The 57,671-nt window shown below is 65.3% G+C and carries 49 protein-coding genes, 1 tRNA gene and 1 pseudogene (1 of these 51 running past the window's edge); 17 read left to right on the top strand and 34 right to left on the bottom strand.

Annotated elements, in window-relative coordinates; all coding sequences use genetic code 11:
* The 12 genes and pseudogenes from EV663_RS16065 to leuC all read right to left on the bottom strand — a co-directional run.
* Positions 1-290 (bottom strand): acetyl-coenzyme A synthetase N-terminal domain-containing protein (locus EV663_RS16065; RefSeq protein WP_425057140.1); only part of this gene is annotated, 290 nt, incomplete at its 3' end.
* A 171-nt stretch (positions 291-461) separates the two neighbouring features.
* Positions 462-1,532 (bottom strand): glycosyltransferase family 2 protein, encoded by a 1,071-nt coding sequence (locus EV663_RS12190; RefSeq protein WP_165910191.1) that lies wholly within the window; start codon positions 1,530-1,532, stop codon positions 462-464.
* Positions 1,529-3,763 carry a glycosyltransferase family 2 protein gene (locus tag EV663_RS12195; RefSeq protein ID WP_243697955.1) on the bottom strand — a complete coding sequence of 745 codons (2,235 nt, stop codon included), beginning with the start codon at positions 3,761-3,763 and terminating at the stop codon, positions 1,529-1,531. Before EV663_RS12195 ends, EV663_RS12190 begins: the two co-directional genes overlap by 4 nt.
* A gap of 3 nt (positions 3,764-3,766) precedes the next feature.
* A complete protein-coding gene (locus EV663_RS12200) occupies positions 3,767-5,974 on the bottom strand; it encodes a glycosyltransferase family 32 protein (protein ID WP_132952248.1) in 2,208 nt (735 codons plus the stop codon).
* 89 nt (positions 5,975-6,063) lie between these two features.
* Positions 6,064-6,462 (bottom strand): annotated as a pseudogene (locus tag EV663_RS12205) (esterase-like activity of phytase family protein); the annotation flags it as partial.
* 200 nt (positions 6,463-6,662) lie between these two features.
* Positions 6,663-6,739: transfer RNA gene (locus EV663_RS12210), tRNA-Pro, on the bottom strand.
* 45 nt (positions 6,740-6,784) lie between these two features.
* On the bottom strand, positions 6,785-7,711 hold the full coding sequence (locus EV663_RS12215) for a DMT family transporter (RefSeq protein WP_165910192.1): 927 nt from the start codon (positions 7,709-7,711) through the stop codon (positions 6,785-6,787).
* A gap of 82 nt (positions 7,712-7,793) precedes the next feature.
* Positions 7,794-8,897, bottom strand: a complete 1,104-nt coding sequence (gene leuB, locus EV663_RS12220; RefSeq protein WP_132952252.1) for a 3-isopropylmalate dehydrogenase — start codon at positions 8,895-8,897, stop codon at positions 7,794-7,796.
* A gap of 59 nt (positions 8,898-8,956) precedes the next feature.
* Positions 8,957-10,060 (bottom strand): endonuclease/exonuclease/phosphatase family protein, encoded by a 1,104-nt coding sequence (locus tag EV663_RS12225; protein WP_341799039.1) that lies wholly within the window; start codon positions 10,058-10,060, stop codon positions 8,957-8,959.
* On the bottom strand, positions 10,045-10,887 hold the full coding sequence (locus EV663_RS12230; protein WP_132952254.1) for a hypothetical protein: 843 nt from the start codon (positions 10,885-10,887) through the stop codon (positions 10,045-10,047). Before EV663_RS12230 ends, EV663_RS12225 begins: the two co-directional genes overlap by 16 nt.
* A gap of 279 nt (positions 10,888-11,166) precedes the next feature.
* Positions 11,167-11,772, bottom strand: a complete 606-nt coding sequence (gene leuD / locus EV663_RS12235; protein ID WP_132952256.1) for a 3-isopropylmalate dehydratase small subunit — start codon at positions 11,770-11,772, stop codon at positions 11,167-11,169.
* A gap of 12 nt (positions 11,773-11,784) precedes the next feature.
* Positions 11,785-13,203 carry a 3-isopropylmalate dehydratase large subunit gene (leuC, locus tag EV663_RS12240; RefSeq protein WP_132952258.1) on the bottom strand — a complete coding sequence of 473 codons (1,419 nt, stop codon included), beginning with the start codon at positions 13,201-13,203 and terminating at the stop codon, positions 11,785-11,787.
* Positions 13,204-13,485: 282 nt separating this feature from the next.
* Here leuC and rsfS point away from each other — a divergent pair, with 282 nt between their 5' ends.
* The 6 genes from rsfS (at position 13,486) to EV663_RS12275 (ending at position 19,112) form a co-directional block, all read left to right on the top strand.
* Positions 13,486-13,956: a ribosome silencing factor gene (gene rsfS / locus EV663_RS12250; protein WP_132952260.1), complete on the top strand. Its 471-nt coding sequence runs from the start codon at positions 13,486-13,488 to the stop codon at positions 13,954-13,956.
* Positions 13,956-14,426, top strand: a complete 471-nt coding sequence (gene rlmH / locus EV663_RS12255; RefSeq protein WP_132952367.1) for a 23S rRNA (pseudouridine(1915)-N(3))-methyltransferase RlmH — start codon at positions 13,956-13,958, stop codon at positions 14,424-14,426. The genes rsfS and rlmH overlap by 1 nt, the downstream gene beginning before the upstream one ends.
* A gap of 136 nt (positions 14,427-14,562) precedes the next feature.
* On the top strand, positions 14,563-16,083 hold the full coding sequence (gpmI, locus tag EV663_RS12260) for a 2,3-bisphosphoglycerate-independent phosphoglycerate mutase (RefSeq protein ID WP_132952262.1): 1,521 nt from the start codon (positions 14,563-14,565) through the stop codon (positions 16,081-16,083).
* Positions 16,080-17,237, top strand: coding sequence for a murein hydrolase activator EnvC family protein (locus EV663_RS12265; protein ID WP_132952264.1), 1,158 nt, complete (start codon positions 16,080-16,082; stop codon positions 17,235-17,237). Before gpmI ends, EV663_RS12265 begins: the two co-directional genes overlap by 4 nt.
* A gap of 7 nt (positions 17,238-17,244) precedes the next feature.
* Positions 17,245-18,588 carry a S41 family peptidase gene (locus tag EV663_RS12270; RefSeq protein WP_132952266.1) on the top strand — a complete coding sequence of 448 codons (1,344 nt, stop codon included), beginning with the start codon at positions 17,245-17,247 and terminating at the stop codon, positions 18,586-18,588.
* A 38-nt stretch (positions 18,589-18,626) separates the two neighbouring features.
* A complete protein-coding gene (locus tag EV663_RS12275; protein WP_132952268.1) occupies positions 18,627-19,112 on the top strand; it encodes an RNA pyrophosphohydrolase in 486 nt (161 codons plus the stop codon).
* A gap of 112 nt (positions 19,113-19,224) precedes the next feature.
* On the opposite strand, the gene EV663_RS12280 is transcribed toward EV663_RS12275, so the two are convergent.
* Together EV663_RS12280 and EV663_RS12285 are read right to left on the bottom strand one after the other, a co-directional pair.
* Entirely contained in the window at positions 19,225-20,247 is a 1,023-nt protein-coding gene (locus EV663_RS12280; protein ID WP_132952269.1) for an aspartate-semialdehyde dehydrogenase, read from the bottom strand.
* 74 nt (positions 20,248-20,321) lie between these two features.
* Positions 20,322-21,452, bottom strand: a complete 1,131-nt coding sequence (locus EV663_RS12285; RefSeq protein WP_132952271.1) for a capsular polysaccharide export protein, LipB/KpsS family — start codon at positions 21,450-21,452, stop codon at positions 20,322-20,324.
* Between the two features lie 248 nt (positions 21,453-21,700).
* Here EV663_RS12285 and EV663_RS12290 point away from each other — a divergent pair, with 248 nt between their 5' ends.
* The gene (locus tag EV663_RS12290) at positions 21,701-22,777 is read left to right on the top strand and encodes an AbrB family transcriptional regulator (protein WP_132952273.1); all 1,077 of its coding nucleotides are present in this window, start codon (positions 21,701-21,703) and stop codon (positions 22,775-22,777) included.
* Here the strand turns inward: EV663_RS12290 and EV663_RS12295 are convergent.
* Positions 22,774-26,418 carry a hydantoinase B/oxoprolinase family protein gene (locus tag EV663_RS12295; protein WP_132952275.1) on the bottom strand — a complete coding sequence of 1,215 codons (3,645 nt, stop codon included), beginning with the start codon at positions 26,416-26,418 and terminating at the stop codon, positions 22,774-22,776. The genes EV663_RS12290 and EV663_RS12295 overlap by 4 nt on opposite strands.
* A gap of 147 nt (positions 26,419-26,565) precedes the next feature.
* Here EV663_RS12295 and EV663_RS12300 point away from each other — a divergent pair, with 147 nt between their 5' ends.
* Genes EV663_RS12300 through EV663_RS12315 form a run of 4 tightly spaced genes read left to right on the top strand, consistent with a single transcriptional unit; the run spans position 26,566 to position 30,366 of the window.
* Entirely contained in the window at positions 26,566-27,549 is a 984-nt protein-coding gene (locus tag EV663_RS12300; RefSeq protein ID WP_243697957.1) for a TRAP transporter substrate-binding protein, read from the top strand.
* 44 nt (positions 27,550-27,593) lie between these two features.
* Positions 27,594-28,145, top strand: coding sequence for a TRAP transporter small permease (locus EV663_RS12305; protein ID WP_132952277.1), 552 nt, complete (start codon positions 27,594-27,596; stop codon positions 28,143-28,145).
* Positions 28,145-29,449, top strand: a complete 1,305-nt coding sequence (locus EV663_RS12310; RefSeq protein WP_132952279.1) for a TRAP transporter large permease — start codon at positions 28,145-28,147, stop codon at positions 29,447-29,449. The genes EV663_RS12305 and EV663_RS12310 overlap by 1 nt, the downstream gene beginning before the upstream one ends.
* On the top strand, positions 29,446-30,366 hold the full coding sequence (locus EV663_RS12315; protein ID WP_132952281.1) for a hypothetical protein: 921 nt from the start codon (positions 29,446-29,448) through the stop codon (positions 30,364-30,366). The genes EV663_RS12310 and EV663_RS12315 overlap by 4 nt, the downstream gene beginning before the upstream one ends.
* Positions 30,367-30,370: 4 nt before the next feature.
* Here the strand turns inward: EV663_RS12315 and chrA are convergent, their stop codons facing one another.
* The 15 genes from chrA to bchF form a co-directional block, all read right to left on the bottom strand.
* On the bottom strand, positions 30,371-31,579 hold the full coding sequence (chrA, locus tag EV663_RS12320; RefSeq protein WP_132952283.1) for a chromate efflux transporter: 1,209 nt from the start codon (positions 31,577-31,579) through the stop codon (positions 30,371-30,373).
* Between the two features lie 95 nt (positions 31,580-31,674).
* A complete protein-coding gene (locus EV663_RS12325; RefSeq protein WP_132952285.1) occupies positions 31,675-32,112 on the bottom strand; it encodes a c-type cytochrome in 438 nt (145 codons plus the stop codon).
* A gap of 102 nt (positions 32,113-32,214) precedes the next feature.
* A complete protein-coding gene (gene puhE, locus EV663_RS12330) occupies positions 32,215-33,042 on the bottom strand; it encodes a putative photosynthetic complex assembly protein PuhE (RefSeq protein WP_243697958.1) in 828 nt (275 codons plus the stop codon).
* Positions 33,039-34,154 carry a magnesium-protoporphyrin IX monomethyl ester (oxidative) cyclase gene (acsF, locus tag EV663_RS12335; RefSeq protein WP_132952289.1) on the bottom strand — a complete coding sequence of 372 codons (1,116 nt, stop codon included), beginning with the start codon at positions 34,152-34,154 and terminating at the stop codon, positions 33,039-33,041. Before acsF ends, puhE begins: the two co-directional genes overlap by 4 nt.
* Positions 34,151-34,447, bottom strand: a complete 297-nt coding sequence (locus EV663_RS12340) for a hypothetical protein (RefSeq protein WP_132952291.1) — start codon at positions 34,445-34,447, stop codon at positions 34,151-34,153. Before EV663_RS12340 ends, acsF begins: the two co-directional genes overlap by 4 nt.
* Before the next feature lie 33 nt (positions 34,448-34,480).
* Entirely contained in the window at positions 34,481-34,960 is a 480-nt protein-coding gene (gene puhC / locus EV663_RS12345; RefSeq protein WP_132952293.1) for a photosynthetic complex assembly protein PuhC, read from the bottom strand.
* Between the two features lie 3 nt (positions 34,961-34,963).
* Entirely contained in the window at positions 34,964-35,596 is a 633-nt protein-coding gene (gene puhB / locus EV663_RS12350) for a photosynthetic complex putative assembly protein PuhB (protein WP_132952295.1), read from the bottom strand.
* A gap of 13 nt (positions 35,597-35,609) precedes the next feature.
* The gene (gene puhA / locus EV663_RS12355; protein WP_132952297.1) at positions 35,610-36,392 is read right to left on the bottom strand and encodes a photosynthetic reaction center subunit H; all 783 of its coding nucleotides are present in this window, start codon (positions 36,390-36,392) and stop codon (positions 35,610-35,612) included.
* A 17-nt stretch (positions 36,393-36,409) separates the two neighbouring features.
* On the bottom strand, positions 36,410-37,849 hold the full coding sequence (locus EV663_RS12360; RefSeq protein WP_132952299.1) for a PucC family protein: 1,440 nt from the start codon (positions 37,847-37,849) through the stop codon (positions 36,410-36,412).
* Positions 37,846-38,532 (bottom strand): magnesium protoporphyrin IX methyltransferase, encoded by a 687-nt coding sequence (gene bchM / locus EV663_RS12365; RefSeq protein ID WP_132952302.1) that lies wholly within the window; start codon positions 38,530-38,532, stop codon positions 37,846-37,848. Before bchM ends, EV663_RS12360 begins: the two co-directional genes overlap by 4 nt.
* Positions 38,532-39,428, bottom strand: coding sequence for a ferredoxin:protochlorophyllide reductase (ATP-dependent) iron-sulfur ATP-binding protein (gene bchL, locus EV663_RS12370; protein ID WP_132952304.1), 897 nt, complete (start codon positions 39,426-39,428; stop codon positions 38,532-38,534). The genes bchM and bchL overlap by 1 nt, the downstream gene beginning before the upstream one ends.
* A gap of 19 nt (positions 39,429-39,447) precedes the next feature.
* Positions 39,448-43,020 carry a magnesium chelatase subunit H gene (locus tag EV663_RS12375; RefSeq protein ID WP_132952306.1) on the bottom strand — a complete coding sequence of 1,191 codons (3,573 nt, stop codon included), beginning with the start codon at positions 43,018-43,020 and terminating at the stop codon, positions 39,448-39,450.
* On the bottom strand, positions 43,010-44,560 hold the full coding sequence (gene bchB, locus EV663_RS12380) for a ferredoxin:protochlorophyllide reductase (ATP-dependent) subunit B (protein ID WP_132952308.1): 1,551 nt from the start codon (positions 44,558-44,560) through the stop codon (positions 43,010-43,012). Before bchB ends, EV663_RS12375 begins: the two co-directional genes overlap by 11 nt.
* A complete protein-coding gene (locus EV663_RS12385) occupies positions 44,557-45,846 on the bottom strand; it encodes a ferredoxin:protochlorophyllide reductase (ATP-dependent) subunit N (protein ID WP_132952310.1) in 1,290 nt (429 codons plus the stop codon). Before EV663_RS12385 ends, bchB begins: the two co-directional genes overlap by 4 nt.
* A complete protein-coding gene (gene bchF, locus EV663_RS12390; protein ID WP_132952312.1) occupies positions 45,843-46,337 on the bottom strand; it encodes a 2-vinyl bacteriochlorophyllide hydratase in 495 nt (164 codons plus the stop codon). The genes EV663_RS12385 and bchF overlap by 4 nt, the downstream gene beginning before the upstream one ends.
* 305 nt (positions 46,338-46,642) lie before the next feature.
* On the opposite strand from bchF, the gene EV663_RS12395 reads away from it, so the two are divergent.
* Genes EV663_RS12395 through idi form a run of 6 tightly spaced genes read left to right on the top strand, consistent with a single transcriptional unit; the run spans position 46,643 to position 52,869 of the window.
* Positions 46,643-47,443: a cobalamin B12-binding domain-containing protein gene (locus EV663_RS12395; RefSeq protein ID WP_165910193.1), complete on the top strand. Its 801-nt coding sequence runs from the start codon at positions 46,643-46,645 to the stop codon at positions 47,441-47,443.
* A gap of 38 nt (positions 47,444-47,481) precedes the next feature.
* Positions 47,482-48,906 carry a transcriptional regulator PpsR gene (gene ppsR / locus EV663_RS12400; protein ID WP_132952315.1) on the top strand — a complete coding sequence of 475 codons (1,425 nt, stop codon included), beginning with the start codon at positions 47,482-47,484 and terminating at the stop codon, positions 48,904-48,906.
* 54 nt (positions 48,907-48,960) lie between these two features.
* The gene (gene chlG, locus EV663_RS12405; protein WP_132952317.1) at positions 48,961-49,869 is read left to right on the top strand and encodes a chlorophyll synthase ChlG; all 909 of its coding nucleotides are present in this window, start codon (positions 48,961-48,963) and stop codon (positions 49,867-49,869) included.
* On the top strand, positions 49,866-51,155 hold the full coding sequence (locus EV663_RS12410; RefSeq protein ID WP_132952319.1) for a BCD family MFS transporter: 1,290 nt from the start codon (positions 49,866-49,868) through the stop codon (positions 51,153-51,155). Before chlG ends, EV663_RS12410 begins: the two co-directional genes overlap by 4 nt.
* A gap of 5 nt (positions 51,156-51,160) precedes the next feature.
* Positions 51,161-52,342 (top strand): geranylgeranyl diphosphate reductase, encoded by a 1,182-nt coding sequence (locus EV663_RS12415; RefSeq protein ID WP_132952321.1) that lies wholly within the window; start codon positions 51,161-51,163, stop codon positions 52,340-52,342.
* Positions 52,339-52,869: an isopentenyl-diphosphate Delta-isomerase gene (gene idi / locus EV663_RS12420; RefSeq protein ID WP_132952323.1), complete on the top strand. Its 531-nt coding sequence runs from the start codon at positions 52,339-52,341 to the stop codon at positions 52,867-52,869. Before EV663_RS12415 ends, idi begins: the two co-directional genes overlap by 4 nt.
* Positions 52,870-52,948: 79 nt before the next feature.
* Here idi and dxs read toward each other — a convergent pair whose 3' ends face one another.
* The 4 genes from dxs to pufL form a co-directional block, all read right to left on the bottom strand.
* Entirely contained in the window at positions 52,949-54,865 is a 1,917-nt protein-coding gene (gene dxs / locus EV663_RS12425) for a 1-deoxy-D-xylulose-5-phosphate synthase (RefSeq protein WP_132952325.1), read from the bottom strand.
* Between the two features lie 181 nt (positions 54,866-55,046).
* Positions 55,047-56,141: a photosynthetic reaction center cytochrome PufC gene (pufC, locus tag EV663_RS12430; RefSeq protein WP_132952327.1), complete on the bottom strand. Its 1,095-nt coding sequence runs from the start codon at positions 56,139-56,141 to the stop codon at positions 55,047-55,049.
* 5 nt (positions 56,142-56,146) lie between these two features.
* A complete protein-coding gene (gene pufM / locus EV663_RS12435; protein WP_132952329.1) occupies positions 56,147-57,115 on the bottom strand; it encodes a photosynthetic reaction center subunit M in 969 nt (322 codons plus the stop codon).
* Positions 57,116-57,117: 2 nt separating this feature from the next.
* Positions 57,118-57,671: the 3' portion of a photosynthetic reaction center subunit L gene (gene pufL, locus EV663_RS12440; protein WP_132952331.1), read on the bottom strand. 307 nt of this gene lie beyond the right edge of the window; the window shows 554 of its 861 coding nt (coding positions 308-861); its start codon lies beyond the right edge, outside the window; it ends in the stop codon at positions 57,118-57,120.

Consider the following 57,671-nt stretch of genomic DNA (forward strand, 5'->3'; position numbering starts at 1 on the left):
GGCCTGATCCAGTCAAGTCGCTTGCCATGCTCGCCCCAAAACCCCTCGGGGTCCGTGATCGAGGCGCGGTACATCTCGTCATACTTGGCCGCGTCAACATGGGCAGAACGCGAAAAATCAGCGCGCGGAGCGTAGGTCTGGTCGAGTTCGAGAGTGGCGGCTTTGTCAGTCATGCTCGGCCCCTTTTTCCGAATGGATGGAATGGTCATGGCCAGCGCAGGGAACGTCCGGCCTCTCGACCTCGCTTTTCCGCAAATCTTCGTGAGAAGCAAAGCGGCAAGGCTGCACATGGAAAAGATTTGTAAATTCGCCTTCTGCGCAGCGGAGAAGTTTGTAAATTCATTTACATCCCCGCAAGTACCCCGCACGCCAAGACAAGGCGGCACGGCCCCGGGAGGGGGTGGGGCGAGGTGACAAGCCCCCCCCGCCGCGACCGGCAGGCCGCCCGCGTGACGAACGGATCAGCCCAGGTCCGGGCCGCCTCGGGGCAGCGTCCGGAACAGCCCGATCAGCCGGTGCTGAACCGATCGCGGCAAGGGCCGGCTTTCACCCGCGACCAGAAGACGCGTGTAAAGTCTGTGACCCTCGGGCGTGGCGAGCTGGCGGTCGATTTCTGCCCGGTGCCAGGCGATGGCGGCCCTGTGCAGGTCGCGCAGGCCGGGGATCGCGCGCAACTGCGCCAGCCGATCCGCCGTCGCGGACGCCATCGCCGCGATGCTGTTATCCTGAACGCTGTTGAAATTGCGTTCCACCCAATAGGTCAGGTCCAGCGCCTTGTCGGCCCTGTTGGGCAGGCCGCGCGCGCGCTTGACCAGGAAGCTTTCGGCGGATTTCACCGAATAATGGTTGATCTCGGCAAGCGCGCGCCCCCCGGACAGCCCGTAAAGCGAAAGGCGCGCGTCGTTTCCCGCAAAGGCATCTGGCAGCGGCTGCCCTGCCCCATCGACCCAGCGCGGCAGTCCGGCCTTTTCGGCCGCCTTCTGCCGGGGGCGATGCACGCCAAGCCCGTTGAACGGACCGGCCGCGCGGAACAGCGTCTTGAACAGGCTGGCCGCGACCGGATAGGCACAGCCGGGCGGGATCGCGGAGGTGAACTGTTCGGTGACGGGGCGATCCTGAAAGGTGAAGACGCCGTTATCGCCGAACAGCCGCCAGGGCAGGGCAATGGCATCGGCATCCTGCGGCAACGCCGCGATCAGGTCGGTCAGGGTATGGCCGGGGGTATGGATGTTGACGAACTCGTCCAGATCGCACCCCATGATCCAGTCCGCCGCCTTTCGCAAGGGATGCTTCCATGCCGCGCGCAGGGCCTGCCACTGGATACTGACGCCCGGCGGCGCGGAATGGGCGATATGGGTCAGGATGCCCGCCCCGGCCAGAACGTCCAGCATCGCGTCGGTCCCGTCCTGGCAATCGTTGGAAAAGGCCAGGATGTCGGTCGCCCCCGCGCCCAGGTGATGGGCGAGCCATTCCAGCAGGAACGGACCCTCGTTGCGCGCCGTCGTGACCAGCAGGATGCGCGGGGGACTCAATGCGCGGTCTCCCCGGCCTCGACTGTGAAAAAGAAATCCTCGTCCGGGCCACGTGCCACGACCGCATCTGGCACGCATTCGGGACCGCGCAGGAACACGTTGGCGCCGAAATGGCGGTGCAGGCGCGACAGGCGTTGCATCCGTTCGCCGGTGATCTCGGCATAGAAATTTTCGAAGTTCCCGCTGGCACGTAATTCGGCGATCTTGGCGCGGTGGGCGGTGACGGCGGCGTTATGCGCCCCGGCGATGCGCGGCACAGCCATCAGCCGGTCGAATTCCGCCTGCGCGGCCGGGATCATGCGGCGGATCGAGTTGTCCTCTTCCTCGTTGTTGTTCATGCGGAACCAGTAGGCCAGGCCCTGGTCGCGATCGACATGGTTCACCCGGCCGCGGTCGCGCTTGACCAGGAAACTCTCGGCGGAACGGACCGCGTAATGGTTCAGTTGCACAAGGTCATAGCCATAGGTCTGCGCGGTCGAGCGCCAGGCGTTTCGATACATCTCTCGCGGCATCGGCTGGCCCGATCCGTTGACCCATCGGACCTGTTCCCAAAGCTGCGGGTTCAGCCCCTTGGGGCGGTGCACGCCCAGTTTCTTGAACAGGCCGATATTGCGGAACAGCGTCTTGAAACCCCAGGCCTGGTGCGGCTTGTTCGCGAATTCGCGGGCGCAGCGGGTGAACTGGTCGATGACGAAGCGATCCTGATAGGCGTGCACGTCCGAATTGCCGTAAAGCCGCCAGGTCAGCGAGATCATGTTGACATCGCCCACAGCGGCGAACAGCGCGTCCAGCGTGCCGTCGCCGCATTTGACGTCGATATATTCGTCAACGTCCATGCAGATCGCCCAGTCGGCGCCGGTGATCAGCGGCTCTGACTCGGCGGCCTGCAAGGCAGCATGCTGGGGCTTCAGCCCGGTGCCGCGGAACGGGTTGTCGCGGTGCTGAACGATGCCCTCATCCTGCAAGATGTCCAGCAACTCGTCCGTACCGTCGGTGCAGTCGTTGGTGTAGATCAGGAAATCGTCCACCCCGATGGCGCGGTGATAGGCGATCCATTCAAGGATGAAGGGGCCCTCGTTCTTCATCGTGGTCACGATGGCGCGGCGGCCATTATGGGAGTGATCCGGCTTGACCGCGGGCATCGGAACGGGCTTGTGGCCCAGCAACCCGGTGGCCAGCGCGATCAGGTCGTCGCGTTCGATCAGGCTGGTCTTGGGCACGATGGTGGCGATCGAGTCGGTCGGATGCCGGATCGCCATGAAACGGTGGAACATGCGGTATTCAGGCAGCGGCCTGGCCCGTCCGATCCGGCTTTGTCGCCAATAGGTTTCACGAGGGACCATGGCCGGCGCCACGCACCAGCGCCGTTTCAGGCGGCGATTGTCGAACTGTACGCAGGTATGATCGCCGAACGTCGCCGCAGCCCCCTTGCGCACCCGCCAAGGATAACAGTTGCGGCCCAGCAATTGCACATAGCCGGTTTCGGACGACGCGGTCAGGTCAAAGACGTTCGGACCCGCATGCGGGCTCAGGAGGTCGCTGACATCAAGCGCGCAGACCGCGCGGGCCTGCCCCAGGAACCGCGTGCGCGCCCATTCGTACAGGACGAACTCGGCCAGCGGGGACCGCCACGGATCGGGCGGGGGAATATCCATCCTGTCCTTGCCCGGCGCATCGGGGGCGCAGTAGGGATGCGCCTCGGGCGGCAGCACCGGGTTGCCGAGCGGATAGTCGATCTCAACCAGCAACAGGACAAAATCGGGATGGTTTCCGGCCAACCATGCCTCGATCCCGGCTGCAAAGGCGGAATCTGTGCCGGGTTGCGCCCGCGACAGGATCAACGCGCCGGTCAAACCGTGATGGGCGATGTGATAGTCCAGCCAGTCGGCAACCGTGCGCACGCTTTCGCCGTTGCGCAGCGCCAGCGCCACGTTGTGCCCGGCAAGCAGGCCGGGCTCGGCCGGGTGCGGGGCGATCTGGCATTCACGGCCGTCCAGCCGCAAGGTCAGCCCTTCCCCGCCAGCCGGAAGATCGATCCGCAGGACCGGCGAATTGGCGATGGTGACGATATCAGCGGCCATATCCTGCGCTCCCGAGGCGATCGCCTCGGGCGGGGTGGTGCGGTTGAAAAACAGCGTGGCCACCTGCCCCCCATCAAGGGGATGCGCGACCGCGTCGAACAGAACGGCCTTGCCCGAGGCGACGGGGGTTATGCATCGGACCGCGAACACGGATCAGCCCATCGCCTTGAGCCGTTTGCGGATCGCGCGGTTCTCGCCGCGGGCAAGAACGTGATCGGCCAGTTGGCGGGCCAGTTGCGTATGCCCGCGCGCCACCGCCCGGTCGAATAGCTCTCGCTGGTAGCGGGGGAAATCCTTGCGCGCACGCAGCAGGCGGTAGAACTGCCCCGTATCCAGAGTACCGCCCAGCGCCTGCAACACGATGGGCGACAGGATCCCCATCTGGTGCAGGGACGATCCCAGCCGGTGACCCAGAAGCGGCGTGCGCAGACGCTGGACGTTGTCATGGGAAAAGCGCGCGACATGCGCGGCATCCAGCGGCTCGTAAGGGTCATACAGGATCGACACCCGCCGCGCCACGCCCGAGACCTGGGCCGCATCGCCGTAGGGGCCGGTGAAATCGCGCTCCCACGCCACCTTGTAGCGCGTTTCCCAGGGGACCACGGTCTTGTCCAGCGTCGATTGCGGGCTGATCGCCACCACGTCAGATCCCGGCGCGGCAGGGCAAAAGGCGCAGGCCGCATAGCCCCCCATCGAGGCGCCGTAGAACACCACGCGCCCGAACTGGCCGAAAAAGCCGCTGTCGCGCAACGCGTCGAACTGTGCCCAGACCCAGGGATCGCGATACCACGTCCAGCCATTGGCCATCACGCCCAGCATTGACCAGCCCTGTTTCTCGATGAAGGAAAAGCCCCAAGGGCGGCGATCTTCGCGATTGTTCATGGCGATGTCGAGATTGTCGAAACTGACGACCAGGACATCCCTGGACCGCGGCATGTAAAGGAACGAATGCCCGTCATCGCCGGGGCGAAAGAACCCCTCTGGCCCCGCCAGGTCGCGGGCGATATCGACCCAGGCCGCCGCGGCATCCTCGGCTTTCGGGGGCAAGGGGGTCAACTCGATCCGGGTGGTCGTGACACCATCCGTGCGTTGTTCGGAAATCACCCGGTTGGTGCCATAATCGCGCAAAAGCGGGAACGCGCCAGACCCCTTGCGCACATCCATGTAAAGCCGGCTGCCCGAATGCAGGCAATGTTCAAGAAACGGCTTTAGGTGGCGAACGTTGTGACTTGCGCCGAACCCGTCGAGATTGGCCAGGATATCGACAGGGTGCAGATCCTTTTCCCGGCGGACGATATGAATGCTCTGGGGATCGACCTCGTTCTCGACCAGGAAATCAACATAGGGATCGATCCATTCGGCTCGGTCCTCGAACCGACCCTTGCCGTTGATACTGACCAGATAGATGTCGCAATCGTATTTGTGGTGCGCAGCCAGCACAAAGGCCCGCGCGCCGCCCGACAGGTCCGCAATAGACGTGACCTCGTCCAAGCCGATCTCGTCGATCAGGCCTCCGTCGAACGTGGTCTTGCCCCGGCTCTTGATCGGGGATTCGGCGGGGTTGATCCCCTGCTTATCAACCAGCCGGGCAAGGAAAGACCCCTTGGGCGGCAACCCGTCATGACGCTTGCCCAGTTGCCTCTTGTTCGAGGCCCAAAGATGCAGCGCGGTGGTGCGCGGGGTGATCCGGGCCTCGGCGCGGGCGGCGTCTTTCAGAAACAGCGTGCGTTCGCGGAAATCGACCGGGTAAAAGGCGTCTATCGGCTGGACCTTGTCGGCCAGCCCCAGCGCATGCACGAAATGGGTCACCATCAGCGGCCCCCATACGCCCCATGGCTGCTGGCTGACATGAACGGGTCGCCCCGCGTCGTGCGCGTCACTGTAATCGGCGCGCAACCGCTCTGGCAGAAACGGCGCAATGGAAAACCGATCCTCGGTAAAATCCAGCATCTGCCTCAGCATATCGCTATCGGCAGGCAGACCGAGAACCGCGTTGTTGACCCGATACTCGCCGGGCAACTCGTATCCCATGACATAATCGCTGTCATAGTCCAGCGGCCGCCAGCAGTAGACGTCGGTATCGACCCAGATCATGCCGGGACACTTGCGGATCATGTGCAGGCGGAACAGGTCGGCGAACAGCGCATAGCTGTCCTTTTTCTCGTACTTGATGAAATTGTCGGTATCGATGATCTCGCGCCCGTCGCGGCAAATCACGCCCTCGGGGACGTTTGGCAGGGGTTCATAGCTGAAAAGGGTGATCCGCTGCCCCCGGTCGACAAAGGACTTCAGGCAAAGCTGTTCCATCCAGCTCAGCGCCCCGCCGATCCACAGGCTTCCCACTTCGCGTATGCGTGCCATTTGCCCCTGCCCTTTCGGGCCAGTCTAAGCCTTTGGCGGTATCTTGGGTAGAGGGCGAAAAGAGGCCGGCACCCGCTGCGCCTGGGCACAGGCGCGGCCTTTTCATAGCGAACCGCGCCCAGTTCGCCGGTGTCGATATTGTAGGACGCCAGTTTGACGTGGTTCTTCGGGTCGTCCTTCCACGCGCGCTGAACGGCCATCCACAGGGTTTCGCCGATGCGTGTCACGCCCTCGAAGCCAAAACGGGTCTCGACCGCCAAGAGTCCCGCCGGCAGGGCGATTTCCTTCTTGATCTCGCCCTTGCCATTCACGTGACAAACCGCGTGCGGCACCAGCTTGACGGTATTACCCTCAGAGGCCAGCCAGAAACCGCCCTTGCCGTCCAGCGCGATGCCCTCGATGTCCAGCTTTTGCGCCGGCTGACCGCCACGGGTAATGCGGATCGCGTAGACGATCCGGGCCAGTGTCTGCGTGGTGTCGATCTTGAAGAACGTCGCCAGGAACCCTTAGCACCCGTCGTTCACGGCCCGCAAGAAACTGATCAATCTCCTTAGCCGCCGATCCCAAGCGCCCCCAAAAGGACCACCCAAGCGCACCAGTTTCGATCAAGGAAATCTCATATCTGGGAACGGTCCCAGAAATGCAGGGAATCAGAACCAAGCAAGATGGCCGAAAGCCCTTATTTTATTGGTCGGAGTGAGAGGATTCGAACCTCCGGCCCCTGCCTCCCGAAGACAGTGCTCTACCAGGCTGAGCTACACTCCGACCGTGGCAGGCGGATTAGCCTGCGCCGCGGGGTTTTGCAAGGGGTCATTCGGGGCCGTTTGACGGGGCGGGGTCCGGGCGGGCGCGGCCATGCAGCGCGGGCCGGGCGGAGGAGGGGGGTAACTGACCCTCACGCCACAGAATTCCGAGCCCGCTAAGCGCGATCACCGCCGATCCGGCCAGCGTCGCGCCATCAACCCGCTCGCCGAAGACCAGGTAACCCAGCCCGATCGCCCAGAGCATCTGGCTGTATTGCATCGGCGCGACCACCACCGCCTCGCCCGCGCGGTAGGCAAGGATGATCAGTCCCATTGCCGTCACCGAGCCCAGCGCCACAAGGGCCATTCCGCCGAGATGCAGGATCGGCATCGGCTCATAGACCAGCGGCAACACCGCCCCCATAACCACCACGTTCGCCAGCATCGGGTAAAGCAGGAAAACCGCGCTGCGTTCGGCATTGCCGATCTTGCGCATGATCAATGCCACCAGCGCGCCGGCAAAGGCAGAGAACAGCGCCGCGAGATGCCCCGGCGCCAGATGCGCCTCGCCCCAGGGGCGCAGCACGATCAGCACGCCCAGCAGCCCCAAAACCACGGCCGCCCAGCGTCGCGGCCCCACCCTTTCGCCCAACATGGGCACGGATAGCGCCGTGATGATCAGCGGTGTTGCAAAGATCAGCGCGTAAGCCTGCGCAAAGGGTATCGTCGCAAAGGCGTAAAACGCGCTGAGCATCACCACCATCAGCGCCAGCGTGCGCAACGCGTTCCACCATGGATGCACCGGGCGCAGCCCGCCGCTACCCTGCCCAATCAGCACCAGCGCAACCAGGGGAAACCCGAAAAGCGCGCTGAAAAAGACGATCTGAACCGGCGCGTAATACCCTCCCAGCGCCTTGACCACCGCATCATGCAGCGAGAACGCGCCAAAGCCCGCCAGCGCGAAAAACGCGCCCCGCAGATTGTTCGAGATCATGCAGCCGCCCCATCCGAAGACCGGCGCCAGAGTGTCGAGGCGCGAGCGCACTGGCAAGTGCGCCCGGCACCATGGCGCTGGCTCAGAGGCTGGCCTCCAATGCGGCCAGAATGGCATCGCCCATACCGGCCGTGGTGACCGGAGTTCCACCCTCGGCCTGCATCAGATCGGCGGTGCGCACGCCATCGGCCAGCACCTTTTCCACCGCCTTTTCCAGCCGCGTCGCCTCGTCCCCCTGGTCGAAGGAATAGCGCAGCGCCATGGCAAAGCTCAGGATACAGGCGATCGGGTTGGCCTTGCCCTGCCCGGCGATGTCGGGGGCCGAGCCGTGCACCGGTTCATACAGCGCCTTGGGCCGGCCATTGGCCATCGGTGCGCCCAGGCTGGCCGAGGGCAGCATCCCCAGCGATCCGGTCAGCATCGCCGCCACGTCCGACAGCAGGTCGCCGAACAGGTTGTCGGTAACGATCACGTCGAACTGCTTGGGCCAGCGGCACAGTTGCATGCCGCCCGCATCGGCATACATGTGCGACAGTTCCACATCCGGGTAATCCGCATCGTGGACGCGCTGCACCACCTCGCGCCACAGGATACCCGATTCCATGACGTTGGCCTTCTCCATCGAGCAAACCTTGTTGCCCCGCTTGCGCGCCAGTTCAAAGGCCGACCGCGCCACCCGGTCGATTTCCGATTCGGTATAGCGCTGGGTGTTGATCCCCACCCGCTCGCCGTTCTCTTCGATGATGCCGCGCGGTTCACCGAAATAGATGCCGCTGGTCAGTTCGCGCACGATCATGATGTCCAGCCCCGCCACCACGTCGCGTTTGAGCGAGCTGAAATCGGCCAGCGCGTCGAAACACTGGGCCGGGCGCAGGTTGGCGAACAGGTCCATCTCCTTGCGCAGGCGCAACAGGCCGCGCTCGGGCTTCACGCTGAAATCGAGGTTGTCGTATTTCGGTCCACCGACCGCGCCCAGAAGGACCGCGTCCACCTCTTGCGCCTTGGCCATCGTGGCATCCGCCAGCGGCACGCCATGCACGTCATAGGCCGCACCGCCCACCAGGTCCTCGGAGACGTCGAATTTCAGCCCGCGCTTGTCGCCGAACCAGTCGATGATGCGGGAAACCTCGGCCATCACCTCGGGGCCGATGCCGTCGCCGGGCAGGATCAGAAGTGTATCGGTCATGGGCGCAATCCTTGTCATCTGAGGGTCGGGATCGGGCCTATCTCCTGCCTTGTCCGCGGTCAAGGCAAGGCGATATCGACCCAGACCAGCCGGTGGCGCGAGGCCGCCGCCACGGTTTCGGACAGCGGGCCATCGGTGGGCCACAACACACCCGCGCCGGTCACGGCAAGATCGGAAGAGGGCAGCACATAATCGACCCGCAGGTTTCCGGGGCCATCATCCGCCCAGTCGGCGGTATCGAGCGCCGGATCGCCCTGATGCGCGGCATTTACCCCCCCTTGCGCGGCCGCCGCGGCCACCCCCCCCGGGCTGGCGGGGCACGGATCGATCAGGCGCGGATCGTTCAGCAGCGCGCGCATTGCCGCCCCCCGCCCATCGCCGTCCCATGGGTCGAGATTGGCATCGCCCAGGATCACGAAACGGCCCGCCGGCGGCGCGGGCCCTGGCAAGCCTCCGTCGAGGTAGATCTGCCAAAGCCGCAACTCGTCCCGGTTTCTCAGCCCGTTGCGATCCTCTGGCCCGTCGAAAACCGGGGGCGTGGCATGAAATGCAAGGAGATGCAGCACGCTATCGCCAACGAGAATCGGCACGTCCCAATGCCCGCTGCTCGACAGCCGCTGTACCGCCTGCGCCTGTGACGAGGGATAGGGGCGGCCCTGCACCCGAGGCAGCGACGCGCCCGGCAGATCGGCCCAAAGCAGGCCCGAGAAATCCCGCACGGCACCGATATCGACGGGATGGCGCGACAAGATCGCCATGGCGCCCTGCCCGGTAAAGGTGCCAAAGCCCTGCGCATCGCCCGCCCCCCCGATCCGCCCGTCGCCATCGAGATCCACTCCGCTGCGTAGCCCGCGATTGCCCTGCGGGGCAAAGAGATGGGGATAGACCTGACCCGCCTCGCCCAGCGCCGCGGCAAGCGCCGCCAGTGCCCGCCCCTCGGCATCCCAATCGACACCCTGCACCAAGACGATATCGGGGGCGGCCCACGCGATCACCTGCACCACAGCCGCCACCTGCGCGTCGCGCCCATGCGCGATATCCCGCAGCAACAGGCCCGGACCGGACCGCGCCAACCCGGCATTGTAGGTCGCAACACGCAGCGTCTGGGCCTGGGCGGCGCCCGCGGCCAGCATCAGCGCGGCAAGGATCAGGCCGGTACGCAATCGGGCCGATCGGGGGCCATTGGCCCGCCACGACGCCGCTGTTCGACGATCATCGCCGCGACGCGCCCGATCGCGATCCCGCGCATGAAAAGACCAGCAGGAAAAAGCGCCCATGCGGAAACCGTCCAGATAAGGGTATGCGGGCTGCCCAACGTGAAGGGCGAGAACAACATGCTCGAAGCCTGGATCACCACCGGAACGACGAAAGGCAGCACGACGCCGAGCGCAATATTGAACCGCGCATCCCGGTTCAGCCTCTCGACCACGTCACCGCCCGCGGTCGGGTCAAAGGTGGGCAGGTTCACCCAGACATTGAACGCGCCGTTTCGCGAAGGCCAGGTCTTGATGCGGGTTACCAGGACGAACACACCCAGTGACACCACGGAGACCAGGTAGGCCACGCCGGCTGAAACGCGCACAAGCTGAACCTGCGCGGGATCTGTGCCCTCGGGCAATAGTCCGATGAACAGATGCACGGGGCTATAGGGAAAATCCGTGACCTGCGCGATCACCGACCCGATTGCCGAGGCAAACATCGTCAGCGTCGTCGGCTCGACCTGCCCCTTGCAGATCAGCGTCAGCATCATCACCGTGAAGAACATCGCGGCAAAGCGGATGCGATTGAAAGGCGGGGCGTCCCGAAACTCTACCAACCCCGGAGAGATCGCAGAATACTCGAAAAAAACGAGCCCGGCCGCAAAAATGCACAACAGGGCGACGATCTGGGTGATATCGCCGATCACCCCCGGCAATAACAGCGAGGGCAAAGAGATCATGAGAACCACGAAAAATGCGCGCAACGCGGCGCCAAACACCCGCGAGATCACTGCCCTAGCCCCTTGACTGCCCGTGCGCGATGCGTTGCCGCGCAACTTGTTCCGGCGACCCGTAAATTGTGACGGTCTGCCATGGATTTGCCCCTTTTTTGCCAAATTTCCAGCAATCCAGCAACCTGACGCTAACTATAACGACTTATTTTTGGCGATTTGGTGGGGCAACTGTCACCGCTTTGCATCAATTCCGCAGCAAAAAAAGGGCCGCCCCAAAGGACGGCCCAACATCTTGTTCCGGCGCCCACAGGCGCCACAATACCGCCCCCAAAGCGGTCAAACCCAGGGGCGCGCCTGTGCCATGCTTGATTCGAACCCGTCGATGGCGGCGGCCTTTTCCAACGTCAGCCCGATATCGTCCAACCCCTCCAGCAAGCAGTGTTTGCGGAACGGATCGACGTCAAAGGCGATCACCTCGCCCTCGGATGTCGTGATCGTCTGGTTTTCCAGGTCCACCGTCATCCGCGCGTTCGCGCCTTTCTCGGCATCCTTCATCAGGATATCCACCTGCTCTTGCGGCAACACCACCGGCAGGATGCCGTTCTTGAAACAGTTGTTGAAGAAGATATCGGCGAAACTGGGCGCCACGACACAGCGGATGCCGAAATCCTTGATCGCCCAAGGCGCATGTTCGCGCGACGACCCGCAGCCGAAATTGTCGCCCGCGATCAGGATTTCCGCGTTGCGATACTGCGGCCTGTTCAGCACGAAGTCGGGCTTCTCGTTGCCATCCGCGTCATAGCGCATCTCGTCGAACAGGTTCACGCCCAGCCCCGTGCGCTTGATCGTTTTCAGGAACTGCTTGGGGATGATCATGTCTGTATCGACATTGACCAGCGGCAAGGGCGCCGCGATGCCGGTGAGTTTTTCGAACTTTTCCATCGGTCCCGCTCCTTACACCGTTTCCGCCATCAATTCGCGCACATCCGTCAGGTGCCCCGTGACCCCCGCCGCCGCGGCCATGGCCGGGCTCATCAGGTGGGTGCGCCCGCCACGACCCATGCGGCCCTCGAAGTTGCGGTTGGACGTGGCCGCACAGCGTTCGCCCGGCGCCAGTTGGTCGGGGTTCATGCCCAGGCACATCGAACAGCCCGCAAGGCGCCATTCGAACCCGGCCTCCTTGAAAATGACGTCCAGCCCCTCTTCCTCGGCCTGCGCGCGCACCAGGCCCGATCCAGGCACCACCATGCCGCGCACGCCGGGGGCCAGCTTGCGGTCCTTCAGGATCGCGGCGGCGGCGCGCAGATCCTCGATCCGGCCGTTGGTGCAAGACCCGATGAAGACCGCGTCGATCTTGATATCGGTGAGCGGCGTTCCCGGCTCCAACCCCATGTAGTCCAGCGACCGGCGCGCGGCCTCGGCCTTGCCCCCCCGGAACTCCTCGGGCGCGGGGACGGTGCCGGTGATCGCGCGCACATCCTCGGGCGAGGTCCCCCAGGTCACAACCGGCGCGATATCCTCGGCGCGGATCGTCACGACCTTGTCCCAATGGGCGTCGTCGTCGGAATAGAGCGTCTTCCACCAGGCCAGCGCCGCTTCCCACTGGGCGCCTTTGGGCGCGTGAGGACGGCCCTTGATATAGTCGAACGTGGTCTCATCGGGTGCGATCAGACCCGCACGCGCGCCGCCCTCGATCGCCATGTTGCACACGGTCATCCGCCCCTCCATTGACAGCGACCGGATCGCCTCGCCGCAATACTCGATCACGTAGCCGGTGCCGCCCGCGGTGCCGGTATGGCCGATGATCGACAGGGTGATGTCCTTGGCCGTGACGCCGGGCGGCAATTGCCCGGTGATCTCGACCTTCATGTTCTTCGACTTCTTCTGGATCAGGGTCTGGGTGGCCAGCACATGTTCCACCTCGGACGTGCCGATGCCGTGGGCCAGCGCGCCAAAGGCGCCGTGGGTCGCGGTGTGGCTGTCGCCGCAGACGATCGTCATGCCTGGCAGGGTCCAGCCCTGTTCGGGCCCGATGATGTGGACGATCCCCTGCCTGATATCGTCAACCGGGTAATAATTGATCCCGAACTCGCGCGCGTTGCGGTCCAGAGCCTCGACCTGGATGCGGCTTTCCTCGGTCATGTTCGCGGTGTCCTCGCGCCCCGCGGTGGTGGGCACGTTGTGGTCAGGCACCGCGATGGTCTTGTCGGGGGCATGCACCTGGCGTCCCGCCATCCGCAACCCTTCAAAGGCCTGCGGGCTGGTCACCTCGTGGACGAGGTGGCGGTCGATATAGATCAGGCAGGTGCCATCCTCGTCCTGCTCGACCAGATGGGCATCCCAGATCTTGTCATAAAGCGTCTTGCCGGTCATGGACCTCTCCGCGGCTTGTCATTCGATGGGGGATAAAGACGTGGGCCAACCCGCCTCATGGGCGGGCAGGCACCGCTAGCGACGCACCGAAAAACCGCCAGGGCAGGCGCGCGCGGTCGTCCATGTCGAAAATCCGTTTCATGCCTGCTGAAATACGCCCTTGCCTGCCGCCGATCAAGTGCGCTGCGCTGACCGGCCTGCAAGCCGCCGATCCGCTGCCCGCACCGGGCCGCCGTGCCCCTTCGGCGCACATTGAGATTTCGCATCCCCGATGCTACATTGATGCCACGCCCGGCGCCGGGGCCTGGACGGCGCGCAACGCAGGAGGACAATGTCCTGTCTCACCACGCACAGACCGCGCATCGCGCGGTCGCACCGAACCCAGCCATGACCGGGCTGTTTCCCGATATGACCAGCGAGGATCTTCTCGCCCACATCCTTGCCTCGCTCGAGGACGACAAGGCCGAGGAGATAACCACCATCGACCTGCGCGGCAAATCCAGCATGGCCGACTACATGGTCGTCTGCTCGGGGCGCTCGACCCGGCAGGTCTCGGCGATCTCGGACAAGCTCCGCGACCGCCTGAAACAGGATTTCGGCCGCACCGTCCGGCTCGAAGGCAAGGAGCAGGGCGACTGGGTTCTGATCGACGCGGGCGACATCATCGTCCACGTCTTCCGTCCCGAGGTGCGCGAGTTTTACCAGATCGAAAAGATGTGGATGACCCCGGACAACGTCACCGCCCGGACCTGATGCGCCTCCATGTCTGCGCCGTGGGCCGGCTGCGTGCCGGGCCCGAGGCAAGCCTGATCGCCGATTACACCCGCCGCTTCGACCGAACCGGGCGTCCCCTCGGCCTCGGCCCACTCCGCCTGACCGAAGTCGAGGACCGCAAGGGCGGCGGCAAACCCGCCGAGGCCGCGCTGCTGACCCGTGCGCTCCCCGAGGGTGCAGCGCTCTGCGCGCTGGACGAACGCGGCAAGACCCTCTCCTCGCCCGAATTCGCGGCCCTGCTGGCGCGCTGGCGCGATGACGGGCGGGGCGACGCCGCCTTCGTGATCGGGGGCGCCGACGGGCTGGACCCGGCGCTGCGTGACCAGGCCGATATCACCGTCTCGCTCGGCGCCATGGTCTGGCCGCACATGCTGGCCCGCGTGATGCTGACCGAACAGCTTTACCGCGCAGCCGCGATCCTGGCCGGCACCCCCTATCACCGAGCCTGACCTTCTTCTTGGCGCAAATACCCCTGCCGGAGGCATGCGCCCGGCACGGGCGCATCCCCTCGCCAGACCCGATCCCGTGGTTGTTCTTGTCCGCCCGCCCGCCTAGAACGGACGCAACCACGAAAAGGGCCCAAAGATGAGCACACCCAAACCCGTCATCCTGTGCATCCTCGATGGCTGGGGCATCGGCCCCACGCCCGAGGGCAACGCGCCGCTGCTGGCCGACACCCCGAATTTCGACCGGCTGATGGCGACCTGCCCGCACGCGCAGTTGACGACCCATGGCCCCGATGCGGGGCTGCCCTCGGGCCAGATGGGCAATTCCGAGGTCGGCCATACCAATATCGGCGCTGGCCGGGTGGTGGCGATGGATCTGGGCCAGATTGATCTCGCGATCGAGGATGGCAGCTTCCTCGCCAATCCTGCGCTGAACGATTTCGTCGCGCGGGTTCGGGGCGCCGGCGGCACCGCACATCTGATGGGGCTGGTCTCCGATGGCGGGGTACACGGGCATATCCGCCATATCCTGGCCGCCGCCTGCTACATCGCCGCTGCCGGGGTGCCGGTGGCGATCCACGCGATCACCGACGGGCGCGACGTGGCGCCGAAATCCGCCGACCGCTTCATCGCCGAGCTTCAGGCGGGCCTGCCCGAGGGCGCCCATATCGCCAGCGTGATCGGCCGCTACTATGCGATGGACCGCGACAACCGGTGGGCACGGGTGCAACTGGCCTATCACGCCATGGCCAGTGGTCTGGGCGAAGATGTCGCCACCCCCCTTGAGGCCGTCACCGCCGCCTATGCGCGCGGCGAGACCGACGAATTCATCGAACCCTCCGTCATTGACGACGCGCCGGGCATCAAGGACGGCGATGGCTTGTTCTGCCTGAATTTCCGCGCCGACCGGGCGCGCGAGATCCTGCGCGCCTTCGCCCAGCCCGATTTCGACGATTTCGAGACCGGCAAGCGCCCGCGCCTGTCAGCGATCCTGGGCATGGTCGAATATTCCGATGCCCACAACGCCTGGATGACGACCGTGTTTCCCAAGCGCGAGATCGTCAACACCCTCGGCGAATGGGTTGCCAAACAGGGGCTGCGCCAGTTCCGCCTGGCCGAGACCGAGAAATACCCCCATGTCACCTTTTTCCTGAACGGTGGCAAGGAAGACCCCGAGCCGGGCGAAGACCGGTTCATGCCGCCCTCGCCCAAGGTCGCCACCTATGACCTGCAACCCGAGATGAGCGCGGGCGCGGTGACCGACAAGCTGGTCGAGGTGATCGGCGCGGGCTATGACCTGATCGTGGTCAATTTCGCCAATCCCGACATGGTCGGCCATACCGGCGATCTGGGCGCCGCGATCAAGGCCTGCGAAGCGGTGGATTCTGGTCTTGGCCGGGCATTGGAGGCGCTGGAAAAGGCGGGCGGCGCGATGATCGTCACCGCCGATCACGGCAATTGCGAAACGATGATCGACCCCGAAACCGGCGGGCCGCACACCGCGCACACGCTGAACCCGGTGCCCGTGATCCTGGTCGGCGGGCCTGCGGGGGCGCGGCTGCGCGACGGGCGTCTGTCGGACCTTGCGCCCACCTTGTTGCACTTGATGAACCTGCCCCGACCGCCCGAGATGACGGGCCAGAGCCTGATCGCGGAATGAGGCGGGCGCGGGTCGCAATCCTCGCCTTGGCGCTGGCCGTCCCCCTTTCGGGCGCGCAGGCCGAGCCCGACCCCGCCGACACCGCCCGCGCCGCGGCACAGGCGCTGCGAGAGGCCGGCCGCGCGCTGGAAGAGGCCGAGGAAGCAAGCGACCGCGTCGCTGCGCTGACCGAAACGATCCGCGCCTACGAGGACGGGCTCGCCGCGCTGCGCGAGGGGTTGCGCCGTGCCTCGATCCGGGAACGCGCCATCACGCTCTCGCTTGAGGCCCGGCGCGCAGAGCTTTCGCGCCTTCTGGGCGCGCTGACCGGAATGGAACAGGCCCCCGGTGCTCTCGTTTTGCTGCATCCCGCAGGTCCGCTCGGCACCGCGCGCGCGGGCATGATGCTGGGCGACGTCACCCCCTCCCTCCAGGCCGAGGCCGAGAGGCTGCGCGCCCAGCTTCAGGAGGTGGCGCTGATGCGCAGCCTGCAGCAAAGCGCCGCGGACACGCTGGCCGAAGGGCTGGACAGTGCCCAGCGCGCGCGCACCGCCCTCAGCCAGGCCATGGCTGAACGACGCGTCCTGCCCCGCCGCTTTGCCGAGGACCCCGACCGCCTGCGGGCGCTTCTCAACGGTAGCGACACGCTGGACGGGTTCGCCGCCGGGCTGATCGTGCAGGGCCCCGCCACGGCACCGGGCGGCAGCGCCCCCCCCGATTTCGCCGCGCGGCGGGGCCGGCTGCCCCTGCCGGTGCAAGGCACTGTCCTGCGCGCCTTCCAGGAGGCCGACGCGGCAGGGGTCGAACGCCCCGGACTGGTGCTTGCCACCCGGCCGCTCGCCCTTGTGACAACGCCCGCGCCCGCCACGATCCGCTATCGCGGCCCACTTCTGGACTACGGAAATGTGATGATCCTGGAACCCGCAGAGGGCTATCTTCTGGTGCTCGCAGGGCTTGCGCAGGTTTATGGTGACCCGGGCGAGGTCCTGCCCGCGGGCCACCCGGTCGGTCTGATGGGCGGGGCCGACCCAGGCAGGCAGGCGGTTCTGGACACCGCGCCAGAAGGTGGTGGCGAACGGCGATCGGAAACGCTTTATATGGAACTCAGAAAGGGCGGCCGCCCCGTGGACCCCACCGGGTGGTTCGCCGAGCTGCCGGTCACGACAGGGAATTGAGGACGAGATGAAACGATACGCGATCGCCGCGCTGGGCGGCACCATCGCCGGGGCGCTGATGGCCACGCAGGTCGCCGGCCCGCTCATGGCGCAAGAGACCGCGGCCAGGACGTCGGTCTATGAACAGCTCGATCTCTTTGGCGACATCTTCGAACGCATTCGCGCCCAGTATGTCGAGGAGGTCGACGAAGGCGACCTGATCGAAGCCGCGATCAATGGCATGCTGACCTCGCTCGACCCCCATTCCAGCTATCTGCCGCCCAAGGATTTCGACGATATGCAGGTGCAGACCCGCGGCGAGTTCGGGGGCTTGGGCATCGAGGTCACGCAGGAAGAGGGCTTCGTCAAGGTGGTCTCGCCGATCGACGACACGCCGGCCGACGAGGCCGGGATCGAGGCGGGCGATTTCATCACCCATGTCGACGGCGAAAGCGTGCTTGGCCTGACGCTGGACGAGGCGGTCGACATGATGCGCGGCCCCGTCGGCAGCGAGATCGTCATTACCGTCGTGCGCGAAGGCCTGGACGAGCCCTTTGACGTCACCATCATCCGCGACACGATCAAGCTGACCGCGGTGCGTTCGCGTATCGAGGGCAACACCGTGGTTCTGCGAATCACCACCTTCAACGACCAGACCTATGACAACCTCGAAGAAGAGTGGAATAGCGCGGTCGAGGAACTGGGCGGGGCCGAGAACGTGGGCGGCGTCGTTCTGGACCTGCGCAACAACCCCGGCGGCCTGCTGACCCAGGCGATCAAGGTCTCGGATGCTTTCCTGGAGGCGGGTGAAATCGTCTCGACCCGCGGCCGCGATCCACAGGACAGCGACCGCTACAACGCCAGCGCGGGCGACATCACCGACGGCAAGCCGGTCGTTGTGGTCATCAATGGCGGCTCTGCCTCGGCGTCGGAAATCGTGGCCGGCGCGCTCAAGGATCACCGCCGCGCGGTGGTCATCGGCACCAAGAGTTTTGGCAAGGGGTCGGTCCAGTCGGTGATCCCGCTGCGCGGCGATGGCGCGATGCGCCTGACCACGGCACGCTATTACACACCCTCGGGTCGCTCGATCCAGGCCTTGGGCGTGGCCCCAGACATCGTGGTGGCCCAGCCGCCGCGCCGCCCCGAGGCCGGGGAAGAGGACGAGAACGGCGCTGCCTCGCGGTTCAGCCGGTCCGAGGCCGACCTGCGCGGCGCGCTTGGCAATGACAGCATGACCGAGGACGAGCGCCGCCAGCTGGAAGAGGAACTCGAACGCGCCGAGGCCGCCGCCAAGCTGCGTGAAGAGGATTACCAGCTGGCCTATGCCATCGACATCCTCAAGGGCCTGTCGGCCCTCGGCCCCAATCAGTGACAGGGACGGGGCCGGCCCGCCGCCGGCCCCGCAACGCCATGACCCCCGAAGAGATCGAAAAGCTGCCCTATCGCCCCTGCGTGGGCGTGATGCTGATGAACGAGGCCGGCCGCGTGTTTGTCGGCCGCCGCAAGGATACCGCCCAGCCCGCCTGGCAGATGCCCCAGGGCGGCATCGACCCGGGCGAGTCGCCCGAGGCCGCCGCCCTGCGCGAGCTGTGGGAAGAGACCGGCGTCACCGCCGAACTGGTCGAGGTGATCGGCCAGACACGCGACTGGGTGCATTACGACCTGCCGCCCGAGCTTATGGGCAAGGTATGGAAGGGCAAGTATCGCGGCCAGAAACAACTGTGGTTCCTGATGCGCTATCTGGGGCGCGACGACCAGGTCGACATTGGCACCGAACATCCCGAGTTTTCAGAATGGACCTGGCTTGACCCTGGCCACCTGGTCGACAGCATCGTGCCTTTCAAGCGCGACGTCTACGCACAGGTCCTGGACCATTTCAGCCCCCATCTGGACTGACCGGGGCTCTGCGGTCGACCGGCACACCGGGACCGCACGCGACGACAGCGGCGCGGTCGCCGGATCGGCGCCGCGCCTTTTCGGCGACCGGGCATGCGACGCCCGGCGCTCGTCACCCCTTCTTCAGCACCCGCTGGCCCAGAACCTCGGCGATCTGCACCGCGTTCAGCGCCGCGCCCTTGCGCAGGTTGTCGGAAACGACCCAGATGTTCAGCCCATTCTCGATGGTGGAATCCTGCCGGATGCGGCTGATGAAGGTGGCGAAATCGCCCACGCATTCGACGGGCGTGACGTAACCGCCATTCTCGCGCTTGTCGACGACCATGACGCCGGGCGCCTCGCGCAGGATGTCGCGCGCCTCGTCCTCGTCCAGGAACTCCTCGAACTCGATATTGATCGCCTCGGAATGGCCGACGAAGACCGGCACCCGCACGCAGGTCGCGGTGACCTTGATCTTGGGGTCCACGATCTTCTTGGTCTCGGCGACCATCTTCCACTCTTCCTTGGTCGATCCGTCGTCGAGGAAGACGTCGATATGCGGGATCACGTTGAAGGCGATCTGTTTCGGATAGACGCTGGGTTCCACCTCCTGGCCGGGGACATACATCCCCTTGGTCTGGTTCCACAGCTCGTCCATCGCATCCTTGCCCGAGCCGGACACCGACTGGTAGGTGCTGACGACAACCCGCTTGATCCGCGCGCGGTCGTGCAGGGGCTTCAGCGCCACCACCATCTGCGCGGTGGAACAGTTCGGGTTGGCGATGATGTTCTTTTTCGAATAGCCCGTGATCGCGTCGGCATTCACCTCGGGCACGATCAGCGGCACGTCCGGGTCGTAGCGGTAGAGCGAGCTGTTGTCGATCACCACGCAGCCGGCCTTGGCCGCCTTGGGCGCGTATTGCTTGGTCGCGTCCGATCCGATGGCGAACAACGCGATGTCCCAGCCGGTGAAATCAAAGGTGTCCAGGTCCAGCGTCTTGAGGGTCTTGTCGCCAAAGCTGCACTCGCTCCCCAGCGAGCGGCGCGAGGCAAGCGCCGCGATCTCGTCAACCGGGAACTGGCGCTCGGCCAGGATGTTCAGCATTTCGCGGCCCACATTGCCAGTGGCGCCGACGACGGCGACCTTGTAGCCCATCGGGTGGCTCCTTGTACGTCGGATGACTGTCAGCGCGCAGCCATACAGGAAAGATTCGCGCGGCGAAAGGGGCGTCAGGCGTGCGCTGCGGCCAGCTTGGCGGCAACCTGCGCTGGGTCGATGGTCACGCGACCATCGGGGGTCTCGCCGATCCGCGGGTAATAGACCCGGTCGAGATAGTTCATGAAGGCCGCGCGCAGGCCGGGATCAAAGGATAGCGACGCTGGATCGGCCAGCGCCCGCCCCAGCGCCGTTTCCGTGGTCGCCGGCGTCACCAGCCCCGGCAACCCAAAGAAAGCCTGACCAAGGACAATGACGGGCTTGTCGTGAAAGAACGCCTGCAACCCCATCGACGAGTTGATGGTGATCACGCCCGCCGAGGCGGCAAGCTGCGCGAAACTGTCGGTGGCATTGTCCACCACGATCCGCCCGCCGCTGGCCTCGACGGCACGCGCCAGAGGATCGGCCAGCGAGGTGCGCGCCGAGGGATGTTCCTTGACCCGGATATGCCAGCCTTCGGGCAGGGCGCCCGCATGCCGCGCCAGCGCCGCCAGCATCCCCTCGACACTGCCAACCCAGCCGGAAAACAGCGTGATCTGGCTGTCATTGGGCACCTGCAACGGGCAGAACAGGAAATCGCCCGCATCCGCCAGCGCCTCGCCCCCCGCCTGCCCCACATCCGCCCGGCGCGAGACGCGCGCGCTCAGCTTCTCGCCCAGCACGCGCCAGTCCTCGCCCCGGCGGCCCCCATCCGCGGCGGCCCAGGCGCGGTAAAAGCCGGGATCGCGTGGAAGACCATTGCGCGCGTTGATCCCCGCCGGATCCAGCGTGACCCGGCCCGGAAACGGTGCCAGTTCCACGTAAAGCCGCCTCGCGCCAGCATCGCGCGCACCCTCCATGAACGCGCGACGCGATCCGGTCATGCCGTTCCAGCACATCGCGATCCGATCGGGATGCCGGGTGAAATATCGCCGCGACCAGTTATATTGCCCCGCGATCAGGGCGCGTTTCAACGCACGGCCAAGCTGTCCCCTTGGCTGGCGCTTGGCCACGGCCAGCGCGGCCTCCGTCCGTTCGGCGGTTTCGGCAAAACCGCGCGGCGACACCCCGATGACGCTCAAGCGTACCCCGCCGCCCGCCGCCCGCGCCACCGCGCGCAACACCGCGTCCTTGCGGCGGGTCCATCCGGCAAGCCAGGCAATCATGTCCTCAGCCCCCAAGGCACAGAAAACCCCACTCCCATAACGCACCCTGCCCCGCTCGGAAAGCAAAGACCCGACCACATGCCACCATCCCCTCCCCTTCTTCTTGGTCCAAGAACCCCGGGGGGTCCGGGGGGCGGCGCCCCCCGGCCTCTGCGCCATGTCGCCGACGCCGCCCGTTCGGCCCTTGCAACCGGCTGCGCGCGGATCGACACTGGGCATCTATCCTCGCACCGAAAATCGCGCGTCCCATGCCCATGCACCCCGCCCTTGGCCGCCCGGCCCATGCCGTCCTGATCTACGGCGGCGCACTGATCAGCGGCCTGGCGGCCAGCCGGATCGGGTTCCCCTTGCCATGGATGCTGGGGGCGATGCTGTTTGCCGCGGGCGTCCGGTTGGCCGACCGACCCGTGGCGATCCCGGTGCAGACCAGACAGGCCGGGCAGGTTCTGGTGGCGTGCTCGGTCGGGCTGTCCTTTACCCCCGAGGCGGTGGCGACCATGGGGGCGCTGTTATGGGCGATGCTGGCCGCGGCCATTCTGACCGTCGCCATCGGATTCGTGGTCGCCGCGGCCCTGATGCGGCTGGCGCGGGTGGACGTGATCACCGCCGTTCTGTCCTCGGTTCCCATGGGTCCGGTCGAAAGCGCGGTGCTGGCACAGGCGCATGGGGTGGCGCCGGGGCCCGTGGTCTTTGCACAGACGCTGCGGATCACCGCGCTCGTGATCGTGATCCCGCCCAGCATCGTGGCACTGGACGGCACGGTCCGCGATCCCGTCGCCATGCTGGCCCGAACGGACTGGAGCCTGGCCGGCGCCGCGTTTCTGGTGCTGGCGGGCATGGGCGGGGCACTGGTTGCGCACCGGTTACGGCTGGCCAACCCGTTCTTTGTCGGCGCCCTGGCGGGTGCCGCGCTCGCCGCCGCGTTCAGCTTGCCGATCACCGCCTTTCCCTACCCTGTCCTGGTGGTTGCGCAGATGTTCCTGGGCGTCTGGTTGGGCGCGGTCTTCGACCGCGACCTGTTGCGTCGCGCGCGCGGTTTCATCCCTGCCGCGCTGGTGTCGTCGCTGTTGCTGACGATTCTTTGCGCGGGGATGGGCCTGGGGCTGGCCTGGCTGACCGGCCAGCCCGGCACGGTGATGATCCTCGCCACCGCACCGGGCAGCGTGACCGAGATGGCGCTGACCGCCAAGATCCTGCAAGAGGGCCTGGCGTTGGTCACCGCCTTTCACCTGGTGAGGATCTTCGTCATCATCCCCAATGCCGGGCGGATTATCGGCCTGACCGCGCGGCTGGCCGGTTGGATCTCGGACCGGCGGCGCGGTTAGCCCGCCCCATACCCCCCTGCCGTAGGCGTGACCACCACCACCGCGTCGCCCTTGGCCATCTGCGTCTGGTCGCAGGCGGCAAGTTCCTCGACCCGGCCATCGGCGCGATGCACCTCGGTCCGGCCAACGCGGCCCGCGCCCCCGCCCTGCAGGCCCTGCGGCGGGCGGGACCGGTGCGAGGACAGGATCGCCAGGTCCATCGCCTCAAGGAACCGGATGCGCCGCGTGGTGCCGTCGCCTGCGGACCACTGCCCCTGCCCGCCCGAGCCCGCGTCGATCCCGAAGGACTCCAGCACCACCGGATAGCGCAGTTCCAGGATTTCCGGGTCGGTCAGGCGCGAGTTGGTCATGTGCACATGCACCCCGTCGGTGCCGTCAAAGCCGCGCCCGTCATTCATCCGCCCCGCCGGGCTGCCGGAACACAGGGTTTCGTAATACTGGTGCCGCGCATTGCCGAAGGTCAGGTTGTTCATCGTGCCCTGGCTGTTGGCGATGGCGCCGAGCGCCCCGAACAGCGCGTTGGTCACGTGCTGGCTGGTTTCCACGTTCCCGGCGACCACGGCGGCGGGGTATTCGGGGGCCAGCATGCAGCCTTTGGGGATCACGATCCTGACCGGCCGCAGGCACCCGGCATTCATAGGGATCGGCGATTCCACCATCACGCGGAAGACGTAAAGGACCGCCGCCCGCGTCACCGGTTCGGGCGCGTTGAAATTGTTGGCCTGCGAGGGCGAGGTGCCGGTGAAATCGACCGTCACGCCCTGCCGGTCCGCATCGACCGTGACCTTCACCCGGATCACCTGGCCCGTATCGGTGGGGTATTCGTATGCGCCATCCGACAGCCGCCCGATCACGCGGGCGACCTCGGCCGCGGCATTGTCCTGCACATGGCCCATATAGGCCTGCACGACCTCGATGCCGAAGCCCTCGATCATCCGACGCAACTCTGCCACGCCACGCGCGTTCGCCGCCACCTGCGCCTTCAGGTCCGCGATGTTCTGGTCGGGGTTGCGGCAGGGCCAGGGGTGGTCGGTCAGCAGATCGCGCAGCGGCCCCTCGCGGAAGCGGCCATCCTCGACCAGCAGGAAATTGTCGATCAGCACGCCCTCTTCGTCCACTTTCGTGGCCAGCGGCGTCATCGACCCGGGCGCCACGCCCCCCACATCCGCGTGGTGCCCGCGCGAGGCGACCCAGAACAGGATATCCTTGCCCCCCTCGTCGAAGACCGGCGTGACCACGGTGATGTCGGGCAGGTGCGTGCCGCCGTTATAGGGCGCGTTCAGGGCATAGACATCGCCCGGCTTCACCCGGTCCCCGTTCAGCCGGATCACCGTTTCCACGGACCGGTCCATCGACCCCAGGTGCACCGGCATATGCGGCGCGTTGGCCACCAGCGCGCCGGTCGCGTCGAACACCGCGCAGGAGAAATCCAGTCGTTCCTTGATGTTCACCGACCGCGCGGTTTTCTGCAGGGCCATGCCCATCTGTTCGGCGATGTTCATGAAGAGGTTGTTGAACACCTCCAGCAGCACCGGGTCGGCCTCTGTCCCCAGCGCGTGGTCGCGGGCGGCGACCTGTACGCGGGTCATCAGGATGTGGTCATGCGCCGTCACCTCGGCCCGCCAGCCCGGTTCGACCACCACGGTCTGGTTCGGCTCGATCACCAGCGCGGGGCCAGTGATGGCGCGGCCCGGCGTCAGGTGTTCGCGCCGCACCACCGCCGCGTCCTGCCACTGCCCGCCGGAGAAGACCGGCACATGGGCCTCTGCCTCGGCCTCGCCCTCTTCGGTGTCGGCCGCATCCTCGGTGCCGGCGGCGGACTCGGCGGCCATCCCCTCGATCTCGGCGGCCTCGACGATCAGGGGGGCGTCGGGGTCGGTGAAGCCGAACTCGGCCAAATGCGCGGCCTCGAAATCTGCGCGCGCGGCCTGCGCATCACCCGACCACAGCACCGGCAGCGCCGTGTCGGTGCCCGCATAGCGCAGGAACAGGCGCGGGGTCAGGGTGGTGCCCTCGGCCGGTACGCCCTGGGCGGCCAGCGCCTGTGTCACGTCCCGCTCCAGCCGGGACAGCGCCGCGTCGATGCCGGGCAGGGCCTCATCCTCGAACCGCACCTCCAGCCCCTGCTGGCGCGCCTCGGTCACGCGGGCAAGGCCAATGCCATAGGCCGAGAGCAGCCCCGACAGCGGATGGATCAGCACCCGCGTCATGCCCAAACTGTCGGCCACAAGGCAGGCATGCTGCCCCCCCGCGCCGCCAAAGGCGTTCAGCAGGTATTTGGTCACGTCATGCCCGCGCTGAACGCTGATCTTCTTGATCGCGTTCGCCATGTTCTCGACGGCAATGCGCAGGAAGCCCTCGGCCACCTCCTCGGCGCTCTTGCCCTCTTGGTCGGCGATCTCGGCAAAGCGCGCGGCGACCGCGTCGCGGTCCAGCGGCTGGTCCTGATCGGGACCGAAGATCGCGGGGAAGTAATCGGGGTTCAGCTTGCCCAGCATCACGTTGGCATCAGTCACCGTCAGTGGCCCGCCGCGCCGGTAACAGGCCGGGCCGGGATCGGCCCCGGCACTGTCCGGCCCCACGCGGAACCGCCCCGGATCGGCATGCAGGATCGACCCGCCCCCGGCGGCCACGGTGTGAACCCGCAGCATCGGCGCGCGCATCCGCACGCCCGCGACCTGCGTCTCGAACGCGCGCTCGAAGGACCCGTCGAAATGGGCCACGTCCGTCGACGTGCCCCCCATGTCGAAACCGATCACATGGTCATGCCCGGCGATCTGCCCGGTCCGCGCCATGCCCACGACGCCCCCCGCAGGGCCGGACAGGATCGCGTCGCGCCCCTTGAACCGGTCTGCGGCGGTCAGGCCCCCGGACGACATCATGAATTGCAGGCTTGGCCCCGGTTCATCGGGGGGCGTGGCCCCCAGCGCGCCCGCGACCCGCTCGACATAGCGCGACAGGATCGGCGTCAGGTACGCGTCGACCACGGTGGTATCGCCGCGCCCCACCAGCTTGATCAGCGGCGAGGCCTCGTGGCTGACCGACACCTGCCCGAACCCGGCCGCGCGGGCGGCCTCGGCCAGTTGACGTTCGTGGTCCGGCGCCGTCCAGGCGTGCATCAACACGATGGCCACCGCGTCGATCCCGTCGGCGCGGGCCTCGGCCAGCGCGCCGGCCACGCTGCCCGGGTCCAGCGGGCGTTCCACCGTGCCATCGGCGCGCACCCGTTCGTCCACCTCGACCACCCGGTCGTACAGCTGCTCGGGCAGGACGATTTCCTTGGCGAAGATGTCGGGCCGGTCCTGGTAGCCGATCCGCAGCGCATCGCGAAACCCCCGCGTGATCAGCAGAAGCGTCCGGTCGCCCTTGCGTTCCAGCAGGGCGTTGGTAGCCACGGTGGTGCCCATACGCACGGTGCCGATCCGGTCAGGCGGGATCGCGGCGCCCGGCGCCACCCCCAGAAACCGGCGGATGCCCTCGATCGCGGCATCGTCGTAAACGCCCGGATTCTCCGACAAAAGCTTCATCGCTTCGATCCGGCCCGCGGGGTCGCGCCCGATCACGTCGGTAAAGGTGCCGCCCCGGTCGATCCAGAAATCCCAGCGGCCGGGGGCATCGTTGCGATCATCCTGCACAGTCATTCAGCACCTCTTTGCCCCGGCTTTTCCCTTGTTTGACAGTTTGTTGACAAAGCAGGAGGCGCTGGTCAACCTGAGCTTGCGGCCCGAGGGCACCGGGCCCGCATTCATCAATAACAGGCTGCCCGAAAATCAACAGGGATTGAACCGATGACCTTTCCGATGCTGAAACCGCTGGCCGGTGCGCTGGTCGCCGCCGCCTTCGCGCTTCCCGCACAGGCCGAAAACTGGGACATGCCCACCCCCTATGGCGACAGCGTGTTCCACACCCAGAACATCATCCAGTTCGCCGAGGATGTCGGCGAGGCCACCGATGGCGGGCTGGCGATCACCGTGCATTCCGCGGGCTCGCTGTTCGCGCACCCCGAGATCAAGGATGCCGTGCGCCGCGGCCTGGCCCCCATCGGCGAAACCCTGATGTCGCGGCTGTCGAACGAGGACCCCGTCTTCGGTGCCGATTCCATCCCCTTCCTGGCCAGCAGCTATGAAGAGGCGCGCGCGCTTTGGACTGCCTCGCGTCCGCTGGTCGAGGAAAAGCTGGCCGCGCAGGGATTGACCCTGCTCTTTGCCGTGCCGTGGCCGGGCCAGAGCCTTTACACAAAGGCCCCCGTCACCTCGACCGAGGATCTGAAAGGCGCGGCATTCCGAGCCTATAACACCGCGACCGAGCGGCTGGCCCAACTGGTGGGTGCGGTGCCCACGCAGGTGGAAACCGGCGATATTCCCACCGCCTTTGCCACGGGGCGGGTGGCGGCGATGATCACCTCACCCTCGACCGGGGTATCGTCGCAGGCCTGGGATTTCACCAGCCATTACACCGACACCCAGGCATGGTTGCCCAAGAACATGGTGGTGGTGAACACCCGCGCGCTTGAACGCCTGCCCGAGGACCAGCGCGCCGCATTGCTAGAGGCCGCGGCAACGGCCGAAGCCCGCGGTTGGGACATGTCGGCAGCCGAGACGGATGCCAAGATCGCGACGCTGAGGGAAAACGGCATGACCGTCACCTCGCCCTCCGAGACACTTTCGGCGCAACTGGGCGCGATCGGCGAGACGATGACCGGCGAATGGCTTGAGGTCGCTGGCGATGACGGGGCCAGCGTGATCGAGGCCTATCTAGACGAGATGCAATGACCGGGCGGGGCCGCGCGCCCCGTTTCCGCCAACAGGGGACAGGCATGGGCCGGTTGCTTGACCGTGTTTTCGGCGCCGCGCTGGCGCTTTCGGCGCTGGGTTTTGTCGCCATCGCGCTGTTGGTGCTGGTGCAGGTCGGCGGCAGGCTGGCCGACCGGATTGCCCCGATCCTGGGGGCAGAGCCGCCGGGCATGGCCATACCCTCGATCGCAGAGATCGGCGGTTTCCTGTTCATCGCCTCTGTTTTCCTTGGCCTTGCGGGAACGTTGCGAGCGGGCGGGCATATCCGGGTGACGCTCTTGACCGGGGCGATGCCCCCGGCAATGGCGCGCGGGCTGGGCGCGGGCGTGGCCGCGCTGGCCGCCGGGCTGGCCGGGTTTGCCACCTGGTCGAGCGCGGTGCAGGCCTGGGACAGCTTCAGCTTCGGCTCGGTCAGCTATGGAATGGTCAAGATACCGCTATGGCTGCCGCAGGGGGTGATGACGCTGGGGCTGGCGCTGTTCACCCTGGCCCTGATCGAGGCGGTGGTGATCCTGACCCGTGGCGGCACCCCGCCCCACCAGGCCGCCGAGGCCGCCCAGGCAGAGGAAACGTGATGGAGATCGCCGCCCTCGCCCCCCTGCTGGTCGTGGTGCTGTTCGGGGCGCTTGCCGCCGGGCTGTGGGTCGGCTTTGCCCTGATCGCCGTGGGGCTGGTGGCGATGATCGCCGCCTCCTCGGCCCCGGTCGGTCTGGTCTTTGCCACCAAGATCTGGGGCGGGCTGACGGTGTGGGACCTGACCGCCCTGCCGATGTTCATCTGGATGGGCGAGATCCTGGTCCGTTCCCGCCTGTCGGCGGACATGTTCGCGGGGCTGGCGCCCTTTACCGCGCGGCTGCCGGGGCGGCTGTTGCATGTCAACGTGATGGGCTGCGCCCTGTTTGCCGCGGTGTCGGGATCGTCAGCGGCGACCACGGCGACCATCGGGCGGATGTCGGTGCCGGAACTGACCGCGCGCGGCTATGACACGCGCATGGTGATCGGCACGCTGGCGGGCTCGGGCACCTTCGGGTTCCTGATCCCGCCCTCGATCATCCTGATCGTTTATGGCGCGGCGACGGAACAATCCATCGCCCGGCTGTTCCTGGCCGGCGTCCTGCCGGGGCTGATGCTGGCCGCGCTGTTTTCCGGCTATATCATGCTGTGGGCGCGGCTGAACCGGTCCCGCATGCCCGAGGCCGAACCGCCCGTCGACCGGCGCAAGGCCATCGGCGCGGCGGCGCGCCTGCTGCCCGTGGTGGGCCTGATCGTGGCGGTGATCGGCTCGATCTATGCAGGTGTCGCCAGCCCGACCGAGGCCGCGGTGATCGGCGTTACCGGCGCGCTGATCCTGGCCGCGATCACCGGCGGGATGAGCTGGGCGACCTTCACCCAGGCCCTGCGCTCGGCCACCATCACGACCTGCATGATCGCCTTCATCCTGGCCGGCGCAGCGTTCCTGACCGTGGCGATGGGCTATACCGGCATCCCCCGCCAACTGGCCGCCTGGATCGCGCAGATGGGCCTGTCGCAATATGCGCTGCTGGCTGCGCTGACGGTGTTCTTCATCGTGATGGGGATGTTCCTTGATGGCATTTCCATCGTCGTTCTGACCGTGTCGATCATCCTGCCGATGGTGACGCAGGCCGGGATCGACCCGATCTGGTTCGGCATCTTCCTGGTACTGGTGGTCGAGATGAGCCAGATCACCCCGCCCGTGGGCTTCAACCTGTTCGTGCTGCAAAAGATCACCGGGCAGGACATTTTCCGCATCGCCCGCCACGCCGCGCCCTTCTTCGGGTTGCTGGTGCTGGCGGTGGCGATCCTGTCGGCCTTTCCGCAGATCGCGCTGTGGCTGCCCAGCACGATGCTGACCCGATGAGACCGCTTCTGTGGCTGGCGCGCAACGGGCGCTGGGTGCTGCTTGCGGCGCTGGTTGCAGGCATCGCGCTGCCGTCTCTGTCGCGCCCGCTGACGCCCCTGATCGTGCCGCTGATCGCCGCCTCGCTGTTCCTGGCCGCCCTGCGCACCGATCCGCGCGCGGGCCTGCCGCGCGCGCGGGACTGGCCCGGCGTGCTGGGCCAGACGCTGGGGCTGCAACTGGCGCTGCCGCTGGTGGCGGCAGCGGGACTGCACGCGGCGGGGCTTGCGAATACGGTGGCGGGGATCGGCGTGGTTCTGGTGCTGGCAGCCGCCCCGATCAGCGGAGCGCCGGGCCTGGCGGTGATGACCGGGGCGAATACGGCAATCGCGCTGCGGCAGGTGGTGATCGCCACCGCGCTGTTGCCGCTGACGGCGATCCCGGTGCTGGCGACCCTGCCGGTCTTTCCCGACGCGGGCGCGGTGATCGCGGGCGCGCTGCGCCTGCTGGGGGTGATCGGCGCGGTGGTCGGGCTGGCGCTGTTGATCCGCTGGCGCGTGCCCCGCCTGGTGGCCCCCGCCATGGTGCCGAAGATCGACGGCGTGATGACGGCAGTGATGGGCCTGCTGGTGCTGGGCCTGATGGGGGCGGTCGGCCCCGCGATCCTGCGCGCCGATCCGGCGGTGCTGGGCTTTGTCGCGCTGGCCTTCGCGCTGAACCTGATCCCGGCCTCGGCGCTGTTTTTCGGCAGCCGCGCGCGGATGCCAGACGCCGATTCCGCCGCGCTGGCCATCGTGGCGGGCAACCGCAACCTTGCGCTGTTCCTGGCCGCCCTGCCGCCCGAAACGCTGGAGCGGATCCTGCTGTTCCTCGGCTGTTACCAGATCCCGATGTACCTGACGCCGCTGATCCTGCCGCGGCTGTTCCGCCTGCGCTGAGGGCTCAGCCCAGCAGTTGCAGCCCAACGCCCCCGGCCGCGCCGATCCCCACCACGGCCCAGGCGGGCATCGACCACGCGACCAGCAGCACCGCACAGCCCAGCGCCAGCGCGAAATCGGGCATGTCCCGCACCGCCCCGGTGAAGACGGGATCATACAACGCCGCCCCAAGGATGCCGACCACCGCCGCGTTCGCCCCCCGCATCAGCGCCTGCGCCCGCGGCAGGACGCGGAACCGGTCCCAGAAGGGCAGTACGCCCACCAGCAGCAGGTAGCCCGGCAGGAAGATCGCCACCAGCGCGATCATGGCCCCCAGCACCCCGTTGGGCCACGGCCCCATCACCGCCCCAAGATAGGCGGCGAAGGTGAACAGCGGCCCGGGCAGCGCCTGCGCCGCCCCGTAGCCGGCCAGGAACTCCGCTTCGCTGACCCAGCCGGTCTGCACCACCTCGGCCTGCAACAGCGGCAGCACCACATGCCCGCCGCCCAAGACCAGCGCGCCCGCGCGATAGAACCCGTCCACAAGCGCGGGCAGATGTCCCAACACGGCCAGCATCGGCAGGCCGCCAAGCAGGGTGAAGAAGGCCGCCAGCGCGATCAGCCCGGTCCGGGACGATACCCTCAGCCGCACATGGCCGCCAACCGCCACCCCGGTTCCGCCGCCCAGCCCCAGCCCGGCCAGCGCCCCCAGAACGATGGCCAGAACCATGGCAAAGGGGCCGGGCACAAAGGCCAGCACCGCGACCGCACCCACGGCGATCAGGGCGCGCGCCCGGTCCGGGCACAGGGTACGCGCCATGCCCAGGACGGCCTGCGCGACGATGGCGACGGCCACAAGTTTCAGGCCGTGCAGCGCGCCCTGCCCGACCGGCCCCGACAGGGCCGCGGCGCCAAAGGCGAAGACAATCATCAGGATCGCCGAGGGCAGGGTGAAGGCCGCGAAGGCCGCCAACGCCCCGCGCCAGCCCGCCCGCATCAGACCCAGGGAAAAACCCACCTGGCTGGAGGCCGGCCCCGGCAGGAACTGGCACAGCGCCACCAGATCGGCATAGGCACGGTCATCCAGCCAGCCCCGGCGCACGACCAATTCCTCGCGGTAATAACCCAGATGCGCGATCGGGCCGCCAAAGGAGGTCAGCCCGAGTTTCAGAAAGGCGGCAAACACTTCGCCCGGACGTCCCTCCGGGCACGGGCCCTCCGTCGGATCGGTCATGTCTTGCCCCTGCTGCCGTCTGCCCGGCCATGCTGCCACGAAAAAGGGGCCGATGGCACCCTGCCAACGGCCCCTTTGCGCGTCAGGCGCAGATCTTACTCGTGGATACCGAGGCTTGCGAGGTAGGCGTAGATATCGATCGCCTCCTGCTCTTTGCGGACCTTGTGGGTCATCGCCCCGCGGGCCTTGGAATCGCCCAGGTAGTCACGCAGGTAGGCGGTCGGGTCCTGCACGTACTTGACGAATTCTTCTTCGATCCAGACCAAGCCGTTCTCGCCCGCCTGTGTCATGGAAGCCGAGTAACGGAAATCTTCGACCTCGCCCGCGTGACGGCCAGGAACCTTGTAAAGGTTCGGTCCGATCTTGGCGTTGCGTCCGGCCAACGTTTCACCGGCATCATCAACCACGACATGGCAGGTGATGCACTGACGGAAAGCGGCCTCACCAGCGGCCGCGTCACCCGACACGTCGAGTGCCAGAGCCGGGCCGGCGGCCAATACGGCAGCGGCGGCCAGAGCAAGTTTCGATGTCATAAGTCTCTCCCTGACTCGATTTTACCGGGGCATACCATGGAGTGCCGTGACGGGAAGGTCAAATGATTAAAAGGTGCAACTAGCCCCCCTCGAATGGCCCTTTCACACCCGGCCATAATCCTTGTCACGCCGAAGGGCCGCCTCGTCATCCGGCTTGGTCTTGGCCGCGGGCAACATCCAGCGCCACAACCGCGCATCCGGCAGCGGCAGAACCATCAGCCAATGTTCCAGCAGAGCCAGCGCCGTCAATGAGGTCAGCAGGCCATAGCCCACGATGTCATGCGGCTCGGTGGCCGCGAACAGCCGTTCCAGCCAGCAGGCCACCGCAAAGGTCAGCGCCGAGATCGAGAACGGGAACAGCCAGTTCATCTTGGCGATGCGGAAATGGCTGGGCAGATGCAGAAGCGGGCTGGGCAGGAATTCCACGTTGATCTTGGGCACCCCGAGAAACAGGTTCAGCTTGGCCGAGATGCGCGCGAAGAACAGCACGATAAAGGTCCATAGGCCCACGGTATTGGGGGCATGCTGACTGGTCATCAACATGACCAGCAGAATGCCTACCAACAGGATTTCATGATAGGCGATCGTGCCATAGGCGCGCATGAACCTTTCCCAGCCGCGGGCCGCGCCATGGCAATGGCTGGTATTGGGGCCGGTGATCACCCCGGTCAGAAAGGCCAGCTCGACCCAGCCCCAGATCAGGATGGCCGCCGCGAATGACAAGTAAGTGGCGCCCACCGTTTCGAAATGACGGCCGATCTCGAATAGCCAGATCCCACCCCCGAGCAGGGGCAGGGACATGATGGTGGCCTGTAGATGACCGATGCGGCCGCGATGCTCGGCCCGGCGCACGACATAGAGGATCGCCCCGGTGGAGAACCACCAGATGAAAAGCGCCGCCAGCGCCGCGAACCAGGCCGAGGCAATCAATAGAGGGGCTCCAGCCGGGTCGAGACGGGCACCTCGTGGCGTTTGGCCGGGATCGTGTAAAGCGCGGCAAAGGCCAGCGCCGCGCGCGCGGCCCCGGCCCATTCGGTCAGCTTGCCGCCAATCCCGCCCTTGCGCTTGCCCTCATCGATCTGGATGCTTGCGCGTTGCAGCACCCTCAACCCCTTGGCCCAGCGCGGGTGGTCGATATCCAGCGTGATCGGAAAGATCTGTTTCGACAGGTCGGATGTCTTGCGAAACACCTCGTGCCCATACCAGTCGGTATCGACGCCAAGCGCCGCGTGAAAGGCCGGGCGTTGATGGTCGCGTACATGCATGGTGGCAAAGACGGCCGTGAGAAAGAACTTGATCCACCAGACGTTGACGCCAGAGGTCAGTTTCGGATCGGTTTTCATCAGCAGGGCAAATGCCTCGCCATGGCGGAACTCGTCGTTGCACCATTCCTCGAACCATTTGAAAATCGGGTGAAACCGCTTGTCCGGGTTGGCCTCGAGGTGGCGAAAGATCGTGATGTAGCGGGCATAGCCGATCTTTTCGCTCAGATAGGTGGCGTAGTAGATGAACTTGGGCCGGAAATAGGTGTATTTCTTGGCCTGCGTCAGAAAGCCCAGGTTTACCGCGATGCCCGCCTCGCGCAGCGCATCGTTGATGAAACCCGCATGCCGCGCCTCGTCGCGCGCCATCAACTGGAACAGCTCGGTCACGTCGTGATTCTTGCCACGGCGCTTCATCTCCTTGTAGAGGACACAGCCCGAGAACTCGGCGGTGCAGGAACTGATCAGGAAGTCGATGAATTCCTTTTTCAGCTCGGGCTCCATCGCGTCCCAGTCGACGTGATCCCAGGTGTCGTCCTTCTTGAAATGGCCCTTGTTGGGGTCGGCGCGCATCTCGGCGATCAGGTGATCCCAATCCGCGCGGACGGGGCTGACATTGATCGCGTCCAGCTCTTCGAAATCGGTAGTGTAAAAACGCGGGGTCAGCAGGGTATCCTGCATCGCCACGGCGGTGGCGGTTTCGCTGTCGAGAACGGCCTGACGTTCCTGGATCGCCAGGCCCTCTTCGACGGTGGTGGCATCGGCGCTGTGTACGTTCATAGCCGCGCCTCCCCCGAAAAGGAGAACTCGCAAAGTTCCATGAATTCGAAATCGCCGGTCAGCCGCGTCCAAAGACGTTCCAGCCCGCTGGCGCGCGTTATGGTGGCCGTGCGATCCTCGGTCACCACCGCGCCATAGGGCGCCATGATCTCGGGGCCGTGGACCAGCACCTCGTCGCCCGGATAGACGACCGCCCCGTTGTTGAAACGAACATGCGCGTGAAGGCTTTCGAACTTGTGAGAGACTTCAACCGTGCAGGGCGCCGTCTCCTTTTCCCTGGTGAATATTCCCATCTTTCGGTTCCCGTTTTCTTGTTGCAAGGGGGGTCATTCTTGCCCCTCCTCTTCCAGCAGCAGCGCGAATGCTGCGGTGTTGTCGGTACCAAAACCGACAAGCTCTGCCCGCCAACCGGTCTGGTCGTCGAACAGAGAAAGCCGCCCGCTTTCATAGCGGACCAGGCGCACGGGCAGGTCCATGGGGACGTCGTATTTACCACGCTCGCGTTGCAAGACCCGCCATATGCCCGCCACGAAGCCGCCCTCGTCAGAGGCATAATCGTGGATCACGTTGCCTTGCGTATCATAAACGGTGGCTGCGCCGGTCATGCTGCCTACGATCACGATCTCGCGCTCTTGCGCGATGGGCGCGTCCAGGTCGGGCATCGCCGCAAGCGGCTTGTCGGTGATGCGGGCATAGGCCACCATCAGCAGCGAGGCCAGCATGATGCCAAAGATGGCCTTGACCAGGATCGGCGGGACCATCTCATCCACCTTGCGGGGGCGTTTATCAGCGTCTTTTTCAGCCATGGGTCACTCTGCCGCCGCCGTGTCATCCTCGGCGACGCGTGTCAGTTTCGGTTCGGAAACACGGGTTTCGGCCGCTTCTGCGATGATCCTCGCGACCTTCTGCGCATCCGGGATGCAGCGAATGGCGGGTTCCGTTCGGCTCATCCGCCAGGGACGGACATGGGGCCAGCACAACAGGTAAGATATCTTGTGGTCACCGATCAGCTCGAACGCGATTGTGCCGATTCCGGATTTCCGCAGGTCGAGGTTCGCGGTGCCAATCCAAGTATAGGGCAGGTTCAGGTTGATGGTCACGGCGGCACCGATTCGCATGGCGACGCGGCGTGTCGTGACGGTGTAGACCGTTGCCCTGGCCTGGGCGAAGGCCGTGATGATCAAAAGCAGGCCCACCACGGCCCCCAGGACCAGGAAGAACGACGAGGCGGTCACCGCCTGCGCCAGTGGCATGGTCTGCGCGGCAGCATAGACGCGCCAAAGGAACAGCAGGACGAAATACCCTACGACCCAGTCGAGCCAAAGACTTTGGCGGGCTAGGGCAAACCAGTCGGGCGCCCCCTGCCAGAGAATTTCCTCATCCTCTGGCAGTTCCTGGGGCAGCCCCCTGATCGGCTCTATTTCCAGGTCGTCATGGGGCATTCGTCAAACGTCCTCAGATTTGCGACTCGAGCCGCTCCTCGATATCGGCATACAGCTTGCCGCCAGCATAGTAACCGCAGATCTTGTCTTCTTCGAGCTTGGTCACCTGCGTGGTCGACTTGGTGGTCGGCACGTTGGCGAAATGTTTGCCATAGATCGAGTGGACATAGACCTTGGGCTTGAGCCAGCCGATACGGGCAAGCTGCATCGGCAGGAGGCGGCGACCGCCACCATGGGCGCCATCCAGTTCCAGTTCGAGATAGCGAACCATCGATTCAGGTTCGTCCACCCACATGTCGACCACCTTGCCGACAACCTCGCCATCGCCCGCAACGACATCCATGCCGCGCGGGTCACGGCCGGCCGAGACCTTGAAATTCTTGAGCGTGGCCATCGGCAGGATCTTGGGATGGCCCCGGCCATCGAGCTCGGGCACGTCCTTGCGCATCACCCACGAGGCCGGGCCGACACCGTCGATCATCGGGTCGCCGGTGGGTTCCAGCGGATAGCCGTTGTTCGGAGTGGTCTTTTTCAGCGGCAGATCGACGTTGCGCGGATCGGTCAGTTCGTTCGGCACGGTCAGATCGCCCTGCCCATGGGGCAGCTTGTAGGTTTTTTTCTCGGGCAGCCAGAACATGCCCTGGTTCGCGGCAGGATTGCCCGCCTCATCTTCGAGGGGATAGCCCTCATGCATGTTCGCACGCTGGAGGTAGAAGACTAGCCCAGCGAAGAACAGCCAGAACGACCAGATCGCCAGAGCGGCCAGATCGAAGGTTCCAAAGAATGCATTGACCATGGGTTCGGTCCTCCGGGTCAGGTTGGGAAGTCGGCCAGCCCGATCTTGGCCGAGGAATCCCTGTTGGGATGGTTGCTATCCTGTGGCCGCACGAGCGGCCCCAAGACAATGAGTGTCACGAAGAGCAGGACGATCTCAATGTGGTAGACCGCCGCGTATCCGGTTGTTGCTGTCTCTAGCCCCTTGCCCAGTTGCCCGGACAGGGCAAAGTGATTCACCACGTCGCGCACAGAGCCGCCGATCGCCACCGACAGGCCCGCCGCGGTGGCCTGCGCCGCGCCCCAGGCGCCCAGCGCCAGGCCGCGGCCGGCGCTGCCCTCGACCGGCAACGACATCGCCGCCGTCAGGGTCGCGACCGCGAACAGGCCCCCGCCGAACCCGATCAGCGCCGCGCCCAGATAGAACAGCGGCGCAAAACCGAACGGCCCGGACAGGATCACCATCGCGAAGGCGGCAATGCCCGACATGATGCCTACCGCGCCCATGCGATAAAGGTTCATGCCCTGTTGCAGCCAGCGCGCGGCCAACGCGAACCCACCCAGAGACCCGGTCGCCCAGGTCGCCGTCAACAGCGTGGTTGCCGCCACCGACAGGCCCAGCACCTCGCCCCCATAGGGTTCCAGCAAAACGTCCTGCATGTTGAAGGCCAACGTGCCCAGCGCGACCACGGCCAACAGGCGCCCGGCCCGGCCGCCACGGACAAAATCGTGCCAGGCATCGCCGAAGCTCGGCGGGCGGGTCGACCTCTCCTGCTTGCTCATGGGGTTCATCGGCTCTTGTTTCCAGAGCGCGACAAGGTTGAGGATCAGTGTCATCGCGGCAGCGCCCTGCACCACCCGAATCAACGTGATCTGGTCGAAATCGCGCAGGAAAAACCCGATCACGATCGCCGAAACGCCCATCCCCACCAGGAACATGACGTAAAGCAGCGCCACCACGCGCGGTCGGTTGTCGTCCGAGGCACGGTCGGACGCCAGCGCAAGGCCGACGGTCTGGGTCATGTGGATACCCAGCCCCGTCATCAGGAAGGCAAGCGCCGCCAGAACCTCGCCCGCCCATGCCGGCCCCAGCGTCTGGTCACCCGACAAAACGATCAGCGCGAATGGCATGATCGCCAACCCGCCCATCTGCCAGAGCGAACCGAACCACATGTAGGGAATACGTTTCCACCCGATGGCAGAGCGGTAATTGTCGGACTTGAATCCCATCAACGCCCGGAACGGCGCGGTCAGGACCGGCAAGGCGATCATCACCGCGACCATCGTCGCGGGGATACCCATTTCCACGATCATGACACGGTTCAACGTCCCAAGTAGCAGAACCGTCGCCATTCCCACGGAAATCTGGAACAGCGACAGCCGCAGCAACTGCGGCAACGGAAAATCCGCTGTCGCGGCATCCGCGAAGGGCATGTAGCGCATGCCAAGCTGTGCCATTTTCCGGGGGCCGATGATCATGGCTCAAGCTCCATCGCCTGGCTGATGTAAAACCCCTTGGCGACCCGCCCGAGAGGACGGAACGCGCCGGTCGCGCCCGCCTTTTTCAGCGCTTTCGCGATCGTCTTTTCGGAATGCGGAATGATGCGGGGCGACCGGTCCGACCGCGGAAACAGCTTGCCGGCGACATGCATCACGGTCAACAGCCTGGTCCTGGGCGCCACCGTAAAGACCACCTTGCAGCGCGTGCGCGCCACCAGCCCGGCAAGCGCCGCCGCGATATCGCCGGCCTTGTAGTGAATCAGGCTGTCCATCGCCATGACATAGTCGAAATTGCCATAGCCTTCCGACAGCATGTCGCCGGCGACGAACGTGATCTGGGCGTGATAACGTTCGGGGATACGCTGTTTGGCGACCTCCAGCAGGCTGGCCGAAATGTCGACGGCCACCACCTCGGCACCGCGCTGAACCAGCTCAAGCGTCATCGGCCCGGCACCGCAACCGGCATCCAGCACGCGGCACCCTGTCAGGTCGTCGGGCAGACGCGACAGCATCTGCGCCCGCATCTGGTCACGCCCCTCACGCACCGTCTGGCGGATACGCGACACCGGCGCATCCGAGGTCAGATGTTCCCACGTCTTGGCGGCGGTGCGACCAAAGTAATGTTCCAGGCGATCCCGGGTCTTGGCGTAGCTGCGGCTCATCAATCAAACCCGAGCAGTTCAAAGATTTCACGGTCAGGCAATGGCGCGGGGGCCAGGGGCTCTGTCCCGTTCCATAGCGTTTCGGCCACCCGTATGTATTCGGCGCGGCACTGCACGATATCCTCGTCGTCGGGCATCTCGAACAGGGTCTTTTTCATCAGGCGCGAGCGCCGGATCGCATCGACCAGCGGCATGTGCGCGATCCGCTTGAACCCGACGCGGTCGCAATACTTGTCGACCTGGTCAGTATCCTCGGAACGGTTGCAGATGCACCCCGCCAGGCGCACGTTGTAGTTCTTCGATTTTGCCTGAACGGCGGCGATGATCCGGTTCATCGCGTAAATGCTGTCGAAATCGTTCGCCGTCACGATCACCGCGCGATCGGCATGTTGCAAGGGCGCGGCAAACCCGCCGCAGACCACGTCGCCCAGCACGTCGAAGATCACCACGTCGGTATCCTCAAGCATGTGGTGCTGTTTCAACAGCTTGACCGTCTGGCCCACGACATATCCGCCACAACCCGTGCCCGCAGGGGGGCCGCCGGCCTCGACGCATTGCACGCCGTTGAATCCCACGGTCACGAAATCCTCGGGGCGCAGTTCCTCGGGGTGAAAATCCACCTCTTTCAGAACGTCGATCACCGTGGGTTGCAGGTGGCCGGTCAGGGTAAAGGTGCTGTCATGCTTGGGGTCGCAGCCGATCTGCAAGACGCGCTTGCCCAGCATGGAAAAGGCCGCCGACAGGTTCGACGAAGTCGTCGACTTGCCGATGCCGCCCTTGCCGTAGACCGAAAAGACCTTGGCCCCCTCGATCTTCATGCTTTCGTCCTGATGGACCTGGACAGAGCCTTCGCCGTCCTCGCCCTTCAGCACCGGTATTTCATCTCTCGGGCTCATGTTCCCTCCTGTCGCGGCTCTACTCGGCCGCGATTCCTTCGAGCCGGTCTTCCAGCTCATCGGCCGCGGCCTGCAGCGCGGCCAGGGTTTCGGCGTCGGGCTGCCAATAGTCCCGGTCGTGCGCTTCAAGTAGGCGGTTGGCCATGCGGGCGGACGCCGCAGGGTTCAGGTTCGCCAGCCGTTTGCGCATCTCTTCGTCCAGGACAAAGGTTTCCGACAACCGTTGATACACCCAAGGCTCCACCTGGCCGGTTGTGGCCGACCATCCCAGGGTGTTGGTGACCTGCGCCTCGATCTGGCGCACGCCTTCGTGCCCGTGTTTCAGCATGCCCTCGAACCATTTCGGGTTCAGGCTGCGCGACCGGGTTTCAAGATCGACCTGCTCTTTCAGCGTCCGTACCTTGCCCTCGCCGCGGTTCTGGTCCCCGATGAAAACGGCAGCCTCGGTCCCCTTGGCGCGTTTGACGGCGCGGGAAATGCCCCCGAGCGTGTCGAAATAGTGGTCGACGGTGGTGACGCCCAGTTCCACGCTTTCGAGGTTCTGATACGCGACATCAACATCCTTGAGCGTCTGTTGCAACAACGCCGGGTTGGCCTTGGACTTGCCGTCGCGGCCATAGGCAAAACTCTTGCGCGCCTCGTAGGCGTCGGCCAGTTCGTCCTCGTCGCCCCAGGCGCCGCTATCGACCAGCGCATTGACGTTGGACCCGTAGGCCCCTTCGGCGTTGGAAAAGACGCGAAGCGCCGCGGTTTCCAGATCGACGCCCATCTTCTCGGCATGGGCCAGGGAATGGGCGCGGATGAAGTTCATTTCCAGCGGCTCATCCTCGGCGCTTGCCGCTTTCCAGGCAGCCTCGGCCAGCATCCGGGTCTGCAACGGCAGCAGGTCGCGGAAAATGCCCGACAGCGTCATCACCACGTCGATGCGCGGGCGGCCGAGATCCTCCAGCGGGATCAGGTCGGCGCCCGACAGGCGGCCATAGCTGTCGAACCGCGGTTTAGCCCCCATCAGCGCCATCGCCTGTGCGATCGGCCCACCGTCGGACTTGATGTTGTCCGACCCCCACAGGACCATCGCGACGGACCGCGGCAGCGTCTCGGCGGCCTCCAGCAGTTTCTGCGCCTGTTTCGTACCCTCTTGCATGGCGAACTGGGTCGGCATGCGGAACGGGTCGAAGGCGTGGATGTTGCGCCCCGTCGGCAGCACCTCGGCCGAGCGGATCAGGTCGCCACCGGGCACGGGCTGGATATAACGGCCCGCAAGCGCACGCATGATCGCGGGCAGTTCGGTGTCCTGTTGCAGCCAGTGATCGACCTTTTCGCGGGTCTCATCATCCACGTCGCACATCACCCGCAGGTGTTCGGCCCGTTCCTGGTCGGTGATCGGGCGGCCGACGACGTGCAGTCCGTCGGGGATCAGCGCGTCCTCGGTTTCCAGGAGTTTCAGCCAGAGCTGTTCGGGCGGGGTGCCGCCCATGTCCACGGCCTCGGCCTGCATGTTGATCAGCTCTTCCAGGTCGGCCTGTTCGAGGCTGCCCGGTTCGGTCTTGCGCCAGCGTGTCAGGCTGTCCTTGAGTTCCTGCAAGCCCTTGTAAAGGCCAGAGGCCGCCAGCGGGGGCGTAAGGTGGGTAATGGTCACGGCATTCGACCGCCGCTTGGCCAGCGTCGCCTCGGACGGGTTGTTCGAGGCATAGAGATAGACATTCGGCATGTCGCCGATCAGCCGGTCCGGCCAGTCGCGAAAGCCCATCCCCGCCTGCTTGCCCGGCATGAATTCCAGGGCCCCGTGCATCCCGTAATGCAACAGCACATCTGCGCGGAACGTGTTCTTGAGCCAAAGGTAAAAGGCGCTGAAGGCATGGGTGGGCGCAAAGCCCTTTTCGAACAGCAACCGCATCGGGTCGCCCTCGTAGCCGAAGGTCGGCTGAACCCCCACGAAAACATTGCCGAATTCATGACCCAAGACGAACACGCCGCGCCCGTCGGAGCGGATCTTGCCGGGCGCAGGACCCCAGACATCTTCGATCTCTTTCAGCCAGGGCGTACCGCGCACGATGTCATCGGCCGAGACATGGGCGCAGACATTTGCCTCTTGGCCGAATTGCTTGGCATTTCCTTCGAGGATGGCGGTGCGCAACTCGTCGACTGTGGCGGGCAGTTCGCCCACCTGGTAGCCCTCTGCCTTCATCCGGTTGAGCGTGTTGAACAGGCTTTCGAACACCGACAGGTAGGCCGCCGTGCCCACCGCGCCCGCATTGGGGGGGAAGCCGAACAGGATCACGCCGACCTTTCGATCGGCCACCTTGGATCGGCGCAGGCGGGCCAGGCGTTCAACCCGCGCGGCCAGAATCGCGACACGTTCCGAACAGGGGGCCATGTCCTTGGATTGGCCGCCCTTGTGGCTGCAATCGACCGGACAGCCCTGGCACCCCTCGGGGCCATGGCGGCCGCCGAAAACACAGGGCGAAATCGCGCCGTCCAGCTCCGGCAGGGCGATCAGCATCGTGGTTTCCACCGGCCCCAGACCGCCCGAGGATTCGCTCCACTGCGCCAGGGTCTGGAATTCCAGGGGATGCGCAGCAACATAGGGAACATCAAGCGCGCTCAATACCTCGACCGCGGCTTCGCTGTCATTATAGGCGGGCCCGCCGATCAGGCTGAACCCGGTCAGCGACAGCATGGCGTCGATGTGAACGCGATCTTCGCCCTTGAAATAGGTGTCGATCGCCGGACGCGCATCCAATCCACCGGCAAAGGCCGGGATCACGCGGATATTGCGTTCTTCCAGTGCCCTGATCACCGCGTCGTAATGCGCGGTATCCGAAGCCAGGATATAGGATCGCATCATCACGATGCCCACCGTCGCCACCGGTTCGGCCGGCGCCGGAAGCTCTGTCACCTCGGTCGCAATGCCATGGGGCAGGTCGGGATGGTAAAGCCCCACCTCGGGATATTCGACCGGCGCCTCGGATTTTGCCCCGCGCCATGCCTTTTCGTGGGCATAGCGCGACACGAGAAACCGCACCATCTGCTCGACATTGTCATCCGAGCCGCCCAGCCAATACTGCATGGTCATGAACCACGCGCGCAGATCCTGCGCCTTTCCGGGCACGTATTTCAGCATCTTGGGCAGGCGGCGCAGCATCGCCATCTGCTTTTCGCCGCCATTGCGGGGCTGTTTGTCATCGCCAGAGCCGCGCAGTTTTTTCAACAGCTTCATCGGGCCCGAGGCGGGTTTCATCATGTCCAGTTCGCCCATACGGGTAAGTTGGACGATCTGCTTGTCCGCGATCACGCCGATCATCGCATCGCAATGATCACGCCGCGCCTGCAACTCTGGCAGGATGGCGGTGATATGTTCCTCGATGAACAGAAGGTTGGCGATGATGATGTCGCCATGGCGAACATCGTCCTTGGCCATGGCCAGGGCCTCGGGGTTTTCCGCCCAGGTGGCCGCGGCGTGGACCGACACCTGCAATCCGGGGAAATCGTCGGCCAGCCGTTCCGTCACACGCTCGGCTGGGCCAGCGGAATGGGAATCCAGCGTGACAATGACGACACGGTAGCCGGGGACATCACGGTTATCGCGCATAGTGGGCCTTTGCCTCATACAAGGTTTCGACGCTGATCTCGTGCACGCCCTTTTCGAGCGCGAATTTCTCGGTGTTCCGCTTGGCTTTGCCGCGAACGAAGAAGGGGATCTTCTTCAATTCCTTCTCGGCATCGGTCAGCCAGACGATATCGCCCTCGGCCGGGGCCTGCGCGGCGACGGGCTGGGCGGTTTGGGGTTCCGGCGCGGGGGCATCCATGTCGCGCAGCTTGGCCGCGCCGCCATGGTGCGAGGCGCCGGCCTCGTCGTGGAATTCGAAATCCTCGCGGAACATGTGCAGCAGGTGTTCCTCCAGCCCCATCACCAGCGGGTGCACCAGCGTGTCGAAGATCACGTTGGCACCCTCCCAGCCCATGACGGGCGAGTAGCGGGCGGGGAAGTCCTGCACATGGACCGGCGCCGAGATCACGGCGCAGGGGATGCCCAGACGCTTGCCGATGTGACGCTCCATCTGGGTGCCCAGGATCATCTCGGGCGCCAGATCCTCGATGGTCTTCTCGACCTCAAGGTAATCATCGGTGATCAGCGCCTCGACGCCGTAGTCCTTGGCCAGGGCCCGGATATCGCGGGCAAATTCGCGGTTGTAGCAGCCAAGCCCGACCACCTCGAAACCCATCTCGTCGCGGGCCATGCGGGCCATGCATTTCACATGGGTCGCGTCGCCGAACAGGAACACGCGCTTGCCGGTCAGGTAGGTGGAGTCGACCGATTTCGAATACCACGGCATCCGCAGGCGGCTATCGTCGGCCTTGGGCTCCACCCCTGCGATCTGCGCCACTTCTTTGATGAAATCGCGGGTCGCGCCGACGCCGATCGGCACCGTTTTCGTGTAGGGCTGGCCCAGGTTGCGTTCCATCCAGCGCGCCGCGGCCTCGGCATGTTCGGGATACATCAGCACGTTGAAATGGGCCTGGCCCATCTGCGTGATGTCTTGCGGCGTGGCCCCCATGGGCGCGACCACGTTGACGCTGATCCCCATTTCCTCCAGCAGGGCGGTCACCTCGACGATGTCGTCGCGGTGGCGGAAGCCCAGGCCGGTGGGGCCGATCAGGTTGGCCGACACATGGGCGGTGCGGTCCATCGGCCCCGCCAGACGCTTGACGATCTGGAAGAAGGTTTCATCCGTGCCGAAATTCTCTTTCCGCTGATAGCTGGGCAGTTCCAGCGGGATGATCGGGATGCCCAGGTCCATGGTCGCGGCCATGCCCTCGGGGTCGTCCTGGATCAGTTCGGCCGTGCAGGAGGAACCGACGATCATCGCCTGCGGCTTGAACCGTTCATGCGCATCGTGCAGCGCGGTCTTGAACAGGTTCGCCGTATCCGCGCCCAGGTCGCGGGCCTGGAAGGTGGTGTAGCTGACCGGCGGGCGGTGGTTGCGCCGCTCGATCATGGTGAACAGCAGGTCGGCATAGGTGTCGCCCTGCGGCGCGTGCAGCACGTAGTGCAGACCCTTCATGCCCGTGGCGACGCGCATCGCGCCCACATGCGGCGGGCCCTCGTAGGTCCAGACGGTCAGCTTCATGCCGCGCCCTCCAGATCGGACAGGATGTCCCGGCGGCGCAGCGGCCGGGCGAACAGCCCCGCCAGATCGCCCGCCTGTTCGTACAGATGAACCGGGGTAAAGACCAACTCGATCGCCCATTTCGTCGACAGGCCGTCGGCCTCCAGCGGGTTGGCCAGGCCAAGCCCGCAAACGGTCAGGTCGGGCCGCGCGGCGTGGCAGCGGTCCAGTTGCAGATCCACGTCCTGCCCTTCAGAGATCACCGGCCCCTCGGCCAGCAGGTCCAGGTCGGGGCCGACGATCTGCTTGTTGATGAAGGGCGCGCCGACCTCGACCGCCTTCATCCCGCATTCGCGGGTCAGAAAGCGCGCCAGCGGGATTTCCAGCTGGCTGTCGGGGAAGAAGAAGATCGACTTGCCGTCCAGCGTTTCCTTCGCCGCGGCAATCGCCTTGCGCGCGCGGGCGCGCGGCGCATCGGTGACCTTGGCAAAGGTTTCGGCCGGGACGCCGAATTCCTGCGCGATGGTCCACAGCCAGGCGGTCGTGCCCTCCTCGCCAAACGGGAAGGGCGCGGACAGGATCTTTGCCCCGCGCCGTTCCAGCAGCGCGGCGGTCTCGTTCAGGAAGGGCTGGGTCAGGGCAACCACGGTGTTCGCCCCCACCCCCGGCGTTTCCGCGGCGCGGTGGGCGGGCAGGCAGCGGATCGGCTCGATCCCCATGGCGCTCAGCAGCGACACCGCCTGATCCTCGACCACATCGGGCAGCGCACCGGCCAGCAGAAGCTGCCGCTCCTCCGTGTCGGGCAGGGTCGGCACCATCGTGGCCAGGCAGGCATCCTCGCCCTCGGTGAAGGTCGTCTCGATCCCGCTGCCGGAATAGTTCATCACCCGCACATGCGGCGCGTGCCGTTCGGTCAACCGTTCGGCGGCACGGTGCAGGTCCAGCTTGATCACCTCGGACGGGCAGGACCCGACCAGGAACAGCTGCTTGATATCAGGGCGGCGCGACAGCAGGCGATCAACCTCACGGTCGAGTTCCGCATTCGCGTCGGCCAGCCCCGCCAGATCCTTTTCCTCAAGGATCGCGGTGCCGAAGCGCGGCTCGGCAAAGATCATCACGCCTGCGGCCGATTGCAGCAGATGCGCACAGGTGCGCGAGCCCACGACCAGAAAGAACGCATCCTGCATCTTGCGATGCAGCCAGATGATGCCGGTCAGGCCGCAGAAAACCTCGCGCTGACCGCGTTCTTTCAACACGGGCGCGTTGCGGCAGCCCGCGGCCGGGGGCTGGGGGGTGAAATCGGTCATGCGATTGCCTCGGCCTGGCCCTGAAGGCGGGCCATGCGCAGTTTCCAGATGAACTGGGCGGCGTTTACGACGTAGGCGGCATAAGCTGCCAGCGCGATGAACATCTGCCCGGTCGGGCCAACATTGCCGGTGAACAGCGCCCATATGTAGAGCGTGTGCAAGAAGATCACCAGCATCGAGAACACGTCCTCCCAAAAGAAGGCGGGCGCGAACAGGTACTTGCCGAACACGACCTTTTCCCAGATCGCGCCGGTGATCATGATCGTATACAGAACCAGCGTCTTGATCACGACAGAGATGGTCGCGGCGGTGTATCCCGCATCGGTCAGCAGATAGCGGACGACAAGCGCCAGAGACACGAGGAACACCAGGAATTGCAGCGGCGCCAGAACGCCCTGGACAACGGTCCAGACGGTTTCATCGCGGCGCCGGCGCTCCTCCGGCGTATAGAGCTGGTACACCTTCTTGGCGTGCCCGGTCTTGTCCGACATCCTCCGACTCCCTGACAGGCGGTGGCGGGGGAACGTTAGCCCCGCGCGGCAGAAAGTGTCAATTGTAATTTACACTCTTTGCGTCTACACTTGACGCGGAACGAGGAATTGGCCTGGCGGCAAGATGCCTGGAAAAGTCACGTATTTCAATGGACTTGGGGCGTTAAATCTTGATTCCTCGCGGCATGGGGGCGGTCAAGTGTCAATCGGCTTTGACAACGTGGAACAGGGTGTCGACCGGGTGCGGCAAAGCGCGCCGCGAATCCGCGCCGCCTGTGGGGCCGCCTGTGGGAACGGGGTGCGCGATGGCTGATCAACACCGCCGCCTCGCCGCAGAGAACGCCCCCGCGCATCACGACGAGGTCGAGTCGCTGGCAAGCCAGGTTCTGTCGGCGCTGGCCCATCGGTCGGGCCTGTGCGCGCAGACGGTGGACGAGGACGTGCTGTCGCATTTCTGCGCCGATCTGCTGCGCGGGGGCAAATCGATCCGCACCGACTCTGTCTCGGACCTGCGCCGGCGCGGCCTGAACGCGGGCACCATCCTGGAATGTTACATCCCCGCTGCCGCCCGCGAACTAGGCGAGCGCTGGTCGCGCGACGAACTCAGCTTTGCCGATGTCACCATCGGCACCGCCCGGCTTCAGGCGATGCTGCGCGAGATGGGCGAGCCATGGGGCGTCGACTGTATGCAGGGGCGCGAAACACCCAACATCATGCTGATCGTGCCGATCGAGGAATTTCACACCCTGGGCGGCATGACCGCCGCCAGCCAGTTGCGACGCCTGGGCCTGTCGGTCTGCCTGTGTGTGGGACAGACCGAAGAGGAAATCCTGCAAAAGGTGGCAACGCGGCAATTCGACATGATTGCGCTGTCGCTGTCGTGCCGGCAAAAGATCATCGGCGCACGGGCCCTGATCGACAACATGCGCAAGGTGGCGCCCGGCCCGGTACCAATCGTCATCGGCGGGCGCGTGGTCGATGGCACACAAGATCTGTGCGCCCTGACAGGGGCGGATCACGCGACATCCGATCCGAAAGAGGCGCTCAGGCTGTGTGGCCTGCAAGCGCCCGTGCAAACTGCGCCCGACGGCGCGGTACGAGGTTGAACCATGAACGGGCGGCCGGCCAGGCCGGGGAGCAGACGGTGACGTCACGGGGCACGAAATACTGGAGCAGCGGCGCCATACCGCTGATCGCCCCCGAGATGCTGGGCGAGATCATTGCCACGGCTGCCGACCTGTCGCTGGTGATCACCCGGGAGGGCAAGATCCTCTCGGCTCTCGTCAACCGCACCCACCGTGCCTTTGGTCAGCTTGACCACTGGGAAGGGCAGAATATCCGCGACATCCTGACCGAGGACAGCCGCCCGAAGCTTGAGGCCCGGCTCGAACTGCTGGCCGGTGGCGGCGATAGCGACCGGCTGGTCGAGTTGAACCATGCCGAGGGCGAAGGCTGGGATTTCCCCGTGCGCTATTCCTTCCATCGCATCGGCCCCGACGAAAGCGTTCTGCTGATGCTGGGCCGCGACCTGCGCCCCATCGCCGAGATGCAGATGCAACTGATCGAGGCGCAGATGGCGCTGGAACGGGATTATGAAACCCAGCGCGAATACGACACCCGCTATCGCGTTCTGACCGAGGCCACGCGCGATGCCTTTCTCTTTGTCGGGGCGAAATCGGGCCGGGTCGTCGATGCCAACCCGGTGGCGTGCGAGTTACTGGGCCTGGGGCGCAATGACCTGATCGGCAGCTCTCTTGTCCAGGAATTCGAGGGCCGCCGCCGCGCCGAATTCATGGAGGCCCTGACCCGCGCCGCCACGGATGACGAAGCCCGGCCACTTGACCTGGAAACCCGCCGCACCGGGCAGGCCGTTCGCCTGACCGCCATTGCCTTTCGCGCCGCGGGCGAGCGGCTGGTGCTGTGCCGCCTGGATCCTGTCGCAACCGCCGTGCAGACGGATGACGAGATGACCGGCGGTCTCAAGGCGATGTATCATCACGGCGTGGACGCGATCGTGTTCACCGACCGCGACGGCGTGATCCTGTCGGCCAATGAAAGTTTCCTGGGCCTGACGGATTCCTCTCAGCTTTCAACGGTCAAGGGCCGCTCGCTGGGCGATTTCCTGGTACGGGGAAGCGTCGATCTGCGGGTCTTGGTGGAAAACGCCACGCGCACCGGGCAGATGCGGATGTTCGCCACGAAACTCTCGGGTGAATATGGCGCGCAGGTCTCGGTCGAAATATCGGCGACCTACCTCGCCGACCAGGCCAGCCCCGCCATCGTCTTTATCATCCGTGATGCCAGCCGGATGGAGGTCGTGCGCAAGCCCGGCGTTGCCGTGTCCGACGATGCGATGCGGTCGGTGATGGAACTGGTCGGTTCGGCCACGCTGAAGGATATCGTCGCCGAAACCACCGACGTGGTGGAAAAGATGTGCATCGAAACGGCGGTGGAACTGACGCGAAACAACCGCGTCGCCGCCGCCGAGATGCTGGGGCTGTCGCGCCAGAGCCTTTACGTGAAACTGCGCAAATACGGCCTTCTGGCCCGAGACGGTGCCGACCATTGAACCCGGCCCAAGGATATCAAGCCCCCCAAGGGGCATGGAGATCGTGCGAAAGACATGACTGACATCCCGCAACCCCAGACCCGACGTTTTCCCGAACCGGCCGCGATGCTGACGGTTCTGCACCCGGTCACGTGGTTCCCGCCGATGTGGGCCTATCTGTGCGGCACCGTTTCCTCGGGCGTCTCGCCCCTGGAAAAGCCGGGGCTGGTGATCCTGGGCATCGTGCTGGCCGGTCCGGTGGTCTGCGGGATGAGCCAGGCCGCCAATGACTGGTGCGACCGCCATGTCGACGCGATCAACGAACCCGACCGCCCGATCCCCTCGGGGCGCATCCCGGGGCGGTGGGGGCTTTACCAGGCGCTGTTCATGTCGGTGCTGGCGCTGTTGATCGGCTGGCAACTGGGCCCCTGGGGATTCGTCGCAACGATCCTGGGCGTCGCCGCGGCCTGGGCCTATTCGGCTGAACCGGTCCGGCTAAAGAAATCGGGCTGGTGGGGGCCGGGCCTGGTGGGCCTGTCCTATGAAACGCTGCCCTGGTTTACCGGTGCGGCGGTGCTGAGTGCCGGTGCGCCCTCGATCTACGTCGTCATCATCGCGCTGCTCTATGGCATCGGCGCGCACGGCATCATGACGCTCAACGATTTCAAGGCGCTGGAGGGCGACCGCGCAACAGGGGTGAATTCGCTGCCCGTGACGCTCGGCCCCGAAAAGGCAGCCTGGGTGGCCAGTATCGTGATGACCGTGCCGCAGGTTGTCGTGATCGCGCTGCTGTGGCTCTGGGATCGTCCGTTCCATGCCGCGGGCGTAACCGCCGTGCTGCTGGTGCAGTTCTGGGCCATGTCGGTGATGATGAAAGACCCCAAGGGCAAGGCGCCCTGGTATAACGGGGTCGGCGTCGTCCTTTACGTGTCGGGCATGATGATCTCGGCCTTTGCGATCCGCAGCCTGGGGGTCGGCGCATGACGCTAAGCTGGCTTCAGATCGTCCGGCTGGGTCTGGTGCAGATGTGCCTGGGCGCCATCGTGGTGCTGACGACCTCGACGCTGAACCGGCTGATGGTGGTGGAATACGCCCTGCCCGCCGTGCTGCCCGGCTTGCTGGTGGCGTTTCATTACGGAATCCAGATTACACGGCCCAGTTGGGGCTTCATGTCCGACACCAAGGGCCAGCGCACGCGTTTCATCATCGCTGGCATGATCATCCTTGCGCTGGGGGGCTATGGCGCGGCAGCGGGCGTTTTGTTGTTCGGGACGAGTTTCTGGGCGGGCCTGGCGCTGTCGATCCTGGCCTACGGGCTGATCGGGTTGGGTGTCGCGGCCTCTGGCACCTCGCTCTTGGCGCTGCTGGCGACCGCGACCGCGCCCGAACGGCGTGGCGCGGCGGCCACGATCACCTGGCTGATGATGATCGCGGGCATTGCGATCACCGCAGGTACGGTGGGCGCGTTTCTTGACCCCTATACCCCTGCCCTGCTGATGAAGATCGTGGCCATCGTCACCGGCGGCGCGGTGGTTCTGACCGCGCTGGCCGTCTGGGGGATCGAACGGCGCGTCGTCGCGCAGCGCGAGCCCGACGAGATGCCCTTTCTCGACGGCTTTCGCGAGGTCTGGGCCGAACGGCGCGCGCGCATCTTTACCCTGTTCGTGTTCCTGTCGATGTCGGCCTATTTCATGCAGGAACTCATCCTCGAACCCTATTCGGGCCTCGTCTTTGGCTATACGCCGGGACAATCGACACAGCTTTCGGGCGCGCAGAACGGCGGCGTGTTCCTCGGCATGGTGCTGGTGGGCGTCAGCACCTCGGTCCTGCGCTTCGGCTCGCTGCGCAACTGGGTGATCGCGGGATGCCTGGGCTCTGCCGCGGCGCTGGGGCTGGTGGCGAGCCTGGGCAATCTGGATGCCGGCCTGCCGCTGATGCCGGCGGTTGTCGTGATGGGCTTTTTCAACGGGATGTTCGCGGTCGCCGCGATCGGCACGATGATGGCGCTGGCCGGCGAAGGGCGCGACGCCCGCGAAGGCACGCGCATGGGCCTGTGGGGCGCGGCGCAGGCGATTGCCGCGGGGTTCGGCGGGCTGTTGGGCGCAGCCGCCGTCGATGGCTTGCGCCAGATCATGGAAGATGCCCCCGCCTTCGGGTTGGTATTCATGACCGAAGCGGTCCTTTTCGTGCTGTCCGCATGGATGGCGCTGAGGATCATAGATTCGAACAAACCCTCAACGGAAAACGCGGGCCTTGTGCCAGGGGAGTGATGCAAATGATCTATGACGTTGTCGTTGTCGGAGGTGGCCCGGCCGGGGCCACGGCGGCCGAGGACCTGGCCCGGTCGGGCAAGAACGTGGCCCTGTTGGACCGCGAGGGACGAATCAAGCCCTGCGGCGGCGCGATCCCGCCGCGCCTGATGCGCGATTTCGACATCCAGGACGCGCAGCTTGTCGCCAAGGTGGATACCGCCCGCATGATCTCGCCCTCGGGCCGCTATGTCGACATCCCGATCGAGAACGGGTTCGTCGGCATGGTAGACCGCAAGGATTTCGACCCTTTCCTGCGCGACCGCGCGGAAAAGGCTGGCGCGCACCGACACACCGGCACCTTCCTGCGGGTCGAGCGGGAAGAGGAAAAGACCTTTCTCGTCTACCGAGACAAGCAAAGCCGCGATGAGGTGCGGTTGCAGACGAAATTCATCATCGGGGCCGATGGGGCGCGGTCGGATGTCGCCCGCGCCGAGGTGCCCGGCGGCGACAAGATCCCTTACGTGATCGCCTATCACGAGATCATCGACGCGCCGATGGCGGTCGGTAACTACCAGCCCAACCGCTGCGACGTGATCTATGACGGCCGGATCAGCCCCGATTTCTATGGCTGGGTGTTCCCGCATGGGCATACCTGTTCAGTGGGCATGGGCACCGGCGTCGACGGGTTCGACCTGAAACAGGCCACCGCCGATCTGCGCAAGATGTCGGGGCTTGACCAGGCCGAAACGATCCGCAAGGAGGGCGCGCCGATCCCGCTGCGGCCGATGGACCGCTGGGACAACGGGCGCGACGTGGTCGTGGTGGGCGATGCCGCGGGCACCGTGGCACCGTCCTCGGGCGAGGGTATCTATTATGCAATGTATGGCGGGCGGATCGGCGCGATGGCGGTGTCGGCGGCGCTGGCCTCGGGGCGGGCGTCGGACCTGAAACTCGCCCGCGCGCAATTCATGAAGGATCACAAGATGACCTTCCGCGCGCTGCAAAGCATGCAGGACGCCTATTACCACAGCGACGTGCGCCGCGAACGTTTCGTGTCACTGTGCCACGATGTCGACGTGCAGAAACTGACCTTTGAATCCTACATGAACAAGAAGCTGACGAAAAAGCGGCCGTTGGCACATCTCAAGATCGGCATCAAGAACGTCGCCCACCTGACCGGCCTGGTGCGGCCCGAATTCGTATGACCGAGATGATCCCGGCCTGGGTGAACGGCGAACTGACCCCCGTGGAAAAGCTGGAGGCCCATCAAAAGGGCCTGCGGCACAAGGCGATTTCCGTTTTCGTGATGGATGGCGACCGGGTGCTGATACAACGCCGGGCACTGGGCAAGTATCACACGCCCGGATTCTGGGCGAATACCTGCTGCACCCATCCGGCATTCGGGGAATCGTCCGAGGATTGCGCGCGGCGGCGGCTGAAAGAGGAACTGGGCATTTCCGGCCTGGACCTCGATTTCCGCGAAACGGTGGAATACCGCGCCGATGTGGGCGGCGGGCTGATCGAACACGAGGTCGTCGATATCTTTGTTGCGCCGGCGACATCTTCCCTGTCATGGGATCTGAACCCGGAGGAGGTGATGGAGGTGCGCTGGGTCTCCCTGCCCGATCTTGCCCGCGAGGTGCAGGCCCGGCCCGAGGCGTTCACCCCCTGGCTAAGGATCTACCTCGACAAGCACGCCGAGAGCATTTTCGGGGACCTGTCCCCGGCCTGATCTTGCGCGCGCCTGCGTAGTTTGCATGGACAGGGCCCGGTGCCGATGCACCGGGCCCTGTCGGTTCATGACTGTCCGTTCAGGCGGGTTTCGCGAAATGCCCCGGCGCAACGCCCAATGCGGTCAACGCGGTATCGGCAAGGTCGGCCACGGTCAGGCCGGCCTCGGCATACATCGCGTCAGGGCTGGCCTGTTCGATGAACATGTCGGGCAGTGTCATGGTCCGGATTGCACAGCCGTTGTCCAGCCGCCCGGTCCGGGCCAGCCAATGCAACACCATGGCGCCGAATCCACCCTCTGCGCCATGTTCGACGGTCACCACGGCAGCGTGGTTGTCCACAAGTTGCGCGATCAGGTCAGTGTCCATCGGCTTGGCAAAGCGGGCATCGGCCACGGTAACGGAAATGCCCCGCGCCTCTAGCGCCTCGGCAGCCTTAAGCGCATCGGCCAATGCCGGGCCCAAGGTCAGAAAGGCCAGTTGCGTACCCTGTTTCACCACGCGGCCCTTGCCGATTTCCAGGATGCGCCCGCGTTCCGGCATCTCGGCCCCGACACCCTCGCCGCGGGGATAGCGAAAGGCGATCGGCCCCTCGTCATAGGCCGCCGCGGTGGCAACCATATCGACCAGTTCGGCCTCGTCGCTTGCCGCCATGACGGTCATGCCAGGCAGGTTCGACAGGAACGCCACGTCAAAAGCCCCTGCATGGGTCGACCCGTCCGCGCCCACCAGTCCGGCCCGGTCGATGGCGAATCGTACCGGCAGATTTTGCAACACCACGTCATGCACGATCTGGTCATACCCGCGTTGCAGGAAGGTCGAATAGATGGCGCAAAACGGCCGCAACCCCGCCGCCGCCATGCCCGCGGCAAAGGTCACGGCGTGCTGTTCGGCGATCCCGACGTCGAACACGCGCTGCGGGAAACGATTTTGCAAGATATCCAGCCCGGTCCCCGACGGCATCGCCGCGGTGATCGCCACGATTCGCGAATCGCGGGCGGCCTCGTCGGTCAGCGTCTTGCCGAAGACCGAGGTATAAGAGGGGGCGTTGCTCTTGCTTTTCTTCTGGGTGCCGGAATCGACATCGAATTTCGACACGCCGTGATACTTGTCGGCGGCGATCTCGGCGGGCTTGTAGCCCTTTCCCTTGACCGTGCAGACATGGATAAGCACCGGCCCAGAGGCACGTGCCCGCGCCGCGCGCAGCACGGTCAGCAACTGCCCCATGTCGTGCCCGTCAATCGGCCCAATATAGTCGAAGCCCAATTCCTCGAACAGCGTGCCACCACCGGGAAACCCGGTGACCAATTGCCGGGCGCGGCGCGCACCCTCGCGGATGGGGCCGGGCAGCGCGGCCTCGAACCCCTCGGCCACGTCCTTGAGTTTGCCCAGGGGGGTGCCCGCGTAAAGACCCGAAAGATATTTCGACATCGCGCCAACCGGCGGCGCGATCGACATCTCGTTATCGTTCAGGATAACGAACATCCGCTTGCCCAGATGGCCGGCATGATTGAGCGCCTCGTAGGCCATGCCCGCACTGATCGACCCGTCGCCGATCACCGCGATGGCGTCGCCCGTGGGCTGTCCCATGTCGCGACCTATGGCAAACCCGACCGCCGCCGAGATCGAGGTCGAGCTGTGCCCGGCGCCAAAGGCGTCGTATTCGCTCTCGGTCCGTTTGCAGAACCCGGCCAGCCCACCGCCCTGGCGCAGCGTATGCATCCGGTCACGCCGCCCGGTCAGGATCTTGTGCGGATAGGATTGGTGGCTGACATCCCAGATCAGCTTGTCAAACGGCGTGTTGAACACCGCGTGCAGCGCGACCGTCAGTTCCACAACGCCCAGCGACGACCCGAGGTGGCCGCCGGTTTGCGATACGTTGGAAATCACCTCGTGGCGCACGTCGCGGGCAAGCTGCACCAGCTCTCCCTGGCTCATGCCCCTGAGGTCTGCCGGGCCCGCGACCCGATCCAGTGTGGGGGTCAACGGCTTGGTCATCTCGTTGTCTCCTGCGCGCGTTTCACAACAAAAATGCGCCGTGTGGAAACGTCTCCACACGGCGCCAGTGTCCTGTGTCTGACAGGAAGGGAACCGGGGTGTGGAGGCCCCGAATACCGGGCTCCCGCAGGAACCCGATCCTGGTTGGCCGGGCGGCAGGCGCCGCCCCGGCCATGTTCGGTCAATCGGTCATGGTGGCCAGTTCGGGCCATTCCGCGACCATGTTGCGGCCATTCAGCGGGCTGATGACTTCCATGTGGCAGGTCATGCAGTTCACCTTGGCAGATTCGCGACCCAGAATCTCCGAGCGGGGCTCGTAGAAGACCTGGTTGATGTCGATCGCCATCTGCTGGGCCAGTGTCGTGATGGACCATTGCGGCGTCACCTGGGTGGCGTCGTAGAAGGCGCGGGTGTTGTGGCAGTAGACACAGCTCACATCCAGCGCGTTCGACTGGTGGTTCATCAGGCTGAAGGTCCGCTCGGCATCCTGCCAGGTCGGGTCGCCCGGCTGTTGGGCGACGCGGCTTTCAAGGTCGTGAACCTTGATCGACTCGCCATCCAGCAGGAACTTTTCGACCGCGTCCACGGGCAGAGAGGTGTATTCGCTCTGCGTGTACTTGTGAACGAAATCGGTCGCCGTATGCGACCCCTCATAGGTCAACAGGCGGTTTTGTACCGCGCTCCAACCCTCGGCCGCGCTGTTGACCGCGCCCGCTTTCAGCCACGAACCCGGAGGCGTCGGCTGACCGCGGTGGCAGGTGTAACAGTTCACGCCAATCCCGTCCGACGCCAGGTTATGCGTATCCCAGGAGTCGTTGAGATACTGCGTGGCCTCGATGCAGTTCTTGGTGATGGCCAGCTTGGTCTGGTCGGCATCCTCGCTGTTGACCAGCGAGATTTCCGTACCGGTCCAGGCGCTCATCGCCTTGGTGAGCTGATCGAAATTGGCCTGGTCCATGTCGCCGAAGGCGATGACATCGCCATAGGCCTCTGCCGCGGTGGGCGTGCCCTCCGCCGCTTCGACGCGATCGAAGGCGACATAGGTCTCTTCGTACTCGTCGTATTGCGGGTTCTCTTCCACGAATTTGGACATGGCCATGCCGATGCCGCGCGGGCCGGTCTGGACGTCCTCAGTACGGTAGGGATTGTCGAAGGCCACGATCAGCGCCGCAACCGCCGCCCCCGTCGTCACCGTACCCACGAGAACCGCGGGGCCGATGATGTCAGTGGGGTTCTCCTCGCTCCATTGGAAGAACCATTTGGGTAGTTTCAGCATGATCCTCAGCCTCCTTGCCCCATGTAGGCTTCAAAGCCATAGGGTTGGTCGTACGAGGGCGCGAAGTGATGCTCCTGGGCCCAGATGAACCAGTTGTCGACAACCGTGCCGGTCAACAGGATGCCGATCCCGCCCGTGATCGGGGTGAGAACAGCGAACCACCATGCCCAGCGGTGAATGCCCTCAAAGGTGGCGTTGAAGCCCATGGTCCAGCGCCAGAACAGCGCCCCGCGCTCGGCCGCGGTGCCGCGGTCATAGATCTGTTCCAGCTCGCGGTCACCGCCAAAGCGGGTCACGGCGAGGATGGTGCCACCATGCATGGCGAACAGCAGGGCAGAGCCGTAGAGGAACGCGATCGAAAGCGCGTGGAACGGGTTGTAGTAGAGGTTGCCGTAGCGGATCGAGAACGCCGTGGTCCAGTCGAGATGCGGGAAGATGCCATAGGGCACCATTTCCGACCAGCTCCCCATCAGGATCGGGCGGAAAAGGCCCAGAACCAGGAACAGCCAGATCGCGGCCGCAAAGGCCCAGGCGATATGTTTGCCCATCTTGTGCTCTGCCGCCAGGCGGTAGGTCCGAACCCACATCGCCAGCACCGAGAACAGCAAGAAGAAGCTTGCGATCATGTACCAGCCGCCATCATGCAGCGGCGGGAACTGAAGCCCGTATTCCGGGCTCGGGGGCTCCAGCGCCAACCAGAAACCCTGGCGCAGGAACTGCACGATCGACCAGTCGACCTGGGCCAGCATGTTGAGCCCGATGATGAAAAACGCAACAGCACCGGCGAAAAGCGAGGCAACCCCCGAATAGCCCAGGTAGATGGGCCCGAGCTGTGCGTTACCCAGCCAGCCGAGGATCGAAAAGCTGCCGATCCCGCCGACGCGCTCTTCCATCAGGTTGTTCTCATTGTCCATGCCCCAGTCGCCGGGACCACGGACCTGAACCTGAGTGAAGATGTTCTGATACTCAGCCATGATTACATTCCCCCTTGGCCAGCACCGGCCGGCGCGATATCGGGCCAGATCGGCATGTTGCTCCACCAGGTCCACCACTCGGGCCAACCTTCAGTCCAGAGCGGGCCGGAGATGATGATACAAACGGCCGAGAAGAACACGGCGTTCATCGCCAGCAGCCAGCCAAGACGGTGGATGCCGAGCGTCCCGATCGAATAGCCGATGTAATCGCGGAAATAGGCGTCTTCGTGATCCGGCGTCTTGGCCTCTTCGCCCTTTTCGGGGTTACAGGCCGACAGGATCAGGCCACCATGCATGGCAAGCGCCAGACAGGTGGTGAAAAACAGTGTCACGCCCAGCATGTGGAACGGGTTGTAGTGGAAGTGCAGATACGCATAACCCGTGTTCGACACCCAATCGAGGTGGCTAAAGATGCCGTACGGGAAGGCATGACCCCACGCACCCATCAGGAGCGGGCGGAAAACTTCGAGCGTCAGGTAGGCAAAGATCGCAACGCCAAATGCGATCGGCACGTGATAGCCAATGCCCAGCTTTCGGCTGATCTCGACCTCGCGCA

Origin of the sequence: Rhodovulum bhavnagarense (genome assembly GCF_004343505.1) — a bacterium.
Lineage (GTDB): Bacteria > Pseudomonadota > Alphaproteobacteria > Rhodobacterales > Rhodobacteraceae > Rhodovulum > Rhodovulum bhavnagarense.

Excerpts from the sequence above, each read along its gene's own strand:
- EV663_RS12325 (WP_132952285.1), bottom strand. The coding sequence starts at position 32,112 with ATGACATCGAAACTTGCTCTGGCCGCCGCTGCCGTATTGGCCGCCGGC.
- EV663_RS12410 (WP_132952319.1), top strand. The coding sequence starts at position 49,866 with ATGACGCTAAGCTGGCTTCAGATCGTCCGGCTGGGTCTGGTGCAGATG.
- puhA (WP_132952297.1), bottom strand. The coding sequence starts at position 36,392 with ATGGTCAATGCATTCTTTGGAACCTTCGATCTGGCCGCTCTGGCGATC.
- dxs (WP_132952325.1), bottom strand. The coding sequence starts at position 54,865 with ATGACCAAGCCGTTGACCCCCACACTGGATCGGGTCGCGGGCCCGGCA.
- EV663_RS12395 (WP_165910193.1), top strand. The coding sequence starts at position 46,643 with ATGGCTGATCAACACCGCCGCCTCGCCGCAGAGAACGCCCCCGCGCAT.
- EV663_RS12300 (WP_243697957.1), top strand. The coding sequence starts at position 26,566 with ATGACCTTTCCGATGCTGAAACCGCTGGCCGGTGCGCTGGTCGCCGCC.
- rlmH (WP_132952367.1), top strand. The coding sequence starts at position 13,956 with ATGCGCCTCCATGTCTGCGCCGTGGGCCGGCTGCGTGCCGGGCCCGAG.
- bchF (WP_132952312.1), bottom strand. The coding sequence starts at position 46,337 with ATGTCGGACAAGACCGGGCACGCCAAGAAGGTGTACCAGCTCTATACG.
- leuD (WP_132952256.1), bottom strand. The coding sequence starts at position 11,772 with ATGGAAAAGTTCGAAAAACTCACCGGCATCGCGGCGCCCTTGCCGCTG.
- puhB (WP_132952295.1), bottom strand. The coding sequence starts at position 35,596 with ATGCCCCATGACGACCTGGAAATAGAGCCGATCAGGGGGCTGCCCCAG.
- EV663_RS12215 (WP_165910192.1), bottom strand. The coding sequence starts at position 7,711 with ATGATCTCGAACAATCTGCGGGGCGCGTTTTTCGCGCTGGCGGGCTTT.
- leuC (WP_132952258.1), bottom strand. The coding sequence starts at position 13,203 with ATGACCGGCAAGACGCTTTATGACAAGATCTGGGATGCCCATCTGGTC.
- idi (WP_132952323.1), top strand. The coding sequence starts at position 52,339 with ATGACCGAGATGATCCCGGCCTGGGTGAACGGCGAACTGACCCCCGTG.
- EV663_RS12305 (WP_132952277.1), top strand. The coding sequence starts at position 27,594 with ATGGGCCGGTTGCTTGACCGTGTTTTCGGCGCCGCGCTGGCGCTTTCG.
- EV663_RS12265 (WP_132952264.1), top strand. The coding sequence starts at position 16,080 with ATGAGGCGGGCGCGGGTCGCAATCCTCGCCTTGGCGCTGGCCGTCCCC.
- EV663_RS12200 (WP_132952248.1), bottom strand. The coding sequence starts at position 5,974 with ATGGCACGCATACGCGAAGTGGGAAGCCTGTGGATCGGCGGGGCGCTG.
- pufC (WP_132952327.1), bottom strand. The coding sequence starts at position 56,141 with ATGCTGAAACTACCCAAATGGTTCTTCCAATGGAGCGAGGAGAACCCC.
- EV663_RS12375 (WP_132952306.1), bottom strand. The coding sequence starts at position 43,020 with ATGCGCGATAACCGTGATGTCCCCGGCTACCGTGTCGTCATTGTCACG.
- EV663_RS12270 (WP_132952266.1), top strand. The coding sequence starts at position 17,245 with ATGAAACGATACGCGATCGCCGCGCTGGGCGGCACCATCGCCGGGGCG.
- bchM (WP_132952302.1), bottom strand. The coding sequence starts at position 38,532 with ATGAGCCGCAGCTACGCCAAGACCCGGGATCGCCTGGAACATTACTTT.
- puhC (WP_132952293.1), bottom strand. The coding sequence starts at position 34,960 with ATGGCTGAAAAAGACGCTGATAAACGCCCCCGCAAGGTGGATGAGATG.
- leuB (WP_132952252.1), bottom strand. The coding sequence starts at position 8,897 with ATGACCGATACACTTCTGATCCTGCCCGGCGACGGCATCGGCCCCGAG.
- EV663_RS12415 (WP_132952321.1), top strand. The coding sequence starts at position 51,161 with ATGATCTATGACGTTGTCGTTGTCGGAGGTGGCCCGGCCGGGGCCACG.
- pufM (WP_132952329.1), bottom strand. The coding sequence starts at position 57,115 with ATGGCTGAGTATCAGAACATCTTCACTCAGGTTCAGGTCCGTGGTCCC.
- bchB (WP_132952308.1), bottom strand. The coding sequence starts at position 44,560 with ATGAAGCTGACCGTCTGGACCTACGAGGGCCCGCCGCATGTGGGCGCG.
- bchL (WP_132952304.1), bottom strand. The coding sequence starts at position 39,428 with ATGAGCCCGAGAGATGAAATACCGGTGCTGAAGGGCGAGGACGGCGAA.
- chlG (WP_132952317.1), top strand. The coding sequence starts at position 48,961 with ATGACTGACATCCCGCAACCCCAGACCCGACGTTTTCCCGAACCGGCC.
- gpmI (WP_132952262.1), top strand. The coding sequence starts at position 14,563 with ATGAGCACACCCAAACCCGTCATCCTGTGCATCCTCGATGGCTGGGGC.
- EV663_RS12290 (WP_132952273.1), top strand. The coding sequence starts at position 21,701 with ATGCCCATGCACCCCGCCCTTGGCCGCCCGGCCCATGCCGTCCTGATC.
- EV663_RS12385 (WP_132952310.1), bottom strand. The coding sequence starts at position 45,846 with ATGACCGATTTCACCCCCCAGCCCCCGGCCGCGGGCTGCCGCAACGCG.
- EV663_RS12280 (WP_132952269.1), bottom strand. The coding sequence starts at position 20,247 with ATGGGCTACAAGGTCGCCGTCGTCGGCGCCACTGGCAATGTGGGCCGC.
- EV663_RS12360 (WP_132952299.1), bottom strand. The coding sequence starts at position 37,849 with ATGATCATCGGCCCCCGGAAAATGGCACAGCTTGGCATGCGCTACATG.
- EV663_RS12275 (WP_132952268.1), top strand. The coding sequence starts at position 18,627 with ATGACCCCCGAAGAGATCGAAAAGCTGCCCTATCGCCCCTGCGTGGGC.
- chrA (WP_132952283.1), bottom strand. The coding sequence starts at position 31,579 with ATGACCGATCCGACGGAGGGCCCGTGCCCGGAGGGACGTCCGGGCGAA.
- rsfS (WP_132952260.1), top strand. The coding sequence starts at position 13,486 with ATGCCACGCCCGGCGCCGGGGCCTGGACGGCGCGCAACGCAGGAGGAC.
- EV663_RS12285 (WP_132952271.1), bottom strand. The coding sequence starts at position 21,452 with ATGATTGCCTGGCTTGCCGGATGGACCCGCCGCAAGGACGCGGTGTTG.
- EV663_RS12315 (WP_132952281.1), top strand. The coding sequence starts at position 29,446 with ATGAGACCGCTTCTGTGGCTGGCGCGCAACGGGCGCTGGGTGCTGCTT.
- acsF (WP_132952289.1), bottom strand. The coding sequence starts at position 34,154 with ATGAACGTACACAGCGCCGATGCCACCACCGTCGAAGAGGGCCTGGCG.
- EV663_RS12340 (WP_132952291.1), bottom strand. The coding sequence starts at position 34,447 with ATGGGAATATTCACCAGGGAAAAGGAGACGGCGCCCTGCACGGTTGAA.
- EV663_RS12295 (WP_132952275.1), bottom strand. The coding sequence starts at position 26,418 with ATGACTGTGCAGGATGATCGCAACGATGCCCCCGGCCGCTGGGATTTC.
- EV663_RS12310 (WP_132952279.1), top strand. The coding sequence starts at position 28,145 with ATGGAGATCGCCGCCCTCGCCCCCCTGCTGGTCGTGGTGCTGTTCGGG.